Annotated in this window: 68 protein-coding genes, 1 pseudogene and 2 other annotated features (1 of these 71 only partly in view); of the genes and pseudogenes, 67 read left to right on the top strand and 2 right to left on the bottom strand. The window is 39.5% G+C overall.

What is annotated here, in order from left to right; translation table 11 throughout:
• From clpC to rplQ, 61 genes and pseudogenes are all read left to right on the top strand, one after another.
• On the top strand, nucleotides 1-2,247 hold the 3' portion of the coding sequence (gene clpC, locus ASE01S_RS11860) for an ATP-dependent protease ATP-binding subunit ClpC (RefSeq protein WP_067842560.1). Its footprint begins 183 nt before the window's first position; the window shows 2,247 of its 2,430 coding nt (coding positions 184-2,430); its start codon lies beyond the left edge, outside the window; the stop codon is at nucleotides 2,245-2,247.
• 174 nt (nucleotides 2,248-2,421) lie between these two features.
• Nucleotides 2,422-3,786, top strand: a complete 1,365-nt coding sequence (radA, locus tag ASE01S_RS11855; protein ID WP_067842558.1) for a DNA repair protein RadA — start codon at nucleotides 2,422-2,424, stop codon at nucleotides 3,784-3,786.
• Nucleotides 3,787-3,859: 73 nt separating this feature from the next.
• On the top strand, nucleotides 3,860-4,969 hold the full coding sequence (locus ASE01S_RS11850) for a PIN/TRAM domain-containing protein (protein ID WP_067842556.1): 1,110 nt from the start codon (nucleotides 3,860-3,862) through the stop codon (nucleotides 4,967-4,969).
• A 154-nt stretch (nucleotides 4,970-5,123) separates the two neighbouring features.
• Nucleotides 5,124-5,822 carry a 2-C-methyl-D-erythritol 4-phosphate cytidylyltransferase gene (gene ispD / locus ASE01S_RS11845; RefSeq protein ID WP_067842553.1) on the top strand — a complete coding sequence of 233 codons (699 nt, stop codon included), beginning with the start codon at nucleotides 5,124-5,126 and terminating at the stop codon, nucleotides 5,820-5,822.
• A gap of 1 nt (nucleotide 5,823) precedes the next feature.
• Nucleotides 5,824-6,300 carry a 2-C-methyl-D-erythritol 2,4-cyclodiphosphate synthase gene (gene ispF / locus ASE01S_RS11840; protein ID WP_067842550.1) on the top strand — a complete coding sequence of 159 codons (477 nt, stop codon included), beginning with the start codon at nucleotides 5,824-5,826 and terminating at the stop codon, nucleotides 6,298-6,300.
• Between the two features lie 72 nt (nucleotides 6,301-6,372).
• Complete coding sequence (gltX, locus tag ASE01S_RS11835) at nucleotides 6,373-7,836, top strand: glutamate--tRNA ligase (protein WP_067842547.1); 1,464 nt, start codon at nucleotides 6,373-6,375, stop codon at nucleotides 7,834-7,836.
• A gap of 38 nt (nucleotides 7,837-7,874) precedes the next feature.
• Nucleotides 7,875-8,094, top strand: a binding site (T-box leader).
• A gap of 325 nt (nucleotides 8,095-8,419) precedes the next feature.
• A complete protein-coding gene (cysE, locus tag ASE01S_RS11830) occupies nucleotides 8,420-9,073 on the top strand; it encodes a serine O-acetyltransferase (RefSeq protein WP_067842580.1) in 654 nt (217 codons plus the stop codon).
• Nucleotides 9,063-10,466 (top strand): cysteine--tRNA ligase, encoded by a 1,404-nt coding sequence (cysS, locus tag ASE01S_RS11825; RefSeq protein ID WP_067842544.1) that lies wholly within the window; start codon nucleotides 9,063-9,065, stop codon nucleotides 10,464-10,466. The genes cysE and cysS overlap by 11 nt, the downstream gene beginning before the upstream one ends.
• Nucleotides 10,467-10,469: 3 nt before the next feature.
• Nucleotides 10,470-10,871, top strand: a complete 402-nt coding sequence (locus tag ASE01S_RS11820) for a Mini-ribonuclease 3 (protein ID WP_067842541.1) — start codon at nucleotides 10,470-10,472, stop codon at nucleotides 10,869-10,871.
• Nucleotides 10,872-11,615 carry a 23S rRNA (guanosine(2251)-2'-O)-methyltransferase RlmB gene (gene rlmB / locus ASE01S_RS11815; RefSeq protein ID WP_067842538.1) on the top strand — a complete coding sequence of 248 codons (744 nt, stop codon included), beginning with the start codon at nucleotides 10,872-10,874 and terminating at the stop codon, nucleotides 11,613-11,615.
• Nucleotides 11,616-11,619: 4 nt separating this feature from the next.
• On the top strand, nucleotides 11,620-12,129 hold the full coding sequence (locus ASE01S_RS11810; protein ID WP_067842535.1) for an NYN domain-containing protein: 510 nt from the start codon (nucleotides 11,620-11,622) through the stop codon (nucleotides 12,127-12,129).
• A 71-nt stretch (nucleotides 12,130-12,200) separates the two neighbouring features.
• The gene (gene sigH, locus ASE01S_RS11805; protein ID WP_245630369.1) at nucleotides 12,201-12,860 is read left to right on the top strand and encodes an RNA polymerase sporulation sigma factor SigH; all 660 of its coding nucleotides are present in this window, start codon (nucleotides 12,201-12,203) and stop codon (nucleotides 12,858-12,860) included.
• Between the two features lie 228 nt (nucleotides 12,861-13,088).
• The gene (gene rpmG / locus ASE01S_RS15575) at nucleotides 13,089-13,241 is read left to right on the top strand and encodes a 50S ribosomal protein L33 (RefSeq protein ID WP_444541739.1); all 153 of its coding nucleotides are present in this window, start codon (nucleotides 13,089-13,091) and stop codon (nucleotides 13,239-13,241) included.
• Between the two features lie 223 nt (nucleotides 13,242-13,464).
• Entirely contained in the window at nucleotides 13,465-13,644 is a 180-nt protein-coding gene (gene secE / locus ASE01S_RS11800; protein ID WP_083512125.1) for a preprotein translocase subunit SecE, read from the top strand.
• Nucleotides 13,645-15,019: 1,375 nt separating this feature from the next.
• Complete coding sequence (gene nusG / locus ASE01S_RS11795; protein WP_067842529.1) at nucleotides 15,020-15,556, top strand: transcription termination/antitermination protein NusG; 537 nt, start codon at nucleotides 15,020-15,022, stop codon at nucleotides 15,554-15,556.
• 166 nt (nucleotides 15,557-15,722) lie between these two features.
• Nucleotides 15,723-16,148: a 50S ribosomal protein L11 gene (rplK, locus tag ASE01S_RS11790; RefSeq protein WP_067842526.1), complete on the top strand. Its 426-nt coding sequence runs from the start codon at nucleotides 15,723-15,725 to the stop codon at nucleotides 16,146-16,148.
• A 187-nt stretch (nucleotides 16,149-16,335) separates the two neighbouring features.
• The gene (gene rplA / locus ASE01S_RS11785) at nucleotides 16,336-17,028 is read left to right on the top strand and encodes a 50S ribosomal protein L1 (protein WP_067842523.1); all 693 of its coding nucleotides are present in this window, start codon (nucleotides 16,336-16,338) and stop codon (nucleotides 17,026-17,028) included.
• Nucleotides 17,029-17,076: 48 nt separating this feature from the next.
• Nucleotides 17,077-17,227, top strand: a sequence feature (ribosomal protein L10 leader region).
• A gap of 52 nt (nucleotides 17,228-17,279) precedes the next feature.
• Nucleotides 17,280-17,780, top strand: coding sequence for a 50S ribosomal protein L10 (rplJ, locus tag ASE01S_RS11780; RefSeq protein ID WP_067842520.1), 501 nt, complete (start codon nucleotides 17,280-17,282; stop codon nucleotides 17,778-17,780).
• A gap of 70 nt (nucleotides 17,781-17,850) precedes the next feature.
• Nucleotides 17,851-18,213: a 50S ribosomal protein L7/L12 gene (gene rplL / locus ASE01S_RS11775; protein ID WP_067842517.1), complete on the top strand. Its 363-nt coding sequence runs from the start codon at nucleotides 17,851-17,853 to the stop codon at nucleotides 18,211-18,213.
• Between the two features lie 202 nt (nucleotides 18,214-18,415).
• Nucleotides 18,416-19,015, top strand: coding sequence for a class I SAM-dependent methyltransferase (locus ASE01S_RS11770; RefSeq protein WP_067842514.1), 600 nt, complete (start codon nucleotides 18,416-18,418; stop codon nucleotides 19,013-19,015).
• 531 nt (nucleotides 19,016-19,546) lie between these two features.
• Nucleotides 19,547-23,083 carry a DNA-directed RNA polymerase subunit beta gene (gene rpoB / locus ASE01S_RS11765; protein WP_067842511.1) on the top strand — a complete coding sequence of 1,179 codons (3,537 nt, stop codon included), beginning with the start codon at nucleotides 19,547-19,549 and terminating at the stop codon, nucleotides 23,081-23,083.
• Nucleotides 23,084-23,191: 108 nt separating this feature from the next.
• Nucleotides 23,192-26,806, top strand: a complete 3,615-nt coding sequence (gene rpoC / locus ASE01S_RS11760; RefSeq protein WP_067842508.1) for a DNA-directed RNA polymerase subunit beta' — start codon at nucleotides 23,192-23,194, stop codon at nucleotides 26,804-26,806.
• A gap of 145 nt (nucleotides 26,807-26,951) precedes the next feature.
• Nucleotides 26,952-27,203, top strand: a complete 252-nt coding sequence (locus ASE01S_RS11755; RefSeq protein ID WP_067842505.1) for a 50S ribosomal protein L7ae-like protein — start codon at nucleotides 26,952-26,954, stop codon at nucleotides 27,201-27,203.
• A gap of 116 nt (nucleotides 27,204-27,319) precedes the next feature.
• On the top strand, nucleotides 27,320-27,733 hold the full coding sequence (gene rpsL, locus ASE01S_RS11750) for a 30S ribosomal protein S12 (protein ID WP_067842502.1): 414 nt from the start codon (nucleotides 27,320-27,322) through the stop codon (nucleotides 27,731-27,733).
• 199 nt (nucleotides 27,734-27,932) lie between these two features.
• Nucleotides 27,933-28,403: a 30S ribosomal protein S7 gene (gene rpsG / locus ASE01S_RS11745; RefSeq protein ID WP_067842499.1), complete on the top strand. Its 471-nt coding sequence runs from the start codon at nucleotides 27,933-27,935 to the stop codon at nucleotides 28,401-28,403.
• Between the two features lie 85 nt (nucleotides 28,404-28,488).
• Nucleotides 28,489-30,567: an elongation factor G gene (gene fusA, locus ASE01S_RS11740; RefSeq protein ID WP_067842496.1), complete on the top strand. Its 2,079-nt coding sequence runs from the start codon at nucleotides 28,489-28,491 to the stop codon at nucleotides 30,565-30,567.
• A 127-nt stretch (nucleotides 30,568-30,694) separates the two neighbouring features.
• Nucleotides 30,695-31,885: an elongation factor Tu gene (tuf, locus tag ASE01S_RS11735; RefSeq protein WP_067842493.1), complete on the top strand. Its 1,191-nt coding sequence runs from the start codon at nucleotides 30,695-30,697 to the stop codon at nucleotides 31,883-31,885.
• Between the two features lie 273 nt (nucleotides 31,886-32,158).
• A pseudogene (locus ASE01S_RS16530) lies at nucleotides 32,159-32,332 on the top strand (transposase); the annotation flags it as partial.
• Nucleotides 32,333-32,508: 176 nt separating this feature from the next.
• On the top strand, nucleotides 32,509-33,234 hold the full coding sequence (locus ASE01S_RS11730) for a hypothetical protein (protein WP_067842490.1): 726 nt from the start codon (nucleotides 32,509-32,511) through the stop codon (nucleotides 33,232-33,234).
• A 13-nt stretch (nucleotides 33,235-33,247) separates the two neighbouring features.
• On the top strand, nucleotides 33,248-33,772 hold the full coding sequence (locus ASE01S_RS11725; protein WP_067842487.1) for a hypothetical protein: 525 nt from the start codon (nucleotides 33,248-33,250) through the stop codon (nucleotides 33,770-33,772).
• 407 nt (nucleotides 33,773-34,179) lie between these two features.
• Nucleotides 34,180-34,617, top strand: coding sequence for an FtsX-like permease family protein (locus ASE01S_RS11720; RefSeq protein WP_067842484.1), 438 nt, complete (start codon nucleotides 34,180-34,182; stop codon nucleotides 34,615-34,617).
• A gap of 445 nt (nucleotides 34,618-35,062) precedes the next feature.
• Nucleotides 35,063-35,371, top strand: a complete 309-nt coding sequence (gene rpsJ, locus ASE01S_RS11715; protein WP_067842482.1) for a 30S ribosomal protein S10 — start codon at nucleotides 35,063-35,065, stop codon at nucleotides 35,369-35,371.
• 26 nt (nucleotides 35,372-35,397) lie between these two features.
• Nucleotides 35,398-36,027 carry a 50S ribosomal protein L3 gene (gene rplC, locus ASE01S_RS11710; RefSeq protein ID WP_067842479.1) on the top strand — a complete coding sequence of 210 codons (630 nt, stop codon included), beginning with the start codon at nucleotides 35,398-35,400 and terminating at the stop codon, nucleotides 36,025-36,027.
• 26 nt (nucleotides 36,028-36,053) lie between these two features.
• Nucleotides 36,054-36,677 (top strand): 50S ribosomal protein L4, encoded by a 624-nt coding sequence (rplD, locus tag ASE01S_RS11705; RefSeq protein WP_067842475.1) that lies wholly within the window; start codon nucleotides 36,054-36,056, stop codon nucleotides 36,675-36,677.
• A complete protein-coding gene (gene rplW, locus ASE01S_RS11700) occupies nucleotides 36,677-36,970 on the top strand; it encodes a 50S ribosomal protein L23 (RefSeq protein ID WP_067842472.1) in 294 nt (97 codons plus the stop codon). The genes rplD and rplW overlap by 1 nt, the downstream gene beginning before the upstream one ends.
• A 30-nt stretch (nucleotides 36,971-37,000) precedes the next feature.
• On the top strand, nucleotides 37,001-37,831 hold the full coding sequence (rplB, locus tag ASE01S_RS11695) for a 50S ribosomal protein L2 (protein ID WP_067842469.1): 831 nt from the start codon (nucleotides 37,001-37,003) through the stop codon (nucleotides 37,829-37,831).
• A gap of 57 nt (nucleotides 37,832-37,888) precedes the next feature.
• Nucleotides 37,889-38,167, top strand: a complete 279-nt coding sequence (gene rpsS / locus ASE01S_RS11690) for a 30S ribosomal protein S19 (protein ID WP_067842467.1) — start codon at nucleotides 37,889-37,891, stop codon at nucleotides 38,165-38,167.
• 20 nt (nucleotides 38,168-38,187) lie between these two features.
• Nucleotides 38,188-38,529 carry a 50S ribosomal protein L22 gene (rplV, locus tag ASE01S_RS11685; protein ID WP_067842464.1) on the top strand — a complete coding sequence of 114 codons (342 nt, stop codon included), beginning with the start codon at nucleotides 38,188-38,190 and terminating at the stop codon, nucleotides 38,527-38,529.
• 3 nt (nucleotides 38,530-38,532) lie between these two features.
• Complete coding sequence (gene rpsC / locus ASE01S_RS11680; RefSeq protein WP_067842461.1) at nucleotides 38,533-39,174, top strand: 30S ribosomal protein S3; 642 nt, start codon at nucleotides 38,533-38,535, stop codon at nucleotides 39,172-39,174.
• 17 nt (nucleotides 39,175-39,191) lie between these two features.
• The gene (rplP, locus tag ASE01S_RS11675) at nucleotides 39,192-39,626 is read left to right on the top strand and encodes a 50S ribosomal protein L16 (RefSeq protein WP_067842458.1); all 435 of its coding nucleotides are present in this window, start codon (nucleotides 39,192-39,194) and stop codon (nucleotides 39,624-39,626) included.
• On the top strand, nucleotides 39,616-39,816 hold the full coding sequence (gene rpmC, locus ASE01S_RS11670; RefSeq protein ID WP_018934219.1) for a 50S ribosomal protein L29: 201 nt from the start codon (nucleotides 39,616-39,618) through the stop codon (nucleotides 39,814-39,816). The genes rplP and rpmC overlap by 11 nt, the downstream gene beginning before the upstream one ends.
• 26 nt (nucleotides 39,817-39,842) lie before the next feature.
• Nucleotides 39,843-40,106, top strand: coding sequence for a 30S ribosomal protein S17 (gene rpsQ / locus ASE01S_RS11665; protein ID WP_067842455.1), 264 nt, complete (start codon nucleotides 39,843-39,845; stop codon nucleotides 40,104-40,106).
• 50 nt (nucleotides 40,107-40,156) lie between these two features.
• Nucleotides 40,157-40,525: a 50S ribosomal protein L14 gene (gene rplN / locus ASE01S_RS11660; protein ID WP_067842452.1), complete on the top strand. Its 369-nt coding sequence runs from the start codon at nucleotides 40,157-40,159 to the stop codon at nucleotides 40,523-40,525.
• Between the two features lie 68 nt (nucleotides 40,526-40,593).
• Nucleotides 40,594-40,905 carry a 50S ribosomal protein L24 gene (gene rplX, locus ASE01S_RS11655; RefSeq protein ID WP_067842449.1) on the top strand — a complete coding sequence of 104 codons (312 nt, stop codon included), beginning with the start codon at nucleotides 40,594-40,596 and terminating at the stop codon, nucleotides 40,903-40,905.
• Nucleotides 40,906-40,931: 26 nt separating this feature from the next.
• Nucleotides 40,932-41,471, top strand: a complete 540-nt coding sequence (gene rplE / locus ASE01S_RS11650; protein ID WP_067842446.1) for a 50S ribosomal protein L5 — start codon at nucleotides 40,932-40,934, stop codon at nucleotides 41,469-41,471.
• Between the two features lie 30 nt (nucleotides 41,472-41,501).
• A complete protein-coding gene (locus ASE01S_RS11645) occupies nucleotides 41,502-41,687 on the top strand; it encodes a type Z 30S ribosomal protein S14 (protein WP_067842443.1) in 186 nt (61 codons plus the stop codon).
• Between the two features lie 29 nt (nucleotides 41,688-41,716).
• Complete coding sequence (rpsH, locus tag ASE01S_RS11640) at nucleotides 41,717-42,115, top strand: 30S ribosomal protein S8 (RefSeq protein ID WP_067842440.1); 399 nt, start codon at nucleotides 41,717-41,719, stop codon at nucleotides 42,113-42,115.
• A gap of 34 nt (nucleotides 42,116-42,149) precedes the next feature.
• On the top strand, nucleotides 42,150-42,686 hold the full coding sequence (gene rplF, locus ASE01S_RS11635) for a 50S ribosomal protein L6 (RefSeq protein WP_067842437.1): 537 nt from the start codon (nucleotides 42,150-42,152) through the stop codon (nucleotides 42,684-42,686).
• 61 nt (nucleotides 42,687-42,747) lie between these two features.
• Nucleotides 42,748-43,110, top strand: coding sequence for a 50S ribosomal protein L18 (gene rplR / locus ASE01S_RS11630; protein WP_067842434.1), 363 nt, complete (start codon nucleotides 42,748-42,750; stop codon nucleotides 43,108-43,110).
• Between the two features lie 21 nt (nucleotides 43,111-43,131).
• Entirely contained in the window at nucleotides 43,132-43,635 is a 504-nt protein-coding gene (gene rpsE, locus ASE01S_RS11625; RefSeq protein ID WP_067842431.1) for a 30S ribosomal protein S5, read from the top strand.
• Nucleotides 43,636-43,648: 13 nt separating this feature from the next.
• Entirely contained in the window at nucleotides 43,649-43,831 is a 183-nt protein-coding gene (gene rpmD, locus ASE01S_RS11620) for a 50S ribosomal protein L30 (protein WP_067842428.1), read from the top strand.
• Between the two features lie 30 nt (nucleotides 43,832-43,861).
• The gene (gene rplO, locus ASE01S_RS11615) at nucleotides 43,862-44,299 is read left to right on the top strand and encodes a 50S ribosomal protein L15 (protein ID WP_067842424.1); all 438 of its coding nucleotides are present in this window, start codon (nucleotides 43,862-43,864) and stop codon (nucleotides 44,297-44,299) included.
• Nucleotides 44,299-45,594 (top strand): preprotein translocase subunit SecY, encoded by a 1,296-nt coding sequence (gene secY / locus ASE01S_RS11610; protein WP_067842421.1) that lies wholly within the window; start codon nucleotides 44,299-44,301, stop codon nucleotides 45,592-45,594. Before rplO ends, secY begins: the two co-directional genes overlap by 1 nt.
• A gap of 51 nt (nucleotides 45,595-45,645) precedes the next feature.
• Nucleotides 45,646-46,296: an adenylate kinase gene (locus ASE01S_RS11605; RefSeq protein ID WP_067842419.1), complete on the top strand. Its 651-nt coding sequence runs from the start codon at nucleotides 45,646-45,648 to the stop codon at nucleotides 46,294-46,296.
• Between the two features lie 386 nt (nucleotides 46,297-46,682).
• A complete protein-coding gene (locus tag ASE01S_RS11600; RefSeq protein WP_067842416.1) occupies nucleotides 46,683-47,018 on the top strand; it encodes a KOW domain-containing RNA-binding protein in 336 nt (111 codons plus the stop codon).
• Nucleotides 46,996-47,214, top strand: coding sequence for a translation initiation factor IF-1 (gene infA, locus ASE01S_RS11595; RefSeq protein WP_003464670.1), 219 nt, complete (start codon nucleotides 46,996-46,998; stop codon nucleotides 47,212-47,214). Before ASE01S_RS11600 ends, infA begins: the two co-directional genes overlap by 23 nt.
• 33 nt (nucleotides 47,215-47,247) lie before the next feature.
• Nucleotides 47,248-47,361 carry a 50S ribosomal protein L36 gene (gene rpmJ, locus ASE01S_RS11590; protein ID WP_017473641.1) on the top strand — a complete coding sequence of 38 codons (114 nt, stop codon included), beginning with the start codon at nucleotides 47,248-47,250 and terminating at the stop codon, nucleotides 47,359-47,361.
• A gap of 23 nt (nucleotides 47,362-47,384) precedes the next feature.
• Nucleotides 47,385-47,750, top strand: a complete 366-nt coding sequence (gene rpsM, locus ASE01S_RS11585; protein WP_067842413.1) for a 30S ribosomal protein S13 — start codon at nucleotides 47,385-47,387, stop codon at nucleotides 47,748-47,750.
• A 25-nt stretch (nucleotides 47,751-47,775) separates the two neighbouring features.
• Complete coding sequence (gene rpsK, locus ASE01S_RS11580) at nucleotides 47,776-48,165, top strand: 30S ribosomal protein S11 (protein WP_067842410.1); 390 nt, start codon at nucleotides 47,776-47,778, stop codon at nucleotides 48,163-48,165.
• 230 nt (nucleotides 48,166-48,395) lie between these two features.
• Entirely contained in the window at nucleotides 48,396-49,340 is a 945-nt protein-coding gene (locus tag ASE01S_RS11575) for a DNA-directed RNA polymerase subunit alpha (RefSeq protein ID WP_067842407.1), read from the top strand.
• Nucleotides 49,341-49,383: 43 nt separating this feature from the next.
• Nucleotides 49,384-49,737, top strand: coding sequence for a 50S ribosomal protein L17 (gene rplQ, locus ASE01S_RS11570; RefSeq protein WP_067842404.1), 354 nt, complete (start codon nucleotides 49,384-49,386; stop codon nucleotides 49,735-49,737).
• A 179-nt stretch (nucleotides 49,738-49,916) separates the two neighbouring features.
• On the opposite strand, the gene ASE01S_RS11565 is transcribed toward rplQ, so the two are convergent.
• Entirely contained in the window at nucleotides 49,917-50,438 is a 522-nt protein-coding gene (locus tag ASE01S_RS11565; protein ID WP_067842401.1) for a spore coat protein, read from the bottom strand.
• A 409-nt stretch (nucleotides 50,439-50,847) separates the two neighbouring features.
• Here ASE01S_RS11565 and ASE01S_RS11560 point away from each other — a divergent pair, with 409 nt between their 5' ends.
• The 6 genes from ASE01S_RS11560 (at nucleotide 50,848) to rpsI (ending at nucleotide 55,557) form a co-directional block, all read left to right on the top strand.
• A complete protein-coding gene (locus tag ASE01S_RS11560; protein ID WP_067842398.1) occupies nucleotides 50,848-51,687 on the top strand; it encodes an energy-coupling factor ABC transporter ATP-binding protein in 840 nt (279 codons plus the stop codon).
• Entirely contained in the window at nucleotides 51,663-52,535 is an 873-nt protein-coding gene (locus ASE01S_RS11555) for an energy-coupling factor ABC transporter ATP-binding protein (protein WP_067842395.1), read from the top strand. Before ASE01S_RS11560 ends, ASE01S_RS11555 begins: the two co-directional genes overlap by 25 nt.
• On the top strand, nucleotides 52,528-53,325 hold the full coding sequence (locus ASE01S_RS11550; protein ID WP_067842392.1) for an energy-coupling factor transporter transmembrane component T family protein: 798 nt from the start codon (nucleotides 52,528-52,530) through the stop codon (nucleotides 53,323-53,325). Before ASE01S_RS11555 ends, ASE01S_RS11550 begins: the two co-directional genes overlap by 8 nt.
• A 12-nt stretch (nucleotides 53,326-53,337) precedes the next feature.
• Nucleotides 53,338-54,105 carry a tRNA pseudouridine(38-40) synthase TruA gene (gene truA / locus ASE01S_RS11545; protein WP_067842389.1) on the top strand — a complete coding sequence of 256 codons (768 nt, stop codon included), beginning with the start codon at nucleotides 53,338-53,340 and terminating at the stop codon, nucleotides 54,103-54,105.
• A 601-nt stretch (nucleotides 54,106-54,706) separates the two neighbouring features.
• On the top strand, nucleotides 54,707-55,144 hold the full coding sequence (gene rplM / locus ASE01S_RS11540) for a 50S ribosomal protein L13 (RefSeq protein WP_067842386.1): 438 nt from the start codon (nucleotides 54,707-54,709) through the stop codon (nucleotides 55,142-55,144).
• A gap of 20 nt (nucleotides 55,145-55,164) precedes the next feature.
• A complete protein-coding gene (gene rpsI / locus ASE01S_RS11535) occupies nucleotides 55,165-55,557 on the top strand; it encodes a 30S ribosomal protein S9 (RefSeq protein ID WP_067842383.1) in 393 nt (130 codons plus the stop codon).
• A gap of 68 nt (nucleotides 55,558-55,625) precedes the next feature.
• On the opposite strand, the gene ASE01S_RS11530 is transcribed toward rpsI, so the two are convergent.
• Nucleotides 55,626-56,622 (bottom strand): tyrosine-type recombinase/integrase (locus tag ASE01S_RS11530; RefSeq protein WP_067842380.1); only part of this gene is annotated, 997 nt, incomplete at its 5' end.

The following is a 56,622-nucleotide window of genomic DNA, read 5'->3' as shown; positions in this document are numbered from 1 at the left end:
GAGGAAGTAGAGGCACTTATTGGCAGAGGAAAACAAGGGGCGCAAACCATTCATTATACGCCACGTGCAAAGAAAGTTATTGAATTATCAATGGATGAGGCGCGAAAACTTGGCCATACTTATGTTGGAACAGAGCATATTTTATTAGGTTTAATTCGTGAAGGTGAGGGTGTTGCTGCACGTGTGTTGAATAACCTTGATGTTAGTTTAAACCGTGCTCGTCAACAGGTTCTACAGCTACTAGGGAGTAATGAAACGGTTCGTAAAGGGCAAGGACGAAATGCACAAAGTAACCCTGCTAGTACACCTACTTTAGACTCACTTGCTCGAGATCTAACGGTAACAGCTAAAGAAGGAAACATTGATCCTGTAATCGGAAGAGAAAAAGAAATTGAACGCGTTATACAAGTATTGAGCCGTCGAACTAAAAACAACCCTGTTTTGATCGGTGAACCAGGAGTAGGAAAAACAGCTGTTGCAGAAGGGCTAGCACAGCAAATTGTAGATAATGAAGTCCCCGAGACGTTGCGTGATAAGCGAGTGATGACCCTTGATATGGGTACAGTTGTTGCTGGCACGAAATATCGGGGTGAATTTGAGGATCGTTTGAAGAAGGTCATGGAGGAAATTCGCCAAGCGGGGAATGTCATTTTATTCATTGATGAGCTGCATACCTTAATAGGAGCAGGTGGTGCAGAAGGCGCTATTGATGCATCTAATATTTTGAAACCTTCATTGGCTCGAGGTGAGCTACAATGTATTGGTGCAACAACTTTGGATGAATATCGGAAATATATTGAAAAAGACGCAGCCCTTGAGCGTCGTTTCCAACCTATTCAAGTAGATGAGCCTAGCACCGAGCAGTCTATTCAGATTTTAAAAGGATTGCGCGATCGTTATGAGGCACACCACCGTGTAACCATTACAGATGAAGCCATTGAAGCGGCTGTAACGCTATCTAGTCGTTATATCACAGATCGATTTCTTCCGGATAAGGCTATTGATTTAATCGATGAGGCAGCTTCCAAAGTGCGATTACGCTCGTACACCGCACCACCTAACCTTAAAGAATTAGAGCAAAGCTTAGCTGAAGTAAAGAAAGAAAAAGATGCCGCTGTACAAAGTCAAGAGTTTGAAAAAGCTGCAGCGCTTCGGGATCGTGAGCAAAAGCTTCGTAAAGAACTTGAGGAAACAAAGGGAAAATGGAAGGAAAAACAGGGTCAAGAGAATTCGGAGGTTGTTGTCGAGGATATCGCTACGGTTGTCTCAACTTGGACGGGTGTACCGGTTTCTTCATTAACAAAGGACGAAAGTACGCGTCTTCTAAATTTAGAACATGTATTGCATAACCGAGTTATTGGTCAAGAAGAAGCTGTTGATGCAGTTGCGAAGGCTATACGCAGGGCACGTGCAGGACTTAAGGATCCAAAGCGTCCAATAGGCTCCTTTATTTTCTTAGGTCCAACTGGGGTCGGAAAGACAGAATTAGCACGAGCACTTGCGGAAGCTATGTTTGGTGATGAAGATGCAATGATCCGTGTTGATATGTCCGAATACATGGAAAAGCATACGACCTCTCGATTAGTCGGTTCACCACCGGGCTATGTTGGTCATGAGGAAGGTGGCCAATTAACGGAAAAGGTACGGCGTAAACCTTATTCAGTTGTTTTACTTGATGAGATTGAAAAAGCTCACCCAGAGGTATTTAACATTTTACTACAGGTATTAGAAGATGGACGATTAACCGATTCAAAGGGGCGCTTGGTTGACTTCAGAAATACAGTCTTAATCATGACCTCTAATGTTGGAGCTAGCGAATTAAAGCAAAATAAATATGTTGGCTTTAGCTTAGAGGATGAGCATGCTGATTATAAAGGGATGAAGGCAAAAGTGACCGAGGAATTAAAAAAGGCTTTTCGGCCAGAATTCCTTAACCGTATTGATGAAACCATTGTTTTCCATTCTTTAGAAAAGAAGCATATGAGGGATATTGTTACATTAATGCTGAAACAATTAAGTGATCGTCTAACAGCTCAAGGAATTGAATTTTCGTTATCTGATAAAGCCGTTGACAAAATTGCTGAGGAAGGGTTTGACCCTGAGTATGGTGCTCGCCCATTACGTCGCTCCATCCAAAAAAATATAGAAGACCTATTATCTGAGGCACTGTTGAGAGAGGAAATCAATAAAGGTGAAAAAGTTAGAATTGGTCTAAATAGTAAAGGGAAATTTATTATTCTCGATTGATTAGTAGTGATATAATCAGGCAAAAAGAAAGTGGGAAGGTAATTCGTACCGCCTCACTTTCTTTTTTTCAGTTAAAGCTGTTAGAATAAAATTACATTGTTTTTACACAAAGAATTAATTGATATGTAATCTTATCGATAGCTAAATATTGTATAATGAAAAGGAGGTACTAGATTGGCAAAACCAAAGAAGAGTTTCATTTGTCAAGCTTGTGGATATGAAACCCCTAAGTGGATGGGGAAATGCCCAAGCTGTAATCAATGGAATACATTAGTTGAAGAACTGGTAGTAAAATCGAACCCTAGACATTCAGGAATTGGACAGAAAAGCAGTCAACCTCCAGAAAAAATTACATCAATTCAGACCAAGCACGAAGCAAGAATGAAAACAGATATGCCTGAATTTAATCGTGTCCTAGGAGGAGGGGTTGTGCCGGGGTCCCTTGTGCTAATTGGTGGAGACCCGGGAATTGGAAAATCGACATTGCTATTACAAATATCCAATCAACTTGCTTATCAAAATGTTTCTGTACTTTATATCTCTGGTGAAGAATCTACTAGGCAAACAAAGTTACGAGCTGATCGTCTAGGTGTTGATTCAGAACAATTATATGTCCTCTCGGAAACAAATTTACAGCTTATTTCTGCTCAGATTGATCAACTTAAGCCTGAATTTATTGTCATTGATTCCATCCAAACTATTTTCAAAGATGAGGTAACAAGTGCGCCTGGAAGTGTAACACAAGTCCGAGAATGTACAGCCGAGCTAATGCGAATTGCCAAAACAAAGCATGTGCCAATCTTTATTGTTGGGCATGTAACAAAGGAAGGCGCAATTGCAGGGCCACGAATATTAGAACATATGGTAGATGCCGTCCTTTATTTTGAAGGTGAGCGACATCACACATTTAGAATATTACGTAGTGTAAAAAATCGATTTGGTAGTACGCATGAGATGGGTATATTTGAAATGAAAGAAGAGGGGCTACGTGAAGTGCTTAACCCTTCTGAAATCTTTTTAGAAGAACGGTCACAAGGTGTAGCTGGCTCTACTGTTGTAGCCTCGATGGAAGGAACTCGACCCGTCCTCGTCGAAATACAATCATTAATATCCCCAACTAGTTTTGGTCAAGCACGAAGAATGGCAACCGGGATTGACCATAATCGTGTCCCGCTATTAATGGCAGTATTAGAAAAGCGTGTCGGATTAATGATGCAAAATCAAGATGCATACGTTAAGGTTGCTGGTGGTGTTAAATTAGACGAACCGGCCATTGACTTAGCTGTAGCGGTAAGTATTGCATCTAGTTTTAAAGACCGAGCATGTCGACCTCATGATGTTTTGATTGGCGAGGTTGGCTTAACTGGTGAAATAAGACGTGTCTCAAGAATAGAACAACGCGTCCAAGAAGCAGCCAAGTTAGGATTCAAAAGGGCAATCATACCTGCACGAAATATAGATGGTTGGCAAGCGCCAAGTCAAATTGAAGTTGTAGGCGTTCATTCAATCCAAGAGGCCTTAAAAGAAGTATTTGATTAATAGAAATAGAATGAAATAAAAAGATTAAAATAACATATTTTTGGGGAGACTATAGGTAGGAGGTGATTGTGGTATGCTAAAAAGAGTTGTTCAATTGTTTATAATTATTGCTGGGGGTACTACCGGATTTTTATATTTTCCGATGCTAATAAGACTTGTGGCATTTACACGAGGGACTTGGATTGATAATCCTTATGTCGCGCCTTATCTTGGTTTAGTACTAGGTGCAATTATTTTATATTTATTATCTTTTTGGTTAGTTGACCACATTGTAAGATTTATTAAATTTTTAGAAAGTAAATTGCTAGGAGCGCCGTTGGCCGATTTGCTTTTTGGTAGTTTAGGTTTAACTCTTGGTTTGCTTGTCGCATATATTATCAATCAACCTATCCAAGATATCCAAATTATCTTTATTTCTCAAGTTGTCCCGATTTTTATAACAGGGTTACTTGGCTATTTAGGATTTCAAGTGGGTTTTAAACGAAGAGATGAATTTTTAAATATTTTAACGTTAGCTAAAAGGGATAAAACGGATAAATCACTACAAGAAGATCCAAGTAATGGAGCAAGTGCTCCAAAGCCTAAGCTACTTGATACCAGTGTAATTATTGATGGTCGTATAGCGGATATTTGTCAAACCCAATTTATTGAGGGTACAATTATTATTCCTCAATTTGTTTTAGCTGAATTACAGCATATTGCTGACTCTTCAGATGCTTTAAAGCGGAACAGAGGTCGCAGGGGGTTGGATGTGCTAAATCGCCTCCAAAAGGACATACCAGTTGATATTGAAATGTATGACGGTGACTTTGATGATATTCAAGAGGTAGATAGCAAACTTGTTAAGCTGGCAAAGGTGATGAATGGTATTGTTGTAACCAATGATTTTAATTTAAATAAGGTTTGTGAATTTCAAAATGTCCCGGTATTAAATATTAATGACTTAGCTAATGCTGTTAAACCAGTTGTTCTACCAGGTGAGCAACTTATGGTTCAAGTGATTAAGGACGGTAAAGAGCACAATCAAGGTGTAGCCTATCTTGATGATGGTACAATGATTGTGGTTGAAGAAGGTCGTGACTATATTGGAGAGACTATTGAAGTGATTATCACAAGTGTTTTACAAACCTCGGCTGGGCGAATGATTTTTGCTAAGCCCAAAGCACTTGAAAAAGCACAGTAAAAAGGGTATAACAGATAAGGAAGATAAAAGTGATAACTTATGTTATCACTTTTTATTGGTTGATTGGACTTGTCAGTCTTGACAATATTTGAAGGGTGGCAATAGACCTTTAAGTTACTGTGTGATGTTGACTCTTTATAAAAGTGGTGGAAAGATGAATCGATATAATGTTATCGTGTTAGCTGCAGGACAAGGTAAGCGGATGCAGACTGACCAGAATAAGCAATTTCTTTTAATTGATGATAAGCCTATCATCATACATACATTGAATATCTATGAACGTGATCCCAATTGCACGTCTATTATTTTAGTAATTCGGGCTGAGGAGAAAGTAAAGATAAAGAATCTACTTCAGCAATATAGCTGGTCAACCCCAATAGAACTTATTTGTGGAGGCCCGGAACGTCAAGACTCCGTTTATTGTGGTCTGCAAGCTATTAACAATCAGCAACAGCTTGTTTTTATTCATGATGGAGCACGACCTTTTGTCAAACAAGCCAAATTGAATGAGCTCGGTGAGGCGGCTATGCGTGTAGGGGCAGCTATTTTAGCAGTTCCTGTTAAAGACACGATCAAGCAATCCATTAATGACGAGCTTAAAACATTAGATCGAACACAATTATATGCGGCACAGACCCCACAAGCATTTCACTATACACTGATTAGTAAAGCACATGAAATAGCCAAAAGAGATCACTACTATGGAACAGATGATGCTTCCTTAATTGAGCGTCTAGGGCAGCGAGTAGAACTAATTAATGGGCATGATCTTAATATCAAAATTACCACACCTGAAGATCTTGAATTCGCGCAATTTATTATGGGTCAGTGGAAAAAAACGAAGGAGGGGTAGGATGTTTCGGATTGGGCAGGGTTTTGACGTACATGCATTTGCTGATGACCGACCTTGTATTATTGGTGGAATTGAAATACCTTATCAACGAGGTTTACTAGGACATTCGGATGCTGACGTGTTACTACATACAATTGCTGATGCTTGTTTGGGTGCTATTGGAGCCGGAGATATCGGCAAGCATTTTCCTGACACGGATCCAGTTTTTGAGGGGGCGGATTCTGCTGATTTACTAGCTCAAACATGGACGATGGTTCAGAATGAGGGTTATCAGCTTGTTAACTTAGATTGTACGGTAATTGCACAGCAGCCTAAGCTTAACCCATTTATCGATGCGATAAAAGAAAATATTGCACGTATATTAAAGGCGGAGACGAATCAAATTAATGTTAAGGCGACTACAACGGAACAACTAGGCTTTACTGGTCGAGAGGAAGGAATAGCAGCTCAAGCTGTCATACTTATTACGAAAACCTAATAACATGACGTATTATTAATATGGTAAAATTAACATTAAGGTAAAGGGTACGATTGAAAGGAGAACACATCTATGACAAATGAAGTAAGAGTGCGCTATGCACCAAGCCCGACAGGTCACCTGCATATAGGAAATGCAAGAACGGCCTTATTTAATTATTTGTATGCTAAGCATTTAGCGGGTAAGTTTATTATCCGTATAGAAGATACTGATGAAAAACGAAATGTAGCAGGTGGAGAAGAGAGCCAATTAAAATATTTGAAATGGCTTGGTTTGGATTGGGATGAAGGCGCTGATATTGGTGGTGAATATGGTCCTTATCGTCAAACCGAACGACTAGAAATCTATCAAAAATATGTCGATGATCTGCTTGAACGAGGTTTAGCCTATAAGTGCTATATGACAGAAGAAGAGCTTGAGGCGGAGCGAGAAGCACAACGTGCCAATGGACAAGTTCCTAAGTATTCAGGTGCTCATCGAGACTTAACAGAGCAACAAATTGCTCAGTTTGAAGCAGAAGGACGACAAGCAAGTATTCGTTTTCGTGTTCCTGAGGGTGTCACTTACAGCTTTAATGACATTGTACGTGGTGAAATAACCTTTGAGTCAAGTGATTTTGGTGACTGGGTCATGGTAAAGAAAAATGGTGTACCTACGTATAATTTCGCTGTCGCTGTTGATGATCATCTTATGAAAATTTCACATGTCCTAAGAGGTGAGGAGCATATTTCTAATACGCCAAAGCAAATGATGATCTTCGATGCCTTTGGTTGGAAAGCACCTCAATATGGTCACATGACATTAATTTTGAATGAAGAGCGTAAGAAGCTGAGCAAACGGGATCAGCATATTTTACAGTTCATCGAGCAGTATCAAAAGCTTGGTTTTCTACCTGAGGCTATGTTTAATTTTATATCCCTTTTAGGCTGGTCTCCGGTTGGTGAGGAAGAAATTTTTACAAAAGAACAGTTTATTCAAATGTTCGACCCAGATCGACTATCGACCTCTGCTGCAATCTTTGATCAGCAAAAGCTAAAATGGATGAACAACCAATACATTAAAGCATTAGAACTGGATCAGGTGATTGAACTTGCATTGCCACATCTCATTGAGGCTGGCAGGTTAACAGAAGGAATGAAACCTGAATCGCGTCAATGGGCAGAGCAGATTATAGCGCTATATAAGGATCAACTCAGCTTTGGTGCAGAAATTGTAGAATTAACAGAGTTGTTTTTCCAAACAGAAATTCGTTATAATGAAGAGGCGACAGAAGTTCTTAGTGGTGAACAAGTAGCGGGTGTATTAGCTGCCTTTAAAACACTTTTAACATCACTTGAAGACTGGACACCAGAACAAATTAAAGCTAAGATAAAAGAAACGCAAAAAGAAACGAAGCAGAAAGGTAAGCAGCTTTTTATGCCTATTCGAGTTGCAACGACTGGCCAAGTTCATGGCCCTGAATTACCTAATGCCATTTATTTATTAGGTAAAGAAGTTGTTTTAACCCGTTTAGATCAAGCTTTAGCAAATCAATAAGAACCAAAGTTAGCACACGAGCATAGGATGAACCAATAGATTGAACGTTGAAGAGGAAAGGGATTAACATCAAAGCTTATCCAGAGAGAATCACCATTGGCTGAGAGTGATTTTAAGCTTGGTTGATCCAATGCCCCTCGGAGTCTTTTACCGAACGTGTAAGTAAGTAAAAGCGGTCTCTCCCGTTACGAGAACAAGGTGAGGTATATGTTGTTTAATACCTAAACAGAGTGGGACCGCGGAAAAGACGTCTCTGTGTTTTGACACAGGGGTGTCTTTTTTAGTGTGTCAAAGCTTTATCGCAGTGTAACTGGCTGGGGCTGCGATTACTCGCCCCATCGAAGGGCTTTTGTAAGACTCCCACTACAAGAAATAAGGGAACACGTCATTTCTAAGTGCGTGATTAATTCCTCTTTAGGCAAAGTACAAATACTTCAAAAGGCTAGTGTATTGGCTAGATTACAATAATCGATATTGTCAGAGAACGGGACATAAGCGGTAATTGGGTTGCGATCAATGATGTTACTTGCTAAATCATTACACGTGCTCTATATATTAGAATTGAGGTGTTGAATACATGGGAATGTGGAAAAGACTAAAAGAAGATGTCGAAGTGGTTTTTGACCAAGATCCCGCGGCACGCTCTTATATAGAAGTTATCATGACATATCCAGGCCTACATGCCATTTGGGCGCATCGAATGGCACATTTATTCTATCGAAAGAAATTCTATTTTATTGCACGCCTTATATCACAGATTAGCCGTTTTTTCACAGGTATTGAAATCCACCCTGGTGCACAAATTGGTCATCGTTTCTTTATTGATCACGGAATGGGTGTGGTGATTGGCGAGACATGTGAAATTGGTAATGATGTAACTATTTTCCAAGGCGTGACATTAGGTGGTACGGGCAAGGAAAAAGGAAAAAGACACCCAACGATTAAAGATCATGCCCTTATTGCAACAGGGGCAAAGGTTCTAGGCTCAATTACAGTTGGAATGAATTCCAAGATTGGTGCGGGTTCAGTTGTATTGGAGGATGTACCTGATTTTTCAACCGTAGTTGGTATCCCTGGTCATGTTGTCGTGCAAAATGGAAAAAGGGTACGAAGAGATCTTGATCATAATAAACTGCCAGATCCGGTAGATGACTGCATCGTTCAATTACAGGAAGACTTGGCAATGTTGAAGAAAGAGTTAGCGCTGTTAAAAGGAGAGAAGCAAGATGACAATTAAATTGTACAATACGATGACTCGGCAAAAAGAAACCTTTATTCCGATTGAACAAGGAAAAGTAAGGATGTATGTATGTGGTCCAACAGTTTATAACTACATTCATATTGGCAATGCGCGTCCGGCTATCGTATTTGATACAGTACGCCGTTACTTAGAATATCAAGGCTATCAAGTTACCTATATCTTAAACTTCACAGATGTGGATGATAAATTGATTAAAGCTGCTAATGAATTAGGCGAAGATGTTCGTACTATTGCAGAACGCTTTATTAAAGCCTACCAGGAGGATGTTGCAGCATTAGGTGTAAAAGAGGCTACTCTACATCCTCGGGTGACAGAGTCAATGGATGACATTATTTCATTTATTAAGGCTTTAGTGGAGAAAGGCTTTGCTTATGAAGCTGATGGAGATGTTTATTTTAAAACAAGAGCTTTTCAAGGATATGGTAAGCTTTCTCACCAATCAATAGATGATCTTCGTTCAGGTGCTAGAATTCAAATAGGAGAGAAAAAAGAAGATCCTTTAGACTTTGCATTATGGAAACAAGCAAAAGCAGGTGAAATTTCGTGGACTTCGCCATGGGGAGAAGGACGTCCGGGTTGGCATATTGAATGCTCAGCTATGGCACGAAAATATTTAGGTGAAACGATTGATATACATGCTGGTGGACAAGACCTATCTTTCCCACACCATGAAAACGAAATTGCTCAATCTGAAGCCTGCACAGGAAAAACATTTGCTAATTACTGGCTTCATAATGGATATATAACGATTGATCATGAAAAAATGTCAAAATCAGTAGGGAATGTCGTATTGGCACATGATCTAATTAAAGCATATCCACCAGAATTACTGCGATTTTTTATCTTAAGTGTTCATTACCGAAATCCAATTAACTTTAGTGAGTCCCTACTGGAGCAAGCAAAGAATGGCTTAGATCGAATTAGAAATGTTTACCAAAATTTAATTCATCGCCAGTCAACGAGCTTGAACATTGTAGAAGACATTTCTGATTATCAACCACGATTAGCATCAATTAAAGCTAGATTTATTGATGAGATGAATGATGATTTTAATACAGCTAATGCGATAGCTGTGATTTTTGATTTAGTTAAGGAGGCCAATCTCTATTTAGCTAAGCCGCAAACGACCACTACTACTTTAAATGCTTATCGTCAGTTATTTGATGAGTTATTAGAGGTGTTAGCTTTAAATATAAGTGGTTCCTCAGCAGAATTGTTAGATGATGAAATTGAACAATTACTTAGTGAACGTGAGCAAGCAAGAAAAAACCGAGACTTTGCTCGAGCCGACCAAATTCGTGATGAGCTTAAAGCGCAGAATATTATTTTAGAGGATACAGCACAAGGAACAAGATGGAAAAGAGGCTAGACAATGAAGCAAAGCGAAGTTAAGCAGTTAAAGAGTCTAACCTTAGCTTATATCGGGGATGCTATTTATGAATTATATGTACGTGAACACTTAATAGAATCGGGTAAAGTAAAGGTTAATGCATTGCACCGATCTGCCGTGCAATTTGTTTCTGCTAAGGCACAAGCAAAGGTGTTAAACTATTGGCTCGAACATCAATATTTAGACCCAGAAGAAGAGGCGGTTGTTCGAAGAGGACGAAATGCTAAATCAGGCACGATTCCAAAGAATACCGACGTACTGACGTATCGCCATAGTACAGCATTTGAGTGTCTCATTGGCTTTCATTATCTCAACCATAATCAGGAACGTCTAGACAAATTAATCCATGAAGCAATCATGTTTATTGAGAAGGAGGTGGACTAAATGTCAGAAGAATGGATTGTAGGGAAAAATCCTGTTATTGAAGCATTACGTTCTGGACGATCAATTAATAAGATTTTCTTATCTGATCAGTTAAATTTTAAATCAGTGCAACAGCTTCAACAGCTAGCCAAGGAAAACGGGGTAGTGATCAAGAAAGTCCCTAAAAAAAGACTTGATCAGCTTGTAAATCAACAACATCAAGGAATTGCTGCTGCCGTAGCGGCATATAAGTATGACACAATTGATGATTTATTTGCTCGGGCCGAGCAGGCCAATGAGCAGCCATTTTTTATCTTGCTTGATGAGATTGAAGATCCTCATAATTTAGGCTCCATCTTACGATCAGCAGATGCAGTCGGTGCGCATGGCGTTATTATACCCAAACACCGAGCTGTAGGTCTTACAGCAACTGTAGCGAAGACCTCTGCCGGAGCTATAGAATATGTTCCTGTTGCGCGAGTGACCAACATGGCCCAAACTATTGATCAATTAAAGAAACGTCACGTTTGGATTATCGGGACAGAGGCGGAAGGAAACCAAGATTATCGAGAAATCGAGGGAACGTTACCACTCGCCTTAGTGATTGGAAATGAAGGCAAAGGTATGAGTCGGCTAGTCCGGGAAAAATGTGATTGGACGGTTCGATTAGCAATGAAGGGCAATGTTTCGTCATTAAATGCCTCTGTCGCGGCTAGTCTGCTCATGTATGAAGTGTTTCGTAAACGTGCTCCTTTAGGAGAATGAAACAGTGGATGTTTTATTAGTTGATGGTTATAACATTATTGGTGATTGGGACGAGCTCAAGCAACTTCGTGATATTGACTTGGCTCAAGCCCGGCAGCAGCTAATCGAAAAAATGGCAGAGTATCAGGCCTATCGCGGCTATCGTATCATTGTTGTTTTTGATGCTTATGAAGTTAAGGGCCTAGCAACAAAGGAACAACATTATAATATAGAAGTTATCTATACTAAAGAAAAAGAAACGGCAGATCAGTGTATTGAGAGATTGGTTAAAAAGCTCAAAAATGTTCGAACAAAGGTCTATGTTGCAACATCTGATTATAATGAACAACGCACGGTTTTCCAGCAAGGGGCCTATCGAAAATCGGCCAGAGAGCTGGCCATAGAGGTCAATCAGATTCAAGAGGAAATAACAAAAGATTTACAGTCTTTTCAAAACAAAAAAATAGCAAGGAAAATTCCGATAAAAGATGATATATTAGATATTTTTGAGAAAATGAGACGTGATCAGGATTAAAGTCGACTGTTGACGTTTGTAAAACGCTTACTGTATAATATTTCTATTAAATGGTTCGGGAGGAGTTTAGCTTGCATATCGAACATCAGGGTTTAAATGAAGAACTAATCGATTTTGGGAAGCTTGATGATTGTGAGCTTACTTCGCTAGTTCATCAAGGAGATAGTCAAGCTTTGGATTTTTTGATTCAAAAGTATCGAGGATTTGTAAGAGCAAAAGCAAGCACATACTTTCTTGTTGGAGCGGATCATGAAGATATTGTCCAAGAAGGGATGATTGGCTTATATAAAGCCATCCGTGACTTTAGAGACGATCGGTGTTCTTCATTCCGAGCTTTTGCTGAACTATGTGTAACTCGCCAAATTATTACAGCGATTAAGACAGCTACACGTCAGAAGCATATACCACTAAACTCCTATGTTTCATTAGATAAACCTATTTTTGATGAAGATTCTGAACGTACATTACTTGACGTACTAGCTGATTCAGATGTGATCGATGATCCCCAAGAGCTTGTTATTAATCAAGAAAGCCATGGTCAGGTTGAAGGCAAATTGGCAGAAGTATTAAGTAGACTCGAACGTGAGGTTTTGTCACTATATTTAGATGGTCGTACGTATCAAGAGATTTCGGTTGAGCTAAATCGACATATTAAATCAATCGATAATGCACTACAGCGTGTTAAGCGGAAGCTTGAGCGTTATTTGAATATTAGTGGAATCAAGTTATAAAAGGAAGTTCAAAAAGTCACCCAATGATAAGCGTCGCGTCTTACCGTTGACCTGTTTTTGCGTGACTCATGTATTTAAAGGCATACACTCCGTTGCGCCGCTTCGAGCTGTAAACTTCTAATTCTTGGCTTTTTCCACTCTATTAAATGGCTTTAATTATAGTACAGGCGTTGACAGCACCTATCAAGCATGCTACATTTAGTTTTATGAACAGGTTTCGATAGGAAGATGCTGATGAAAAGGAAAGTCGTGCTAGCATGCACCGTTTGTTTAAGTCGAAATTATCAGTCTGATAAAAATATAGAGCGTGCTAATCGATTAGAACTGAATAAGTTCTGTAAAAGATGTCAGAAGCACACGCTACATCGCGAAACAAAATAGAAATAGTCATAATATCGTTTTATCGCAGTATAACTGGCTGGGGCTGCGATTACTCGCCCCATCGAAGGGCTTTTGTAAGACTCTCGCTACAAGAAATAAGGGAACACGTCATTTCTCAGTGGGAGGCCCGACTGGTTCAACTAACGTTCAGTGCAGGATGGAACCCCCCACTGACTGAAGTTTCACTTTATTGTTATTCTACCTAAGTTTGGAGGAACTACTGGTGAAGGTTGTTACTTTTTTTAAAAATGTCGCACGTGAAATGAAGAAAGTTTCATGGCCAAGTAGCCAAGAGCTCGTTCGTTATACCATTACTGTGGTTGCTACGGTTGCTTTTGTTGCTATCTTTTTTACCGTTGTAGATATAGGCATTAGTCAAATTCTTAATCTTTTTTTTGAATAGAATACTAGTTATTAATCATATCGCTTAAACTATCGTTGGAAAAGCTGATATGATAATGGATTGAAGGGGCTATTGAAAAATAGGCCCCTATTCAGCTCCAATTACCTAATGGATCTTTTTAAGCGGTCCCGAGAATGCTCTAACGGTTTTACTATATACTTTTTAAGTGAATGGGCATAGAACCTAAAGTATTCACTAGGCAATCTGCAATGTCGGTTGGCAGAAATAGTTCAAGCTAAAATCATGGCGATTTACCTCAATCCGTGGAAGTAATTCGATTGATAAATATATTGCTTTTATCTAATAGATGACCTGCTACTGTATTCGAATCATACCCCCTCACCCAACATTGTGTTTATATATTCTCGTTCATAGTCGTTGCTCGTTTAAACGACTAAAAATACGCTTCCCCATCAAACATTTAAAAAGAAAAAGCTGGCATTCAGCCAGCTAATATTCAGGGAAACTAGGAAATTTGTTTTCGTTGAAATCAGGGAATTTTAAACCGTTGTCGACAATAAAATTAAAGATTTATCCTTTTTTGTTTATCATTGGTACTATTGATAATTATAGTATAATTAAAAATCGGCAAAAGGGAAGAGAATAGGAAAAAAATAATTTAATAAAAAGAATTGATTTTGACATGGTAAAAACTATTATTGCCTGTCTTTTTCCTATTTTCTATTTGTTTTTGACTATATATAGCACTAGGGTTGTACAAGGCTCAGTCTTATTAACATGGACATTATTAGGATTGGTGCACTTTGGGATAAAGACGTTTAACAATAAAAGAAAATTAAGGGGTAAAGTTATTATTGAATTAATAGTATATTTTGTTGTTATCCTGTATGCTTTATATTTATTAATTTATGCATAAAGCTAATGAGGTGAATGCTATTTTCTTACCAATTCAACTTCAAAATTAATAGAGTTTGTCCTACGCTCATACAATTTAAAAATAGCGTCTACTCCATTATTTTTTCAGCTCAAAAATTAGCTTCAAATACTTTCGTTTATTTGCTGTATAATAATTTTTAGGTAAAGTGATAGTTGTTGTTGGATGTTGGTCTACCAGGGTTTAAGCTACATTTGTAATATAATTTGCATTATCCGTTTAAAATGCTGGCTTCTATGCTATAATGATGAAAGAAGTATTGACTAGAAGTTTAAAAACCCGTTTGTACGGGTTTTTTAAATTGGAGAAAAAGGTTTTCTGCTTAGCTCGGGGTAGGGCAGCCAGCATATAAGCATACCGCCATCTCCACAAATAGTTTAAATAAGCTTAGAAGGAATTCCTAACACCATAACATGATTAAGTCGACTGCTCTTAACACATTTTTAAGATTATAAGCGGTATTAAAGGAGGATGAAGTGAATGGAGAAACAGTGGTTTGTCGTCCATACCTATTCAGGCTATGAAAACAAAGTTAAAACAAATTTAGAAAAAAGGTTAGCCTCAATGGGTATGGAGGATAAAATTTTTCGCATCTTAGTACCTGAAGATGAAGAAACTGAAATTAAGAATGGTAAGAAAAAAGTAGCTAAGAAAAAAGTATTCCCTGGCTACGTATTAGCGGAAATGATTATGACGGATGACTCTTGGTATGTGGTTCGTAATACACCAGGTGTAACAGGCTTTGTTGGATCGACAGGATCAGGCTCAAAGCCAACACCACTTCTACCAGAAGAAGCAGAAGCCATTCTGAAGCGGATGGGTATGCAAGAACAAGTGGTTGAAATTGATTTTGAAGTGGGAGAAAATGTTACGGTAACCGATGGACCATTTGCTAACTTTGCAGGGGCAATAGAGCAGATTGATCTAGATCGCCATAAAGTCAAGGTCCATGTCAACATGTTTGGTCGTGAAACACCAGTGGAGCTTGATTTCTCACAAATCACAAAATTATCATAAGTTTATCAATAATTCTTCGGAGAGATCCTTGCAATATTAGACGTAACGTGCTAAAATTTTAATGTTCTTTATGCCTCGAGTATAAGGTTTTTAAATTTGCATATGAAATGAGTGGGAGGGTGAACAAGCCCTATTACCACATCACGGACTTAAGGAGGTGTGTCTCGTGGCTAAAAAAGTAATTAAAGTAGTAAAACTTCAAATCCCAGCAGGGAAAGCTAATCCAGCACCACCAGTTGGACCAGCATTAGGTCAAGCAGGTGTTAATATTATGGGTTTCTGTAAAGAATTTAATGCTCGTACACAAGAGCAAGCTGGTTTGATTATTCCGGTAGAAATTTCGGTTTTTGAGGACCGTTCATTTACATTTATTACAAAAACTCCACCGGCTGCTGTATTGCTTAAAAAGGCAGCGGGTATCGAAACGGCATCAGGTGAACCGAATCGCAATAAAGTTGCGACGTTGAAGCGTGACAAAGTAAAAGAAATCGCTGAAACCAAAATGCCTGATTTGAATGCTGCTGACGTTGAAGCAGCAATGCGTATGGTCGAAGGTACTGCGCGCAGTATGGGGATTGTTATTGAAGACTAATCTCTTAAAGCGTTATTGATGGAGGAGAAGGTTGCGGGGGTGGAGATACTACCATTTCGCAACCTTTTTGTAGGCAGAACGAGGGGCATAGGCAACTAGCTTACTATAAGCTCTTGCTTGATAGTAAGGTCCGCTTTTGCAAGTGGGAGGTTTAACCGTTAAAACCACATTTAAGGAGGAAATAATAATGGCAAAGAAAACAAAAAAGCAGCAAGAAGCGTTAAAGCTGATTGACCGCACAAAGCAATATAGTACTGAAGAAGCTTTGAAATTAGTAAAAGAAAATGCAACAGCAAAGTTTGATGAAACTGTTGAAGCAGCTTTTCGTTTAGGTGTTGATCCTAAAAAAGCAGATCAGCAAATTCGTGGAGCAATGGTATTGCCACACGGAACGGGTAAGACCCAAACGGTTTTAGTATTCGCTAAAGGTGATAAAGCGAAAGAAGCTGAAGCCGCGGGTGCAGATTATGTTGGAGAGCAAGACCTAATTAATAAGATTAACCAAGGCTGGTTTGACTTTGATGTTATCGTTGCAACACCTGATATGATGGCTGAAGTAGGTAAGCTTGGACGTGTTTTAGGACCTAAAGGCTTGATGCCAAACCCTAAAACAGGTACAGTAACATTTGATGTTGAAAAAGCGGTTAAAGAGATTAAAGCTGGTAAAGTTGAATATCGCGTTGATCGCCAAGCTAATGTTCATGTCCCAATTGGGAAGGCTTCATTTGAGCTTGATCAACTCGTTGAAAATTTTGAAGCGTTGGCAAGCACATTGATTAAAGCTAAGCCTCAATCTTCAAAAGGGGTTTATTTACGAAATGTAGCTGTTACGTCAACAATGGGCCCTGGTGTTAAAATCGACCCTACTACATTAGCATAAGAAAAAATAACTTGACTTGATTATGGCGCTTCGCTATAATGATGAAGGTTAATTAAATACGTTATACCGTAGACAGCAGGGGCTGATTGCAGCTTAATAGCCTGCCGAGGTGTTGAATAAAGGTAAATGTTTATTTTGACATGCCTATAACACAATCTCCCTCACGTCTACTTTAGATGTGAGGTTTTTTATTGGCAACAATAAAGACCCGATCTTTCGGTATGATGGTCAGTTTGGTAGGAGGTGGAACAATGTCAAAAGTTATGGAAACAAAAAAACAAGTTGTATCAGAAATTTCAACAAAACTTCGCGACAGCCAATCAACACTTTTAGTTGATTATCGTGGTCTTGATGTAGCAGAGGTTACTGAGCTACGTAAGCAATTACGTGAAGCAGGGGTTGAATTTAAGGTGTATAAAAATACTTTAGCTCGCCTTGCTGCTAACGAAGCCGACCTCAGTGAATTAAACGATATCTTAGTTGGCCCTACCGCTATTGCGTTTAGTAATGAAGATGTGGTAGCACCAGCAAAGGTGTTAAATAACTTTGCGAAAGAACATGAAGCATTAGAAATTAAAGGTGGCGTAATTGAAGGTAAAGTTGCAACTCTTGAACAAATTAAAGAGCTTGCAGATCTTCCAAATTACGAAGGCCTACTATCTATGCTACTCAGCGTACTTCAAGCGCCTGTGCGTAACTTTGCTTATGCTACTAAAGCCATTGCAGAGCAAAAAGAAGAGCAAGGTGCATAGACACATCAATCTAATCTTTGATCAATCCTGTTCGGAGAATAATACTATATTTAATTAGGAGGAACTAAAAATGTCTAAAGAGCAAATTATTGAAGCAATTAAAGAAATGTCTGTTCTTGAGTTAAATGATCTTGTTAAAGCAATTGAAGAAGAATTTGGAGTAACAGCAGCAGCGCCTGTAGCAGTAGCTGGTGGCGCTGGTGGAGAAGCTGCAGCAGAAAAAACAGAATTTGATGTTGTTTTAGCTGATGCTGGTGCTTCAAAAATTAAAGTTGTAAAAGCGGTTCGTGAGATTACAGGTCTTGGACTTAAAGATGCTAAAGATCTTGTAGATAACGCACCAGGCGCAATTAAAGAAGGCGTTGCTAAAGAAGAAGCTGAAGAAATGAAAGCGAAGCTTGAAGAAGTTGGCGCTAGCGTTGAATTGAAGTAGTTTATGTTGTTTGAAAGCTCGTCTAACTTTAGGCGGGCTTTCGCTTTGAGGTTATAACGCGTTAGTACTAGTTGTATTAGTTTTGACGCTAGAGTGAGATAAAAGCTTTGATCGTTCGTCGAGTCATGATTAGGTTAGTATCCCTCACTCTACCTCAACCAGATTGACAAAACTAGCCTAGAAGAAGTAGGTGCTAAGAAAGATGTCTGAGCATTATTTTTCGAATAAACCCCAATCTAAAAGCAACCCCAAAACGTGGTCATTTGAACTACGAGGTCACATCTTCCATTTTACTAGTGACAGTGGTGTCTTTTCCAAAAATGAAGTTGATTATGGCTCTAGAACATTAATTGAGGCATTTGTGCCACCTGAGATTACAGGCGATCTCTTAGACCTTGGATGTGGATACGGACCGATCGGATTAGCCATAGCTAAAGCCTTTTCTGACCGCCATGTAATGATGAGTGACATCAATGAGAGAGCACTTGTATTAGCAAAGGAAAATGCTGAGCGGAACAAAATTAGTAACGTGTCTTTCTATCACAGTGATCGCTTCACTAATATCGCACAGGATCACTTTGCGGCTATTTTGGTTAATCCACCTATTCGAGCAGGTAAACAAACGGTTCACCAAATGTTTAGTGATAGCTACAAGCGCTTAACAGTAGGCGGAGAGCTGTGGGTTGTGATTCAAAAAAAACAAGGCGCTCCATCAGCGCTGAAGAAGCTCAATGAATACTTCGGTGAAGTTGAAGTTACGACACGACAAAAGGGCTATTACATTATTAGGGCTAAAAAATAATTTAGCTCGGTTAGGTTTGAAATAAATCATACCAAATAATTGACGAGATTGCCCGGCTGTGGTAATATAGAAAAATGCCAATAGAACCTTTTTGGTGTCAAGTGTTTTTTTATATAAAAAAATATGTATATTTTAGTAGGTAAATGGACAAGATGGTTAGAACGCAGAAGAGGATTAAATAGCTTTGATAAGAAAAATCAAGTAAGGATCCTTTATTTCATTATGCTTTCTGATTTTTTGCTTATGGAGAAGTATCGAATCAAGCGGATCGACTCTTGTTCAGGGTGCTCAATAGGTATCATTTGCTTTGGTTTAATAAGCAAATGTAGCTATATATTTGACTTGCGTTCAGCTAGCAAGTTTGTGTTCGCTTTATACCGAACACGCTATTCTGAATTAAATTATACCTGTTCCATTCGATAAGTCAATAGTAGCTGATCAAAATCGGATAGAATAAGGTATGTAAGCTTAACAAAGATAAGATTGCTTAAGCTTTTTTGTTTTTTATTCTTGATTTGAGGGGTGAAGCAGTTGACAGGTCAACTAGTTCAGTATGGACGACACCGCCAGCGCAGAAGCTATGCACGTATTAGTGAGGTACTAGAGTTACCAAATCTAATTGAGATTCAAACAGCCTCTTACCAATGGTTTTTGGAAGAGGGATTGCGAGAAATGTTTAAAGATATTTCTCCAATCGAGGATTTTCAAGGCAATTTATCACTTGAATTTGTTGACTATAGTTTAGGTGAGCCTAAATATCCTGTTGACGAATCAAAAGAACGTGATGTAACGTACAATGCGCCTTTACGGGTGAAAGTTCGTTTGTTAAATAATGAAACTGGCGAAGTAAAAGAGCAAGAAGTTTTTATGGGGGATTTCCCATTAATGACAGATACAGGTACGTTTATCATTAATGGTGCTGAACGTGTTATTGTATCTCAGCTAGTCCGTTCACCTAGTGTTTACTATAGCGAGAAGATTGATAAAAACGGGAAACGTGGCTACACCGCAACAGTCATCCCTAACCGCGGGGCATGGTTGGAGTTTGAAACAGATGCTAAAGACGTTGTCCATGTCCGTATCGATCGAACTCGAAAACTACCAATCACTGTTCTGTTACGTGCCTTAGGCTTCGGCACAGATCAAGAAATTATTGATTTGATTGGTGATAACGAGTATTTAAGAAATACTCTCGAAAAAGATAATACAGAAACAAGCGAGAAAGCTTTGCTTGAGATATATGAAAGATTACGACCAGGTGAGCCACCAACCGTAGAAAACGCCAAGAGCTTACTCGTTTCGCGTTTCTTTGATCCAAAGCGTTATGACTTGGCTCATGTTGGTCGCTATAAAATTAATAAAAAGCTGCATATTAAAAACCGTCTATTTAATCAGACATTAGCTGAGACTCTAGTGGATCCTGAAACCGGTGAAGTACTTGCTGAAAAAGGTGCTACACTAGATCGTCGCTTGCTAGATAAAATTCTGCCATATTTGGAACGTGAAGAAGATCGGATCGGTGAGTACTATCTTGATCCAAATGATGGTGTTGTAGAAGAACAAATAAGATTACAAGCTATTAAAATTGTTGATCCTACTGATCCTGAAGGTGAGAGAACCCTTAATGTAATTGGTAATGCTATCGTCGACTCCTCAGTGAAAAACATAGCACCAGCTGATATATTGGCTTCGATTAGCTATTTCTTTAACATCTTACACCAAGTTGGTGATACGGATGACATTGATCATTTAGGTAACCGTCGTTTGCGTTCAGTTGGAGAATTGCTTCAAAATCAATTCCGGATTGGATTATCTAGAATGGAACGTGTTGTTCGTGAACGTATGTCTATCCAAGATACGTCGGCGATTACACCACAACAGTTGATTAATATTCGACCGGTAATTGCTTCGATCAAAGAGTTTTTTGGTAGCTCTCAGTTATCTCAATTTATGGATCAAACCAATCCATTGGCCGAGTTGACGCATAAACGTCGTTTATCTGCATTAGGGCCAGGTGGTTTGACCCGTGAGCGTGCTGGCTTTGAAGTGCGAGACGTTCACTACTCTCACTATGGACGGATGTGTCCAATTGAGACACCAGAGGGTCCAAACATCGGTTTGATTAACTCGTTGTCTTCTTATGCCAAAGTCAATAAATTTGGCTTTATCGAGACACCATATCGCCGTGTTGATCCTGAAACAGGAAAAGTGACCGATCAATACGATTACCTTACAGCAGATGAGCAAGACAACTATGTTGTAGCTCAAGCCAATGCGCGCCTTGCTGAAGACGGTTCTTTTATTGATGAAGAGGTTGTTGCCCGTTTCCGTGATGAGAACGTTGTGATATCTCGTGACCGCGTTGACTATATGGATGTATCACCAAAGCAGGTTGTGTCAGCAGCGACTGCATGTATCCCGTTCCTAGAGAACGATGACTCTAACCGGGCGTTGATGGGGGCTAACATGCAACGTCAAGCTGTACCATTAATGCAGCCACGTGCTCCAATTGTGGGTACTGGTATGGAATATGTATCCGGAAAGGATTCTGGTGCTGCGGTCATTTGTCGTCATGACGGGATTGTTGAACATGTTGAGGCTAAAGAGGTCCATGTCCGTCGAGTTGTTGAAGTGGACGGCAAAGAAACACAAGGCGATCTTGATCGTTACAAGCTACAAAAGTTTATTCGTTCTAACCAAGGTACTTGCTATAACCAACGCCCAATACTTAAAGTAGGCGACCGCGTAAGTAAAGGCGAAATTATCGCAGATGGTCCGTCTATGGAAGATGGCGAATTGGCTCTTGGTCAGAATGTGCTAGTTGCTTTCATGACTTGGGATGGTTATAACTATGAGGATGCCATTATCATGAGTGAGCGATTAGTTAAAGATGATGTTTATACCTCTATTCATATTGAGGAATATGAGTCAGAAGCACGTGATACGAAATTAGGACCAGAAGAAATTACACGTGATATTCCAAATGTCGGGGAGGATGCCCTCCGTGACTTGGATGAAAGAGGGATTATTCGTATCGGTGCCGAAGTTGAAGACGGCGATTTATTGGTTGGTAAGGTAACACCAAAAGGTGTCACAGAATTATCAGCAGAGGAGCGTCTCTTACACGCTATTTTCGGTGAAAAAGCCCGGGAAGTCCGTGATACATCCCTTCGTGTGCCACACGGCGCTGGTGGAATTGTCTTAGATGTTAAAATCTTCAATCGTGAAGATGGCGATGAGCTTCCTCCAGGTGTAAATCAACTCGTCCGTGTTTATATCGTTCAGAAGCGTAAAATTCACGAAGGTGATAAAATGGCGGGCCGACATGGTAATAAAGGGGTTATCTCTAAGATTTTACCAGAAGAGGATATGCCATTCTTACCAGATGGTACACCAGTTGATATTATGTTAAACCCATTAGGGGTACCATCACGGATGAACATCGGTCAGGTGCTTGAATTACACTTGGGAATGGCTGCCAAACAGCTTGGTATTCATGTTGCATCACCGGTATTTGATGGTGCGAGTGAAGAAGATGTTTGGGAAACGATTGAAGAAGCAGGTATGGCACGAGATGCTAAGACCATTCTCTATGATGGTCGTACTGGAGAAGCTTTTGATAATCGCGTCTCAGTGGGTGTCATGTATATGATTAAGCTTGCTCACATGGTTGATGATAAACTACATGCTCGTTCGACGGGGCCTTACTCACTTGTTACGCAACAGCCATTAGGTGGTAAAGCGCAATTTGGTGGTCAACGTTTTGGTGAGATGGAGGTATGGGCACTTGAGGCTTATGGTGCTGCCTACACGCTTCAAGAAATCCTAACCGTTAAATCGGATGACGTGGTTGGGCGTGTGAAAACGTATGAAGCAATTGTTAAGGGAGAAAATGTGCCAGAGCCAGGTATTCCAGAATCGTTCAAAGTGTTGATTAAAGAGCTTCAGAGTCTTGGTATGGATGTGAAAATGTTGTCTGCTGATGAAGAAGAGATTGAGCTTCGTGATATCGAAGAGGACGATCAGCCTACCACAGAGCAATTTAATCTCGAGCTTGAAGAAAAGTAAACCAGTTATCGTTTGAGTAATGGATTGAAAGGTACGGATTGGGAGTGAGAGCTAACTAGCTTCTCATCCCCGTTTTGCCTAACACATACTAAAAGGGAGGTAGACCCCTTGCTAGATGTAAATAATTTTGAATATATGAAAATAGGTTTGGCATCACCAGACAAAATACGGTCATGGTCTTATGGGGAAGTTAAAAAGCCTGAAACAATTAATTATCGTACGTTAAAGCCTGAAAAAGATGGGCTGTTTTGCGAGCGTATTTTTGGGCCACAGAAAGACTGGGAATGTCATTGTGGTAAATATAAACGAGTTCGCTATAAAGGTGTTGTTTGTGACCGATGTGGTGTAGAGGTGACAAAAGCAAAGGTTCGTCGTGAACGGATGGGGCATATTGAGCTGGCAGCACCTGTTTCACACATTTGGTATTTCAAAGGTATTCCGAGCCGAATGGGACTTGTATTAGACATGTCTCCTAGAGCTCTTGAGGAAGTTATCTATTTTGCTGCCTATATTGTTACAGATGCTGGTGACACGCCATTAGAAAAAAAGCAGCTTTTATCAGAAAAAGAATACCGTGCCTATCGTGAAAAGTATGGTCAAGGCTTTCAAGCACAAATGGGAGCTGAAGCGATCAAAAAAATTCTTCAAGAAATTGATTTAGAAAAAGAAGTTGAATTTTTAAGAGAAGAGCTTAAATCTGCTCAAGGTCAGCGTCGTACGCGTGCCATCAAACGTTTAGAGGTCATTGAGGCATTTAGACATTCTGGTAATGACCCTTCATGGATGATTATGGATGTTTTACCGATTATCCCACCAGAATTACGTCCAATGGTTCAATTAGATGGTGGACGATTTGCAACATCTGATTTAAATGATCTTTATCGCCGTGTGATCAACCGTAATAATCGCTTGAAACGTCTATTAGATCTTGGTGCACCTAGCATCATTGTCCAAAACGAAAAGCGTATGTTACAAGAAGCTGTTGATTCATTAATTGATAATGGTCGTCGTGGTCGCCCGGTAACAGGTCCGGGTAACCGTCCATTAAAATCTTTATCACACATGCTAAAAGGTAAGCAAGGTCGATTCCGTCAAAATCTTCTTGGTAAACGTGTGGACTATTCTGGTCGTTCAGTTATTGTCGTAGGACCTAACTTAAAAATGTACCAATGCGGTCTACCTAAAGAAATGGCAGTCGAGCTATTCAAACCTTTTATTATGAAAGAGCTTGTTGAACGTGGTTTAGCCCATAATATTAAATCAGCTAAACGCAAAATTGAACGTTTACACGCTGAGGTGTGGGAAGTATTAGAGGATGTAATTAAAGAACATCCAGTCTTGCTTAACCGTGCCCCAACCTTACACCGATTAGGTATTCAAGCGTTTGAGCCTACGTTAGTAGAGGGCCGCGCTATTCGTCTACACCCATTAGTTTGTACGGCATATAATGCTGACTTTGATGGGGACCAGATGGCGGTTCACGTTCCACTTTCCGCTGAAGCCCAGGCGGAAGCTAGAATTTTAATGCTTGCCGCTCAGAACATTCTAAATCCTAAGGATGGTAAGCCTGTTGTTACACCTTCACAGGATATGGTATTAGGTAACTATTACCTTACGATGGAGCGAGAAGGTGCATTAGGCGAAGGAATGGTCTTTAAAGATTTGAATGAAGCGTTAATTGCTTATCAAAACGGATATGCCCATCTACACACACGGGTTGCTGTCCAAGTTTCTTCATTAGGTAAAGATAACTTTACTGAGGACCAGCAAAGTCAATTGCTTTTAACAACGATAGGTAAATTAATCTTTAATGATATTCTTCCAAAGTCATTCCCATACTTGAATGAACCAACTCAGCATAACTTGGAAGTCGAAACGCCAGCTAAGTATTTTATACCTAATGGAACTAATGTGAAGGAAGAGTTAGCAAAGCGCGAACTAATCCCACCATTTAAAAAAGGTATTCTTGGCGATATCATTGCCGAAGTCTTTAAGAAGTTTAAAATTAGTGAAACATCTAAAATGCTTGACCGTATGAAAGATCTAGGATTTAAATATTCAACAAAAGCAGGTATTACCGTTGGTGTTGCCGATATTGTTGTATTAGCGGAAAAAGAGCAAATCCTAGAAGAAGCGCAAACGAAAGTTGATAAAGTGTTAAAACAATTCCGACGTGGTTTAATTACGGAAGACGAACGCTATGAGCGCGTTATCTCGATTTGGTCACAAGCTAAAGACGTTATTCAAGATAAATTAATGAAATCACTGAGCCATCGCAACCCAATCTTTATGATGAGTGATTCAGGAGCGCGTGGTAATGCTTCTAACTTTACCCAGCTAGCGGGTATGCGTGGTCTGATGGCCAACCCAGCTGGGCGGATCATTGAGTTGCCAATTAAATCAAGCTTCCGAGAAGGCTTAACTGTGTTGGAATACTTTATCTCGACGCACGGTGCGCGTAAAGGTCTTGCCGATACAGCACTGAAAACAGCTGACTCTGGTTATTTAACTCGTCGATTGGTGGATGTAGCACAAGATGTTATTATTCGTGAGGACGATTGTCATACTGATAAAGGGTTAACTGTTCAAGCGATTACTGAAGGGTCAGAGGTTATTGAACCACTTACTGACCGTCTAATTGGTCGAACTGCCTTCCAAACAGTACGGCATCCAGAGACTGACGAAGTGTTAGTTGAGAAAAACGACTTCATTAATGAAGATGTTGCTAAGCAGATTGTTGATGCTGGCATTGAAGAAGTAACAATACGGACTGTCTTTACATGTAATACGAAGCATGGTGCTTGTAAGAAATGCTATGGCCGCAACCTTGCTACTGGTGAAGAGGTAGAGGTTGGCGAAGCTGTAGGTATTATTGCTGCTCAATCCATTGGTGAGCCAGGGACACAGTTAACAATGCGTACCTTCCACACCGGTGGGGTTGCAGGTAGCGATATTACTCAAGGTTTACCGCGTATTCAAGAGATTTTTGAAGCACGTAATCCGAAAGGTCAGGCGGTTATTAGCGAGATTAATGGTACCGTCCAAGACATTAGTGAAGTAAAAGAAAAGCAAGAGATCATTGTACAGGGTGAGATTGAAACCCGAACTTACACTGTCCCTTATGGTTCTCGAGTTAAAGTGGCTGTTGGTGACCAGGTATCTGCGGGTGAGCCGTTAACAGAAGGTTCAATTGATCCAAAAGAGCTATTGAAGTTCCAGGGAGTAGATGGTGTTCAATCCTACTTGCTTAAAGAAGTCCAAAAGGTTTACCGTATGCAAGGGGTTGAGATTGGCGATAAGCACGTTGAAGTAATGGTTAGACAGATGTTACGCAAGGTCCGCATTGCTGACTCAGGCGATACAGATGTCCTACCAGGCTCGTTGCTAGAAATTCACCAGTTCCGTGAAGCTAATAAACAAGCTTTACTTGAAGGAAAGCAACCTGCTGTGGGTCGTCCAGTTTTACTAGGAATCACGAAGGCATCACTCGAAACCGATTCATTCTTATCTGCAGCATCATTCCAAGAGACAACACGTGTGCTTACGGATGCTGCCATCAAAGGTAAGCGTGATGAACTACTTGGCCTTAAAGAAAATGTTATTATTGGTAAGCTTGTTCCTGCAGGTACAGGTATGCAACGCTACCGTAAAATTGAAGCACAAACAGAACAACCTGTCGATAATTTCATTGAAGAAATACAAGAAGATGAGCAAGCTCTATAAAAAGAGTTGCTGTTAGCACAGATTGATTTAGTACTACCCAAGGAAAAAATTATTGTCTTTGTTGAATTTAAGTTGACATGAGCTGACTTGGGTGGTACTATATTCAAGGTGCTTCTGTTACCTTATTGCTTTGGAGGATATGCTAATGTCTTATGATAAAGTAACTAAAGTAAAGGATCGTTTGATTATCGGCACTAAACAAACGATAAAAGCCATGAAGAGTGGCGAAGTGAAGGAAGTCGTTATCGCTGAAGATGTCGATTTAGACATGATAGCGAAGGTGTCGCAGCTAGCTGAAAAAATGGATATTCCTTATACAATGGTGGATTCTAAGAAAAAATTAGGGAAAGCCTGTGGAATTGAAGTGGGGACAGCAGCCGTAGCAATAAAGCAATAGAGTTTTGATGAAAAGAGGCTAATTGGCCGTATTTCATGAAAGCTTTGTTTTTTGCTTATAAATGAACCACCTGGATGTGTGGAATTACAAGTAAGTGATGAGAGGAGGAAAAAGTAATGCCAACTATTAATCAACTTGTCCGTAAAGGTCGTGTGAGCAAGACGAAAAAGTCTGATTCACCAGCTTTAAATAAAGGATACAATAGCTTTAAAAAATCGTTGACTGATCAATCTTCACCACAAAAACGTGGGGTATGTACACGTGTTGGTACGTTAACACCTAAAAAACCGAACTCTGCATTACGTAAATATGCACGTGTTCGTTTAACTAATGGTATTGAAGTTACAGCTTATATCCCAGGTATTGGTCACAACCTTCAAGAGCACAGTGTTGTGTTAATCCGTGGAGGTCGTGTAAAAGACTTACCTGGTGTGCGCTACCATATTGTTCGTGGTGCGTTAGATACTGCTGGTGTGGATGGTCGTATGCAAGGCCGTTCTAAGTATGGAACAAAGCGTCCTAAAAAATAAAATATTAAAGTGTGTGTTCAAAAAAGCCGAATAAGAAGCAAGCGGATTGAGATGTTGATTAGTTGAGCAACAAAAGCGTATCCTTTGATACATGAGTAGCGCAAAACTGAGCCAACAATGAGATGCGACGCTTATCAATTGGTTTTTTGAACAACCTATCGAAGAAATTTTGATTGATTATCATGAAAGGAGGTAGACTATGCCACGTAAAGGTCCTGTAGCTAAACGTGATGTCTTACCAGATCCGTTATATAACTCGAAGCTTGTCACTCGTTTGATTAACCAAATTATGGTTGATGGAAAAAGAGGTAAGGCTCAAAAAATTCTATATCGTGCTTTTGAACTTGTCCAAGAACGTAGTGGCCAGCCGGCTATTGAAGTTTTTGAACAAGCAATGAAAAATGTTATGCCTGTATTAGAGGTTCGTGCTCGTCGTGTTGGTGGTTCAAACTACCAAGTTCCGGTTGAGGTACGTCCAGAACGTCGTCAGGCATTAGGTCTTCGTTATATCGTAAATTACTCCCGTCTACGCGGTGAGAAAACGATGGAAGAACGTCTTGCTAACGAAATTTTAGATGCATCTAATAATACAGGTGCTTCAGTTAAGAAGCGCGAAGATATGCACAAAATGGCAGAAGCAAACAAAGCATTTGCTCACTACCGTTGGTAGGATGAAGCAATCTAACATATTAGCTTGCTAATATGTTAGTCTGCTGATCAATTTTGATATAACATAAGAGGAAGGAGAAAGAAATATGCCTAGAGAGTTCTCCTTGGAGAAAACACGTAATATTGGGATCATGGCTCACATTGATGCGGGTAAAACAACTGCTACTGAGCGTATCCTTTTCTATACTGGTAAAATCCACAAAATTGGTGAGACGCATGAAGGTGCTTCACAAATGGACTGGATGGAGCAAGAGCAAGAGCGTGGTATTACCATTACATCTGCTGCTACAACAGCTCAGTGGAAAGGGCACCGCATTAATATCATCGATACTCCAGGTCACGTAGACTTTACTGTTGAAGTAGAGCGTTCACTGCGTGTACTTGACGGTGCTGTAACAGTACTCGACGCACAATCTGGTGTTGAGCCACAAACAGAAACCGTATGGCGTCAAGCAACAACTTATGGTGTTCCGCGTATTGTATTCGTCAATAAGATGGACAAAACCGGTGCAGACTTTATGTACTCAGTTGGTACATTAGCGGACCGTTTAGGTGCTAATGCTCACCCTGTTCAGTATCCTATCGGAGCTGAAGATGCGTTTGAGGGGATCATTGACTTAATTACAATGGAAGCCTATTTTTATGAGGATGACCTTGGTACGCGTGCTGAAGCAAAAGAAATTCCGGCTGATTTGAAAGATAAGGCGGAAGAGTTGAGAACACGTTTAATCGAAGCAGTTGCTGAATTAGATGAAGACTTGATGATGCGCTACTTAGAAGGTGAAGAAATCTCAAATGATGAATTAAAGCAAGCGGTTCGTAATGCAACGTTGAGTGTAGAATTCTATCCGGTATTCTGTGGTTCAGCGTTTAAGAACAAGGGTGTTCAATTGCTTATTGATGGTGTGGTTGATTACTTACCGTCACCAATTGATATTCCACCAATTGAAGGGCACATTCCTGAGACAGGTGAGGAAGTTGTTCGTAAAGCTGATGATAATGAGCCGTTCTCAGCATTAGCATTTAAAGTTGCAACTGACCCATTTGTTGGTAAGTTAACCTACTTCCGAGTCTATTCTGGTGTATTGAAATCTGGTTCTTATGTACAGAATTCAACTAAAGGTAAGCGTGAACGGATCGGACGTATCCTGCAAATGCACGCTAATTCTCGTGAAGAAATTGATGAAGTTTACGCGGGTGACATTGCTGGAGCTGTAGGCTTAAAAGATACAGGTACAGGGGATACACTATGTGATGATAAGAACCTTGTTATCCTAGAATCCATGGAATTCCCAGAGCCAGTAATCTCGGTAGCTATTGAACCAAAATCTAAAGCTGACCAAGATAAAATGTCTGTAGCCTTAGGTAAACTTGCTGAAGAAGATCCAACCTTTAAAACAGAGACCAATCCTGAAACTGGTCAAACGATTATTTCTGGTATGGGTGAACTTCACCTTGATATTATCGTAGACCGTATGAAGCGTGAATTTAAAGTAGAGGCTAACGTAGGTGCGCCACAAGTATCCTACCGTGAAACCTTCCGTAGTTCAGCTGAAGTTGAAGGAAAGTTTGTCCGTCAATCTGGTGGTCGTGGACAATACGGTCATGTTTGGATTAAATTTGAGCCGAATGAAGAAGGCGCTGGCTTCGAATTTGTCAATAACATTGTCGGTGGGGTTGTACCACGTGAGTACATTCCATCAGTTGAAGCTGGGATTAAAGAGTCAATGGAAAACGGTGTTCTTGCCGGCTATCCATTAATCGATGTCAAAGCAACTCTTTATGATGGTAGCTATCATGATGTTGACTCTAACGAAACAGCCTTTAGAGTAGCGGCTTCAATGGCATTAAAAAATGCGAAGAGCAAATGTAACCCTGTTATTTTGGAGCCGATTGAAAGAGTTGAAATCATTGTTCCAGAAGAATATATGGGTGACATTATGGGGGATGTAACCTCTCGTCGTGGTCGAGTAGAAGGTATGGAGGCTCGTGGTAATGCACAAGTGGTTAAAGCATTTGTGCCATTAGCTGAAATGTTTGGTTATGCGACAGCATTACGTTCAAACACTCAGGGCCGTGGTACTTATACAATGGTATTCGACCACTACGAAGAAGTCCCTAAAGCGATTGCTGAAGAAATAATTAAGAAAAATGCTGGGGAATAATTGATTTTTTCCAGAAACTAAAGTATAACTTGTATTGTAAGCTTAGAAATAATTTAGTTTGTTTCTAAGTAAGCATACATGATATATATAAAATTAACTTTTATTTATTTAAAGGAGGAACTATATAATGGCTAAAGAAAAATTCGACCGTTCCAAAGACCACGTTAATATTGGTACAATTGGACACGTTGACCACGGTAAAACAACTTTAACTGCTGCAATTTCTACCGTGCTTCACCAAAAATCTGGTAAAGGTACTGCAATGGCATACGATCAAATTGATGGTGCGCCTGAAGAGCGTGAGCGTGGAATCACAATCTCAACTGCACACGTTGAGTATGAAACTGATAACCGTCACTATGCACACGTTGATTGCCCAGGACACGCTGACTACGTTAAAAACATGATCACTGGTGCTGCTCAAATGGACGGCGCGATCTTAGTAGTATCTGCTGCTGATGGTCCAATGCCACAAACTCGTGAGCACATCCTTCTTTCTCGTAACGTAGGTGTACCAGCTATCGTTGTATTCTTAAACAAATGTGACATGGTAGACGACGAAGAGCTTCTTGAATTAGTTGAGATGGAAGTTCGTGATTTACTATCTGAGTATGACTTCCCTGGTGATGATGTACCAGTAATTAAAGGTTCAGCTCTTAAAGCACTTGAAGGAGATGCAACTTACGTTGACGCGATCATGGAATTAATGAATGCTGTTGATGAGTATATTCCTCGTCCAGATCGTGATACTGAAAAACCATTCATGATGCCAGTTGAGGACGTATTCTCTATCACTGGTCGTGGTACTGTTGCAACAGGACGTGTTGAGCGTGGTGTTGTTAAAGTTGGTGACGAAGTTGAGATCATCGGTCTTGCTGAGGAGCCAAGCAAAACAACTGTAACTGGTGTTGAAATGTTCCGTAAGCTTCTTGATTTTGCTGAAGCTGGTGACAACATTGGTGCGCTTTTACGTGGTGTATCTCGTGAAGAGATCAACCGTGGACAAGTGCTTGCTAAACCAGGTACAATTACACCTCATACTCAGTTCAAAGCAGAAGTTTATGTTTTATCAAAAGAAGAAGGAGGACGTCACACTCCATTCTTCGATAACTACCGTCCTCAGTTCTACTTCCGTACAACTGACGTAACTGGCGTTGTTAATTTACCAGAAGGCGTAGAAATGGTAATGCCTGGCGATAACACTGAAATGACTGTAGAATTGATTTCACCAATCGCGATTGAAGATGGAACTCGCTTCTCTATCCGTGAAGGTGGACGTACAGTAGGTTCAGGCGTTGTAAATAAAATTGAAAAATAATTAATAGCATAAAATGCTTATAAAAAATCCGATTACCTATTTAGGTAGTCGGATTTTTTGCTTTCTTTATTGGCTCTATAATATTTGTTGGGGTTCAGATAAAATTCTGAAAAAAATGCACGATATCGTCCATTCTTTAGACTTGGTTGATGAGAAGCTAGAAACGAATGGAGATAACGTGCATAATGAATTCTACATATTATTACCAGGATCAGAAGAAGTAATCGTTAAGAAAGTTGAAATCGGAGTGGATAATTTCATAACTGGTAAGTTGAGGTATTAAACAGCTTTTCCTATAACTACACCAATGGTTTTCTAGAAGGGATAAATAATCTCACTAAAGTAATGAAACGAAACGCCTTTGGCTTTCAGAGCTTTTGACGGTTTCGATCAAAGATATGGTTAAAAACACATAAGTATAAAAGTGAGAGTGTTCATGTTAGGTAAGGGTGAAGCAACATTCACAAAAAACCCAACATTTAACACACAACCCATAAAATAATAGAATATAAAAAGTTTTACAAGTAAATTATTGACATTATTACTTATAGTGCTACTATTAAATCATCCGTTTCCAGATTTTAATTATGAGCGTAATAAACCATTAGAGAGGTAGATTTGAAATGAGAGAAATTAAAAGGTGTTTAGTAATTGCTCTAATCTTTACAATTATCAGCATGAATTTCACTCCGATTTTATCTGCACGAAGTTACAATGGGGGTCCAACTATTCCGGCTCCACATTTACCCTCTGAAACGACTATAATTAATACAGAGATATTCTACCCTGAAGGACATGAAGGGGATGTTAGGCTTTTTGTTAATGATCCTGGGAATGGTGCTACTAAAATTAATGATGCGCTTTCAAAACTAAACGGCCTAAGAGATAGAAGACCAAGAGATTTCAAATCGATGGAGACGTTTAAAAGTGCCTCAATTACACTAGCTACCTATCTACCTGGCATAGGGAAATGGATTGAGAAAGGTAGTTCTATTTGGAATTCGCTAACAAAGGTAGCAAAAGATGTAGGCAGTGGTAAAGGGAAAAATGTTAAGAGCACAACACAGTATTCAGATCGGTATTTTTACCATTGGTTATATGTTTATGATAGAGGGGCGTGGAGAGACTATGGCTATAGTTTAAGTCGCTATTGGTATAAGCATGTGGTCGTATCATATATCGATAGTAAAAAGGATGAGGTTGCAACAGCTAGTTACGACTATTCACGCAAAAAAAATAGTCCAAACAAGATTTCTAAAGCACCTAATTATATGAATAAAAAAAGGTTATCTCAAATCATACAAGGGCGCTGGAGAAATGGCACAGGCGGTTATACAGAGTCTTACTGATAGGAGTTTAAGAATGTTGAGAATTTTGTATCTATTATCATTAGCATTACTTCTTACAAGTTGTAATTCATCAAATTCAAGTGAATTTGATGAATTAACCTATACCAAGGTTAATGAAGAAATTGAGAATCTTGAAGAGGAAGAAAACCCTGTATTTGACATGCTGACCATTGAACAGACATATTATCAAATTGAAGATGAGGGCGACGACTTTGAAAGAAGACTGGAAATTGAATTTATCATAAAAAACATTACTGATAAAGAAGTGACGATGAAATATATTGGTTTTTTCCCTGATGAATTGGAGCAGTATTATCTAAGTCGTAATAGTCTAATAGGGGATGAGTACCCGTTAAAATCAAATCAAGAATGGCGCCATTCAGCTTCTATGTTAGTGCAATACCCAGAAAATTTGCCGGATGATGCAAAAGAATATTTAGAATCTGAAGGTGAGAAGATTTATTTTGCTTTTGAAATTGACGAAGAGCTCTATTATTTAGAATTTGATCTTGATGATGAAATGAAAGCGAGTGATTAAACGGTTTTGACAACTAGTTATCACCTCACTTTTGTTTTAGCTGGGAAATGACTACTAAGCTAATTAGGTTAGTAGTCATTTTTTAAATTCTTGAATCCTCCGTTACATTTGATAAGCAAGGCGATTTAAATTTATGGCTCTATAGTAAGGCGGACAAAGAGTTGATGAGGATGTCATTATCGCAGAGGAGTAGCAGGAACAAAATTATTAGCCAGCTTTTAATTTGGCTTGATAACCTGATGAATACATAATTAGTCAAACACACAATCGTAGTTTTTGACCCAATGTTAAGAAATTTTAACAAAAGAATTTGCAAAAAATAAAAGCTTGTTTTTTCTGATAAACCTTGCATTCAGCACTTGTTTTCTATACAATATGAACCTTTTCCGTCAGGAACTCGATATTTGATGTCTATATTTGTAGTCGCTGTTATTTGGCGCACTTATCAGCAGAGTAGTATCACAAAGTTAGGTGAGCTCATTAATGACAATTTACTTATCTTATTGTTAGTCCTATTACTTATTAGCTTCGGCTTAATGTTATTAACAATAACAGAGACGATCACAAACTTTATATCTGTAAGGCGTTATGAGCTTGAAACGTTAATAGCGATAGGCTGGAACCGCCGAGAGATTTGGCTGTTAAATGCTAAGGAAATTTTAATCTGGAGTATCCCTGCAATGTTTATTGGTCTTGTAGTGGGTACAGTTATAGCGCTCTTCTATTTCTCTTTTTCATGGCGGCTATTATGGTTAGGAGTTGGCACGTTTACTATCTTTGTCTTCATTACAATCTTATATACGGCTTGGATGATATCTCAAGAATTAAAACGATTATATAAGTAGAAAAAATATAACTGTGATTATTTAATATAAGTGGGCTATCCTTAGAATAACTATTATATAGGAAGCTCTTTTTTTATAACTTTAAAAGAATATAATATTTCAACAAAAAAAGAAGAAGCCTTTCCTTAGTATAATGAAAGTAAGTAGACAGTGAGATGGTTTCGGTAAAAACAAGTAAACGCTAGATTTATCAAGGTTTTGGCCGATAGGATAGTCTATAACTAGCATAAGTATCAAAAGAATTGATTTTAAGCAAAAAAATCCTAACTTTTTCTTGATAAACCTTGCATTGGGTAGCTGTTTTATATATAATAAGAAATGTTGGTCATTAAAGGCGATGATGCGGAAGGTTGTTGGCACACCCGGCCCCTTTGCCATGGGTGGGGTGCTAAGGAATTTTCGCGGAGAATGTCTATTATAAAATGGGCGAGAAGGAGGGAAAATAATGGCAAAAGAAAAAATCAGAATTCGTTTAAAAGCTTATGATCACCGTATTTTAGATCAATCAGCTGATAAAATCGTGAGCACTGCAAAGCGCTCAGGAGCAGGGGTATCGGGCCCAATTCCGTTACCAACTGAAAAGTCTGTTTACACAATATTACGTGCTGTGCACAAATACAAAGACTCTCGTGAGCAATTTGAGATGCGCACACATAAGCGTCTTATTGATATTGTTAGTCCTACACCACAAACAGTTGATGCATTAATGCGTTTAGACTTACCATCTGGTGTAGATATTGAAATTAAATTATAATTGAATTTTTTTAGGAGGTGTAACGGATGACGAAAGGAATCTTAGGTCGCAAAGTCGGCATGACTCAGATTTTTACTGAAGAAGGCGAATTGTTGCCAGTAACAGTAGTTCAAGCTGAACCAAATGTTGTGTTACAAAAAAGAACATTAGAAAATGACGGCTATGAAGCGATTCAAGTAGGTTTTGCTGATCAAAAAGAAGCAAATGCTAACAAGCCAGCTAAAGGACATGCTGCAAAGGCGAGCACTAACCCTAAGCGCTTCATTCGTGAATTCCGTAACGTAAATCTTGATGAATATGAAGTTGGTCAAGAATTAAGCGTAGAGGTATTCCAAGCTGGAGATATTGTTGATGTAACAGGAACATCTAAGGGTAAAGGATTTCAAGGTGCGATCAAACGTCATAATCAAGCACGTGGGCCAATGAGCCACGGGTCACACTACCATAGAGGACCAGGTTCATTAGGGGCTATCGAGCCTATGCGTGTTATGAAAGGGCAAAAATTACCTGGGCATATGGGTAGCGTTACAAAGACTATTCAAAACCTTGAAATTGTAAAGGTTGATCCAGAGCGTAACTTACTTTTAATTAAAGGTAACGTACCAGGCGCTAAAAAATCATTCGTAAAAATCACGGGTGCAATAAAGGCTAACTAATTTATAAGTTGAAGGGAGGATATGTCATGCCTAAAGTAGCACTATATAACCAAAGCGGTTCGCAAGTAGGGGATGTAGAATTAAACGATGCGGTGTTTGGGATTGAACCAAACGAGCATGTGTTACATGATGCGGTCGTTATGCAACAAGCATCACGTCGTCAGGGTACGCATGCTGTGAAAAATCGCTCAGCAGTTCGCGGTGGAGGCCGTAAGCCATGGCGCCAAAAAGGAACTGGACGCGCACGTCAAGGTTCTATCCGCTCACCACAGTGGGTTGGTGGTGGTGTTGTATTTGGACCAACTCCACGTAGCTATAGCTATAAATTACCGAAAAAAGTTCGTCGCTTAGCGCTTCTATCAGCACTTTCTTCTAAAGTGAAAGAAGATAGTTTAGTTGTATTAGAAGGTTTAGCGTTTGACAAACCAAAAACAAAAGAGGTTGTTAAACTTCTAGCTGCATTAAACGTAAATGACAAAGCATTGATCGTTACAGCTGAAAAAGACGAAGTTGTAACTAAAAGTGCGAATAATTTACCTAACGCTAAAGTATTACCAGTAAGTCAGATCAATGTATTAGATTTGCTTACACATGACAAGCTGATCTTAACAAAAGATGCAGCGGATAAAGCAGGGGAGGTGCTTGCATAATGAAAGATCCACGTGATATTATTAAGCGCCCGATTATAACGGAACACTCTGCCGACCAAATGGTTGATAAGAAATACACTTTTGAAGTAAGTACAAAAGCAAATAAAACTGAGATCAAAGCAGCGATTGAAGAAATCTTTGATGTAAAAGTGGTTAAAGTGAACACAGCAAATATCAAAGGTAAATTCAAGCGTATGGGTCGCCATGGTGGTTACCGTCCAAATCGTAAAAAAGCTATTGTTCAGCTTTCTGAGGATAGTAAAGAGTTAGATTTTTTTGAAGCCGTAGAATAAATTTGTATATAAGTAAAGGAGGGAAACAAGATGGCGATTAAGAAGTATAAACCGACTTCTAATGGTAGACGTAATATGTCAGGTTCTGATTTCTCTGAGATTACAACAAGCAAACCTGAAAAGTCACTTCTACAGCCACTAACAAAACGTGGTGGTCGTAATAACCAAGGTAAATTAACGGTTCGTCATCAAGGTGGTGGTCACAAGCGCCAATACCGTGTGATTGATTTTAAACGCAACAAAGATGGTATACCAGGTCGCGTTGCTACAATAGAGTATGATCCTAACCGTACAGCTAATATCGCATTGATTAACTATGCTGATGGAGAAAAACGCTACATTTTAGCACCTAAGGGAATTCAAGTAGGCCAAGAAATCTTCTCTGGAGAGGATGCCGATATTAAAGTAGGTAATGCTTTACCACTTATGAATATCCCAGTAGGTACAACTATTCACAATATTGAATTAAAGCCGGGTCGTGGTGGACAGCTTGCTCGATCTGCAGGATCTCAAGCACAAATTCTTGGTCGTGAAGAAAAGTATGTATTAGTACGTCTTGCATCAGGAGAAGTGCGTTTGATTCTAGGGACTTGCCGTGCAACAATCGGTCAAGTAGGTAACCTAGAGAATGAATTAATTCGTATCGGTAAAGCAGGTCGTTCACGCTGGAAAGGTATCCGCCCTACAGTACGTGGATCTGTTATGAACCCGAACGATCACCCACACGGTGGTGGTGAAGGCCGTGCACCAATCGGACGTAAATCACCAATGTCACCTTGGGGTAAACCAACGCTTGGTAAGAAAACACGTAAACGCAACAAACCAAGTGATAAATTTATTGTACGTAAGCGCAAAAAATAACGGGGTTGAACGGCGGGGACATAAACCCGTCTGCCAATCACGAAGGGAGGTTTATGTATGGGTCGTAGCTTAAAAAAGGGACCTTTCGTAGATGACCATTTAATGAAAAAAATTGAGAAATTGAACGAAGATGATAAAAAACAAGTTGTGAAATCTTGGTCACGTCGTTCTACTATTTTCCCTAACTTTGTGGGACACACAATTGCTGTATATGACGGACGTAAACACGTACCGGTTTATGTTACAGAAGATATGGTTGGACATAAATTAGGTGAATTTGCACCGACACGCACGTTCAAAGGACATGCGGGCGATGATAAGAAAACAAAACGTTAAGATGAGAGGAGGCGCTCTTAATGCAAGCTAAAGCTGTTGCAAAAACTGTTCGAATTGCTCCTCGTAAAGTTCGTTTGGTCATTGATTTGATTCGAGGCAAAGATGTTGGAGAAGCAATCGCAATTTTAAAAAACACACAACGCGGAGCTAGTCCAGTTGTTGAAAAAGTACTCAATTCTGCGATCGCAAATGCAGAGCATAATTATGAAATGGACGTAGACAACCTTTATGTATCAGAAGCATACGTAAACGAAGGGGTAACACTTAAACGGTTCCGCCCTCGTGCACAAGGTCGTGCTAGCCAAATTAACAAAAGAACAAGCCACATTACCGTGGTTGTATCAGAAAAGAAGGAGGGATAATCTGTGGGTCAAAAAGTTAATCCGGTAGGACTTCGTGTTGGCGTTATCCGTGACTGGGATTCTAAATGGTACGCTGGCAAAGATTATGCAGACTTATTACATGAAGACATTAAAATTCGTGATTACATCGAAAAACGCTTGAAAGATGCTGCTGTTTCTAAAGTTGAAATTGAGCGTGCCGCTAATCGCGTTAATATTTCAATTTCAACTGCTAAGCCTGGTATGGTCATTGGTAAAGGTGGTTCAGAGGTTGAAGCACTACGTAAGTCATTAAATGATTTAACAGGTAAAAAAGTACACATTAACATCGTTGAAATTAAAAAGCCTGATATTGATGCTAAATTAGTAGCAGAAAATATTGCACGTCAATTAGAAAGTCGTATTTCATTCCGTCGTGCGCAAAAGCAAGTGATTCAACGTGCTATGCGTGCAGGAGCAAAAGGTATTCGTACACAAGTGTCTGGCCGTCTAGGTGGCGCTGATATGGCACGTGCGGAAAGTTATAGTGAAGGAACTGTACCACTCCATACACTTCGCGCTGATATCGATTATAGTACTGCTGAAGCAGATACTACTTACGGTAAACTTGGCGTTAAAGTATGGATCTACCGTGGAGAAGTCCTTCCAACGAAAAATAAAAAGTAAGGAAGGGGGCACGTATTATGTTAATGCCTAAACGTGTAAAACATCGTAAACAACACCGTGGTAATATGAGAGGTAAAGCAAAAGGTGGAACTGAAGTTACTTTCGGTGAATTCGGTTTGCAAGCCACTGAAGCTTCTTGGATAACAAACCGTCAAATCGAGTCTGCTCGTATTGCAATGACTCGTTACATGAAACGTGGTGGGAAGGTTTGGATTAAGATCTTTCCAGACAAACCATATACAAAGAAACCTTTAGAAGTTCGTATGGGTTCTGGTAAAGGTGCTCCTGAAGGTTGGGTAGCCGTTGTAAAACCAGGCAAAGTAATGTTTGAAATCGCTGGAGTTTCTGAAGAAGTGGCAAGAGAGGCCCTTCGTCTTGCATCACACAAGCTTCCAGTGAAAACAAAGTTTGTAAAACGTGAAGAAATTGGTGGTGAAATCAATGAAGGCTAATGAGATCAGAGAACTAACCACTGCCGAAATTGAACAAAAAATAAAGTCATTAAAAGAAGAGCTCTTCAACCTACGCTTTCAGTTAGCAACAGGTCAATTGGAAAACACTGCACGTCTACGTGAAGTGCGTAAATCTATTGCTAGAATGAAAACGGTCGTTCGTGAAAGAGAGCTTAGCGTTAATAACTAGTAAACTCGAGAGGAGGTTAGCCTCAAATGACAGAGCGTAATAATCGTAAACTTTACACTGGTCGTGTTGTATCTGACAAAATGGACAAAACGATTACAGTATTAGTCGAAACTTATAAATTCCACCCACTTTATGGTAAGCGTGTTAAATATTCCAAGAAATTTAAAGCGCATGATGAAAACAACCAAGCCAAAACGGGTGATATCGTATCTATTATGGAGACTCGTCCATTATCAGCAACAAAGCGTTTCCGCCTTGTTGAAGTAGTGGAAGAAGCAGTAATTATTTAACTCAAATTGTAAAGTTCGCTCGGATTGATTCCGAAGGGAGGTAACAAAGTATGATTCAGCAAGAGAGTCGTTTGAAAGTAGCAGATAATTCAGGTGCACGTGAAGTCTTAACGATTAAAGTTTTAGGCGGAAGTGGACGTAAAACTGCTAATATCGGTGATGTCATTGTATGTACGGTGAAACAAGCAACACCTGGAGGCGTTGTCAAAAAAGGTGAGGTTGTAAAAGCTGTTATCGTACGTACTAAAACGGGTGTTCGCCGCAAAGATGGTTCATATATTCGCTTTGATGAAAATGCAGCCGTTATTATCCGTGATGATAAAAGCCCAAGAGGAACACGTATCTTTGGTCCAGTAGCACGTGAATTACGTGATGCTAAGTTTATGAAAATTGTTTCATTAGCACCAGAGGTGTTATAAGAGCTGAAAGCTATCGTTTTAGTAAAATAAAGTATCAATGAAAAGCCTTGTAAGGAGGTGCGTCTGGCATGCATGTAAAAAAAGGTGATAAAGTACAGGTTTTATCTGGAAAGGATAAAGGTAAACAAGGTGTGATCCTTGCTGCTTATCCTAAAAAAGAACGTGTACTCGTTGAAGGTGTGAATATGGTTAAGAAACACCAAAAACCTTCACAAGATAACCCAAATGGCGGTATTCTTAATCAAGAAGCACCGATCCATGTTTCAAATGTATTACCAATTGATCCGAAAACCGGTGAGCCAACTCGAGTAGGATATGAAGAACGTGATGGAAAGAAAGTTCGTATCGCTAAAAAATCCGGTGAGGCGTTAGATAAATAATTAGCGATGAAAGGAGGGCTACTCAGATGAACGAACTAAAGAAAAAGTATACAAATGAAGTTGTGTCATCATTAGTAGAAAAATTCAATTATGATTCAGTAATGCAAGTACCTAAAGTAGAAAAAATCGTAATTAATATGGGTGTTGGCGATGCTGTGCAAAACTCAAAAGCACTAGATAGTGCGGTAGAGGAATTAGCACTTATCTCTGGACAACAGCCGATGGTAACAAAAGCAAAGAAATCAATTGCAGGCTTCCGTTTACGTGAGGGTATGCCAATTGGGGCAAAAGTAACCCTTCGTGGTGAGCGTATGTATGAATTTCTTCAAAAACTCATTGATGTTTCTCTTCCACGTGTGCGTGACTTCCGTGGTATCTCAAACAAAGCATTTGATGGTCGAGGAAACTATACATTAGGTGTTAAAGAACAATTGATTTTCCCAGAAGTAGATTACGATAAAGTAAGTAAAGTGCGCGGAATGGATATTGTCATTGTTACAACAGCTAACACTGATGAGGAAGCACGTGAATTACTCACTCAGCTTGGCATGCCTTTCCAAAAATAAGCGTGATTGCTAATACAAGGAGGGAAAATAGTGGCTAAAAAATCAATGGTCGTAAAACAAAAACGGACGCCAAAATATAAAGTACAAGAATATACACGCTGTGAGCGTTGTGGTCGTCCGCATTCTGTAATGCGTAAATTTAAACTTTGCCGTATTTGTTTCCGTGAACTTGCCTACAAAGGTCAAATTCCTGGTGTCAAAAAAGCAAGCTGGTAAACCCCGATATAGGGAAGGAGGTAATTTGAATGGTCATGACAGATCCAATTGCAGATATGTTAACACGTATTCGTAACGCTAACATGGTTCGCCATGAGAAGTTAGAGCTTCCTGCATCAACTTTGAAAAAGCAGATTGCAGATATTTTAAAACGTGAGGGCTTTGTTCGCGATTATGAATATATTGAAGATAATAAACAAGGTGTACTACGTATTTTCTTGAAATACGGTGCAAATGATGAGCGTGTTATTACAGGATTGAAGCGTATCAGTAAACCTGGCTTGCGTGTTTACGCAAAAGCTGATGAGCTACCACGTGTACTTAACGGTTTAGGTATCGCGATCGTTTCAACATCAAAAGGTGTTTTATCGGATAAAGAAGCCCGTGAACAAGCTATTGGTGGCGAGATTCTCGCTTACGTTTGGTAATGAGTTTTAATTAAGATAGGAGGTGCCATATTAGATGTCACGTATAGGTCTGAAGGTAATTGAAATTCCTCAAGGCGTAGAGGTTAAGAACGAAAATAATCGAGTGACGGTTAAAGGTCCAAAAGGTGAATTAACACGTCAATTACATGAGGATATGACCATTAACATTGATGGTAATGAATTAACGGTTGTTAGACCGTCTGATAATAAAATGCATAAGGCTTTACACGGTACGACACGTAGCTTAATCGCTAATATGATTGAGGGTGTGCATCAAGGCTTCCAAAAAGCTTTGGAAATTCAAGGTGTTGGTTACCGTGCACAAAAACAAGGTAAAAAGCTTGTAGTCAATGCAGGTTACTCACACCCAGTAGAGATTGAAGAACCTGCTGGCATTGAAATCGAAGTGCCTGCTAACACAAAAGTAGTTGTAAAAGGTATCGATAAAGAATTAGTAGGTGCTGTTGCAGCTAACATTCGTGCGATCCGTAAACCAGAGCCTTACAAAGGTAAAGGTATTCGTTATGAAGGCGAATATGTTCGTCGTAAAGAAGGTAAAACAGCTAAGTAAAGTCGGCTGACCTTCTAACTTTTAAACAAGGTTAGTGAGGAACGGAAAGGAGTGACCCTAGATGATCACAAAGCCAGATAAAAATGTGGTGCGTAAAAAAAGACACCTACGTGTACGTAAGAACCTTTTCGGTACTGCTGAGCGTCCGCGTCTCAACGTATACCGTTCAAATAAACACATTTATGCTCAACTGATTGATGACGTAAATGCTGTAACTTTAGCTAGCGCCTCTACTGTTGATAAAGAATTCAATAATGAGAGTACAGGTAATGCTGAAGCAGCTAAAGCTGTCGGAGAATTAATTGCAAAACGTGCATTAGATAAAGGCCACAAAAATGTGGTATTTGACCGTGGAGGCTATCTTTACCACGGACGTATAAAAGCTTTAGCAGATGCTGCCCGTGAGGCAGGTCTTGAATTTTAATTGTAAAAGGAGGGACATAGATTGCGTAATCATATCGACCCGAATAAATTAGACTTAGAAGAACGCGTAGTTACAATTAATCGTGTAGCTAAAGTAGTAAAAGGTGGACGTCGCTTCCGCTTTGCTGCCTTAGTTGTAGTAGGAGATAAGAACGGTCACGTTGGTTTTGGTACTGGAAAAGCTCAAGAAGTACCAGATGCTATAAAAAAAGCGATCGATGATGCTAAGAAGAACTTAATCGAGGTACCGCTTGTAGGAACAACGATTCCTCACGAGGTAACTGGCCGCTTTGGTGCTGGTAGTATTTTAATTAAACCTGCTGTTGAAGGTACTGGGGTTATCGCTGGTGGTCCAGTTCGTGCCGTACTTGAGCTTGCAGGAATTGGTGATATTTTATCTAAGTCTTTAGGATCAAATACGCCAATTAACATGGTTCGTGCAACAATTAGTGGACTTAAAGAATTAAAGCCTGCTGAAGAAGTAGCGAAATTACGTGGTAAATCTGTAGAAGAACTGTTAGGATAAGGAGGGAAATCAAATGGCTAATCAGTTAGAAATTACCCTCACGCGCAGTGTTATTGGCAGAAGTGAAACACAAAAGAAAACTGTCGAAGCATTAGGCTTAAACAAAGTAAATCAATCCGTTGTTCGTGAAGATACACCTGCGGTTAGAGGTATTATCAACAAAGTATCACACTTAGTAACGGTTAAAGAATTATAATTACATTAGCGCAAAAGAGGAGGTGCTCGCATGAAACTTCATGAATTGAAGCCATCACAAGCTCGTAAAAAGCGGAATCGTGTCGGACGTGGAATGTCCTCTGGAAATGGAAAAACTTCTGGCCGAGGTCATAAAGGGCAGAACGCACGTTCAGGCGGAGGCGTACGTCCAGGATTTGAAGGTGGACAAATGCCTTTATTCCAACGCTTACCAAAACGCGGTTTCACAAACATTAATCGCAAAGAGTATGCTGTCATCAACTTATCAGCATTAAACAAATTTGAAGAAGGTACAGAAGTAACACCTGAGCTTTTACTTGAAACAGGTCTTGTAAGCAAGTTAAAAGCTGGCATTAAAGTTCTTGGCAATGGTACGATTGAAAAGAAACTTACTGTAAAAGCTCACAAGTTCTCTGCTTCAGCTAAAGAAGCAATTGAGACGGCGGGCGGTAAAACTGAGGTGATCTAATGTTCCAGACAATCGCCAATTTTTTTCGTGTCAAAGATATACGAAACAAAATTGTCTTTACATTACTCATGTTAATTGTCTTTCGATTAGGTACATTTATTCCAGTTCCGTTTACGAATCGAGATGCAATTAGCTTTATGAACGATCAGCAAAATGTATTTGGCTTTCTAAATACGTTTGGAGGCGGGGCATTACAAAATTTCTCCATTCTTGCAATGGGGATCATGCCCTACATTACTGCCTCAATCATCATGCAACTCTTGCAAATGGATATTGTTCCGAAATTTTCTGAGTGGAAGAAGCAAGGTGAAGTTGGGCGACGTAAAAGCGCACAAGTCACACGATATGCCACGATTGTTTTAGCTTTTCTTCAGGCGAATATGATGGCCATTGGTTTTAATGCTATGACAGGTGGCGGGTTAATCATGAACCCGAGCATTGGTAAGTTCTTAGTTATTGCTATCGTTTTAACGGCTGGAACAGTTTTTTTAATGTGGCTAGGTGAGCAGATTACAGCTCATGGTGTTGGTAATGGTATTTCAATTATTATCTTTGCTGGTATTGTTGCAGCCATCCCTAATACGATTAACCAAGTATATGAGCAATATTTTGGTGGTAATGTTGGAGATGAATTGTTTATTAACGTAGTCATCGTAGCATTAATTGGGCTGGTTGTACTAGGGGTTACAGTTGGTGTTATCTTCATCCAACAAGCGACACGAAAAATTCCCATTCAATATGCAAAACGTCTAGTCAATCGTTCTACAGTTGGTGGACAATCGACGCACTTACCGCTAAAGGTGAACACAGCAGGTGTTATTCCTGTTATCTTTTCGGTTGCCTTTATTGCGGCACCACGAACGCTTGCAGGGTTCTTTGATGGTCCATTCGCCCAAACGGTTGAGTCAATCTTTGATTCCACTCAACCTATTGGTATGGTGATTTATGTTGTTCTTATTATTGCTTTTTCATATTTCTATACATTTGTTCAATCAAATCCAGAGCAAATGGCTGAAAACTTAAAAAAGCAAGGGGGCTACATCCCAGGCATTCGACCAGGAAAGAAAACGGAAACGTATTTAACCCGTGTGTTGTACCGCTTAACCTTTGTAGGGGCGATTTTCTTAGCTGCCGTAGCTGTACTCCCTATTATTTTAGGAAGTATTGGTGACTTGCCGCAATCTGTGCAAATTGGCGGAACAAGTATTTTGATTGTTGTTGGGGTAGCCCTGCAAACAATGAAACAGCTTGAAAGTCAATTGGTTAAACGTCACTATAAAGGATTTATTAAGTAAGTCGGATAAGAGCGTAAGTTTGCAACTGAAATGAGAGCGAGGGGAATTGCAGTGAATTTGATTTTAATGGGACTTCCTGGAGCCGGAAAAGGTACACAGGCAGAAAAGATTGTAGAAAAATATCAGATCCCTCATATTTCAACTGGAGATATGTTCCGTTCAGCAATGAAGGAAGGAACAGACCTTGGTAAAAAAGCTCAGTCATTTATGGATCAAGGTGAGCTCGTACCTGATGAAGTTACGATAGGGATTGTAAGGGAACGATTAAGTAAACCAGATTGTCAAGCGGGCTTCCTACTCGACGGGTTCCCAAGAACAATTGCACAAGCAGAGGCTTTAGAGCAATTGCTTGCGGAATTAGCTACACCTTTACAATATGTGTTACACGTTGACGTACCTAAAGATAAGCTTATCGAACGTTTAACTGGTCGCCGAATCTGTCCAGAATGCGGAGCAACCTATCATGTTATCTTCAACCCACCAAAGGTTGAGGGTATCTGTGATCATGACGGTACAGCATTAATTCAACGTGATGATGATCGTCCGGAAACAGTCTCTAAACGTCTTGAAGTCAATGCTGAGCAAACTCAGCCATTACTTGATTTTTATCAGGATAAGGGCTATCTTGTAACGGTAGATGGTGATCAAGACATTAATGTTGTGTTTGAAGAAATTGATAAACAGCTTCAAACTTTAGTATAATATAATATCGTGCGAAGTTTGGCCACGAGAATGGCTAGTAGCATTTATTGGTATAATGTGAATGTGTCATGCTTTTCGTGGTAGCACTTGCACCGTGGATATTACAATTATCGTTTATGATTGTAATAGAAATTAGCTCAGGCTAATCTCAATTAAGCAACCTTTCCAAGATCGCATAGCTATATTCAGTTTTAATACTGAACGTATCAAGATCAACAGTGAGACTGACTTCATTTTGGCAATAAATCAGGTCATAACTTTTGTGCGGATGATTGGACGGTTGTCACTTAATATGGTAAAATATAAGCTTGTAAAAAAACATGTTTTACAATGAATAAGTGAGTTATGTATCTGTATAACAAAAACTTAAGTGAAGGTGATCATGTTTGAATGATACGGAGTCGCGTCCCGAATTAGGTCAAGTTGTTCAAATCTTGCAAGGACGAGAAGCAGGTCAATATGCCATTGTCATTAATATTATCGACGATCGTTTTGTTCTGCTTGCAGACGGAGAAAAGCGGAAGTATGATCGACCTAAGCGTAAAAACCTTAATCATATTATTCCGATGCGTTACATTTCTCCGGAAGTTCAAAATAGCCTTCTAGAAACAGGTCGCGTTACAAATGGTAAGCTGCGTTTTGCTATATCAAAATTTGTCAATGAAGTAGTGACTGATTTGAAGAAGGGAGATCAACTCGATGGCGAAAGACGATGCAATTGAAGTAGAAGGTACTGTGACTGACACGTTACCGAATGCAATGTTCAAAGTTGAATTAGAGAATGGTCATACTGTTTTAGCTCATGTTTCAGGTAAAATCCGTATGCACTTTATTCGGATTTTACCAGGAGATAAAGTAACAGTTGAACTTTCTCCTTATGATTTAACAAGAGGACGTATTACGTACCGTTATAAATAATGATAAGCTCCGATAATAGAGGAGGTATGGATGATGAAGGTAAGACCATCTGTAAAACCAATTTGCGAAAAATGTAAGGTTATTCGTCGCAACGGAAAAGTTATGGTAATTTGTGAAAATCCGAAGCATAAACAAAAACAAGGTTAACATTAAGGAGGTGCAACGCAAACATGGCACGTATTGCAGGTATTGATGTTCCACGCGAAAAGCGCGTAGTTATTTCATTAACATATATTTATGGTATTGGTAAACCAACTGCTCAAGAAATTCTTAAAGAAGCAGGTGTCTCTGAAGATACACGTGTTCGTGATTTAACTGAAGATGAATTATCACGCATTCGTACAGCAGTAGGACAATACACAATTGAAGGTGACCTTCGTCGTGAGGTTTCACTAAACATCAAGCGTCTGATTGAAATTGGTTCTTATCGTGGTATTCGTCACCGTCGTGGATTACCAGTTCGAGGTCAAAAGACAAAGAACAATGCACGTACACGTAAAGGCCCAAGTAGAACAATCGCAAACAAGAAGAAATAATCTTTAAAGGAGGTTAATGATTCGAATGGCTCGTAAAACGAATACACGTAAAAAACGTGTGAAAAAGAATATTGATACGGGTGTTGCACATATCCGTTCAACATTTAACAATACAATCGTTACAATCACTGATGTTCAAGGTAACGCAGTGAGCTGGAGCAGTGCTGGTGCACTTGGATTTAAAGGTTCAAAAAAATCCACACCATTTGCTGCACAAATGGCTGCAGAAGCAGCGGCTAAAGGCGCTCAGGAGCATGGTATGAAGACTTTGGAAGTAACTGTAAAAGGTCCGGGAGCTGGTCGTGAAGCTGCGATTCGTTCACTTCAAGCAGCCGGTTTAGAAGTTACTGCCATTGTTGACGTAACACCTGTTCCTCACAATGGTTGTCGCCCACCAAAACGTCGCCGTGTATAATTTTATCCGTATAGAATTTGTCAGCCTGTCTATAATGGATTATGATCGCTTAAAGTAGAACGTCTGAAATATAGCTTATGTTATGTTGACCCATTCTCAATCAGCATCGAATTTGACAGACAACATATATACGAATAAAGATAGTGCAGAAACGGGAACTGCCTACCTGAGGAATTTCGGTTAGACAACCGTCTAACCGGGGTTTCGACGTTCAAAGGAGGGTTTTATAAATGATCGAGATTGAAAAGCCAAAGATTGAAACTGTAGAAATCAGCGATGATGCCACTTTTGGAAAGTTCGTCGTAGAACCACTAGAACGTGGATATGGGACTACACTAGGAAACTCCTTACGTCGCATTCTATTATCCTCACTTCCTGGTGCTGCTGTAACATCTGTGCAAATTGACGGTGTCCTTCATGAGTTTTCAACAATTGAAGGTGTTGTCGAAGATGTAACCACTATAGTCCTTAACCTTAAGAAACTAGCGTTAAAGATATACTCAGATGAGGAGAAAACGCTAGAAATTGATGTGCAAGGAGAAGGTGTCGTTACGGCAGCAGATATTACTTATGACAGTGATGTGGAAATTCTTAATCCGGATCTTCATATCGCTACATTAGGAAGCAATGCAACACTACGTATGAAAATGACTGCCGAAAGAGGTCGTGGATACCGCCCGGCTGATGCTAATAATCATGATGAACAACCTATTGGTGTCATTCCGGTTGATTCGATCTTCACTCCAGTTTCACGTGCGACTTTCCAAGTGGAAAATACACGTGTTGGTCAGATTACGAATTTCGATAAACTTACATTAGATGTGTGGACAGATGGAAGTATTCGCCCTGAGGAAGCTGTTTCATTAGGTGCGAAGATTTTTACTGAACACTTAAATATTTTTGTAGGATTAACGGATGAAGCGCAAAATGCTGAAATCATGATCGAAAAAGAAGAAGACCAGAAAGAAAAAGTGTTAGAAATGACAATTGAAGAGCTTGATTTATCAGTCCGCTCTTACAATTGCTTGAAACGTGCGGGTATCAACACGGTTCAAGAATTAGCGAATAAATCCGAAGATGATATGATGAAAGTACGTAATTTAGGCCGAAAATCACTTGAAGAAGTTAAGCACAAGCTAGATGATCTAGGCTTAGGTTTGCGTAAAGAAGAATAGCCATATCAGCCTTGAGATATTTGTAAAAAAGGAGGGAACATCGATGGCTAGAAAACTAGGGAGAACAACTGATGCTCGTAATGCATTATTAAGAAATCTTGCAACTGACTTGATTATTCACGAGCGTATCGAGACAACTGAAGCAAAAGCTAAGGATTTACGCTCTGTGGTTGAAAAAATGATTACATTGGGTAAACGTGGTGACCTTCATGCTCGTCGCCAAGCAGCGGCATTCCTCTACAAGAAGGAAGCAAATGAAACAGAGGACGCTGTACAAAAGCTTTTTAATGATATTGCTTCACGCTATGAAGATCGCCAAGGTGGTTATACTCGTGTGTTAAAGCTTGGACCACGTCAAGGTGATGGCGCTAAGATGGCAATTATCGAGCTTGTCTAAATAAATAGCATTAAGGTAAGGGCAGGATCTCGTCTCATTTTTCAGACAATCCAAGCCCTTTTTTTGTAAAGTTTAAAATCACACAAGCTGTTTGAGAATTTGATAACGTCTACCCATATCATTTATTCTATCTTTTGCTGTAGTAGAAGGGGTATAAGGCCAAGCGTTTAATGAGACCATCAATAGCTTTGATCTAGTGCTCGATTAGCAAGTCGAACATCATTTTCTAGTATTTTTTCTAAATCGTACGAAGGATAATAGCTATTTTCATACATATAGTTAAAAATCTTTGCATGCATATCTATGGCACGATTTAATTGCTTCTTAAGCGTATCCCTTAAAGGTGCACTAGCTGTTTCAGTGATCGCAATCGCATAGTTACGAACCCCCGTTTTAAATAATGCTAGTAAGTCACCAGCGTAAAAAGGAAGCTGACTATCATGTTTATTTTGTACACCTTCAACATGCCGAGGAGCCATTGAATAAAAAGGTAATAACTCCTTGATGTTTTTACTTAACCCTAGTATTCCCTCTTTATATAACATTTTTAATTTGGGATCTGTAACCTTAGCATAAGCCTGTTTAATCTTCATAAGTCCAATAGCTTGAAAGGCAACGAGTTCATGCATTTCTAGTGTTTCATGCCAAGCTAAGTGATTAGGTTGTTGTTTAGACACATTATTTCCTCCTTCATCATTCATCCTTTCTGCATCATATTCAATGCAAAAAAATAGGTGTATGTACCATAATTTAATTATTATTCCGAAAGAACCATTCACTATGGAAATTTGTCTAACAAAGAATTGGTTAGCATATCCTATGCGTCGAAGCCCCGACTGAACGAAGTTTCACTTTATCATTATTCGAGTCTGCTAGAAACGAAATGGATGATTATGATGAATATACCTCTTAAAAGAGGGTAACGACTGAAATTATAGAACAGTGAAAAATGCTGTCTTACTTAGTTGCTGAGGTAGACATACATCGTTATTTTTCGCACGTTTATTATGGAAATATGATAAAATAATCACTTAGAGAATAGTTAATAATCGAGAGCCACACACAGATTATTTCCAGGGAAATAATCTGTCGGATTATGGGGGAATAAAAATGAGCACAAGCCAAATAGAATTTCACCGTGTTTCTTTTCGTTATAGCGATGATCAACCGTGGGTTCTAGACGATGTCAGCTTTACAATTAACAAAGACGAATGGGTAGCCATCATAGGACATAACGGTTCAGGTAAATCGACGATGGCTAAATTAATGAACGGACTACTAATGCCTGATAAGGGCGATATTATTGTTGATGGGATAAAAGTAACTCAGAAATCGATTTGGGAAGTTCGGCAAAAGGTAGGGATGGTTTTTCAAAATCCTGATAATCAATTTGTTGGGACGACAGTACGTGATGATGTTGCATTTGGCTTAGAAAATCGAGGCATTAAACGCGAACAAATGCTTAGGCGAATTGAAGAGAGCTTAAAAGCTGTAAGGATGTCAGACTATTTGCTTCATGAACCTCATCGGTTGTCTGGTGGACAAAAGCAACGTGTGGCCATTGCGGGAGTGCTTGCTATTGCTCCGGATGTGATGATCTTAGATGAAGCAACTTCGATGCTTGATCCTAAAGGGCGTAAGGAAATACTACATACCATTAATGAGGTCAAACAATTGAATAAGCTTAACCTTATTACCATTACCCATGATCTAAACGAAATTATTGCCACCGATCGCGTCATTGTTATGAATAGAGGGCAAGTATGGTTAGAAACAACACCTCGTGAGCTTTTTAGCGATGAACAAAAGTTGCTTGAAATTGGACTTGATGTTCCCTTCGTAGCTAAGTTAGCCAATCAATTAAAGGACCTGGCTATTGAAATAAAACCACAGCCACTAAATCAAAAGGAGCTACTTGATGCATTATGGACATTGTATTTCAACAAGTAAGTTATATTTATCAACCGAATAGCCCATTTGAACATCAAGCACTAAAAAATCTGTCCTTTTCGATCGCTAGTGGATCATTTGTTGCGATTGTAGGTCATACGGGTTCAGGTAAATCCACTTTAATCCAGCATTTAAATGGTCTATTAAGGCCGACTGTGGGCGAATTAAGAATTGGTGAGTATCAGTTAAAGGCAAATGAAAAGCTGGCTAATATAAAAGCATTACGTCGTCAGGTAGGTGTCGTTTTTCAATATCCAGAACATCAACTCTTTGAAGAAACCGTTGAAAAAGATATTGCCTTTGGTCCGAAAAATTTCGGAATTGCTTCAGCTGATATCGAGCGTCGTATTCCTCAGGTTATGAAGGCAGTCAATCTACCACTAGATTTGCTTAAGCGTTCGCCGTTTGAACTCAGTGGAGGTCAAATGAGACGGGTAGCCATTGCGGGAGTGTTAGCGCTGGAGCCTACGCTACTCGTGCTAGATGAGCCAACAGCTGGACTTGACCCTAAAGGGCAATTAGAGATAATGGACATGTTTGCTGCACTTCATAAACAAAAAGGATTAACGACTGTACTTGTTACCCACAACATGGAGGATGCCCTTAAATATGCTGATCATGTGATTATTCTAGAGAATGGAACAAAATATTTAGAGGGTAAACCAGAGGATATTTTTATAGAGAAAGAAAAACTAGAATCAGTCCAACTCGATCTACCCGAGGAAATTCAGTTTTTACAAACATTTCAACAGCGATTTGGTCTATCCATTCCTTATCGAGGGCAGTCGATCACAGAGCTGGCTCATGAGATTAAACAACGGCTTGAGGGGATGAATCAAAATGAGTAGTAAAATCATTATTGGGCAGTATGTTCCGAGCAATTCGGTTATTCATCGCCTTGATCCGAGAGTTAAGCTTGTTACCGTATTTTTGTTTGTTATTTTTGTTTTTTTCGCTAATAATACGTTAAGCTATGGATGGCTGAGTGTATTTGCGATCACAAGTGCGTTACTAACAAAAATTAATTTAAAATATATCATAAGAGGTCTTACACCAATTTGGTTCTTAGTCATTTTTACCTTCCTCTTGCACCTGTTTGTGACACATGAAGGGCAAATATTATTTCAGATCTTTGGCTTGCCAATCTATTCTGGCGCACTCATTCAAGGGGGAGCGATATCACTTCGGTTTTTTTTATTAATTCTAATGACATCATTAATGACACTAACAACGACACCAATTGAGATTACTGATGCGATTGAGCTTTTACTCCATCCGTTAAAAAAGATCAAGTTTCCGGTTCATGAACTTGCCCTGATGATGTCAATCTCCCTACGCTTTATCCCGACACTTATGCAGGAAACAGAGAAGATTTCAAAAGCCCAAGCATCAAGAGGAGTAGATTTTAAAACAGGGCCATTAAAGGAACGGATTCAAGCTGTTGTCCCGTTACTTATCCCCTTGTTTGTAGGAGCATTCAAACGAGCAGAGGAGCTTGCGATGGCGATGGAAGCAAGAGGGTATCAAGGTGGAGAGGGGCGTACTAAGCTAAGGGAGCTAAGCATTCGACGCTTGGATTGGTCGGCGATGCTGGTATTTTTAGTTGTCATTATTGGTTTGTTTTTATTTAGACAATAGAGGAGACGGCATATGCGATTATTAGCGACAGTAAGTTACGATGGTACGAGGTATGCAGGCTATCAGGTTCAGCCTGAGCAAATGACCATTCAGTCTACAATTGAAAAAGCGTTGGCGCAAATACATAAGGGTGATGTGATTAAGATTGTAGCTTCTGGTCGGACAGATGCAGGAGTACATGCTATCGGACAAACCTTTCACTTTGACTCTAACTTAACGATTCCTATCCCAAAATGGAAGGCAGCACTTAACGCCTTACTACCGAATGATATATTGATCAAAGATGTTGTTCAGGTTGCTGATGATTTTCACGCTCGATATGATGTTAATCAGAAGCGCTATCGTTATAAGATATGGAACGATCAGGACGCTAATCCGTTTCAACGCTACTATTGTCATCATGTTGATCAACCCTTGGATTTAGAGGCGATTAACCGTGCTTGTCAATTTGTAAAAGGAGAACATGACTTTACTTCCTTTTGTGCAGCTAATAGTAATACTAAGGGAAGCAAGGTACGTAAGGTATTTGATGCAGCCTGCGAGAGGGATGGACATTACGTTATTTTCACCTTTACTGGTAATGGATTTTTATATAATATGGTACGGATACTCGTCGGTACCTTGATAGAGGTTGGTTTAGGTCAAATGCCTCCAGAACAGCTCAAGCGCATATTAGCAAGTCATGATCGGACTAAAGCAGGCAAAACAGCCCCAGCACAAGGACTTTATCTTGATAAGGTGATTTATCGCAGTGTAACTGGCAGTAAGACTCCCACTTGAAGAAATAAGTGAACACGTTATGTCAAAGTGGGAGATCCAACAGCCAGTAACGGCCCGATTGGTTCACAAACGTTCAGTTGGGGAGAGAGGAAGCTGACTAAGTTCACTACGCCGTGTTGCAATATATCTGCAGGGGCACATCCTATGCGTCGCCCCCACTGAACGAAGTTTCACTTTATCGCAGTGTAACTGGCAGTAAGACTCCCACTTGAAGAAATAAGTGAACACGTTATGTCAAAGTGGGAGATCCAACAGCCAGTAACGGCCCGATTGGTTCAACTAACGTTCAGTTGGGGAGAGAGGAAGCTGACCAAGTTCACGACGCCGTGTCGCAACGTCTGCACGATCACATTCTATGCGCCTACCACCCACTGAACGAAGTTTCACTTTCGAATAGTTAACTTTTTTACAAAAAACAACGCAACCAGGTGAACAGCTGTTGACATGAGGCATTATTTGTTATATGATGGTCTATGGCATTTTATTTCTATACCACGATTAGCCCCGGAAAGTTAATTGTGTAGAATATAAGATCTAACCAAAAGTTTAAAAATTTTGAATGAACTAACCTAGCATATATCGATATAGGAGGGTAAACATTATGCGCACAACTTTTATGGCAAACAATACGAATGTTGAACGTAAATGGCTTGTTGTTGATGCTGAAGGTCAAACGCTTGGACGCCTAGCAAGTGAAGTTGCAGCTTTACTGCGTGGTAAGCATAAACCAACTTTTACACCGCATGTAGATACTGGTGACTATGTGATCATCATCAATGCTGATAAAATTGAACTAACAGGTAACAAATTAAATGACAAAATGTACTATCGTCACTCTCAACACCCAGGTGGACTAAAAGGTCGTACCGCTGGTGAAATGCGTCAAAACTTCCCAGAAAGAATGTTGGAATTAACGATTAAAGGTATGCTTCCAAAGGGTAGCCTTGGTCGTAAAATGGCTAAAAAATTACACGTATATCGTGGTTCAGAACACAATCATCAAGCACAAAAACCAGAAGTTTACGAACTTCGCGGTTAATCTAAAAGGAGGTAACGAATATGGCACAAGTACAATACTACGGAACCGGACGCCGTAAAAGTTCAACAGCTCGTGTACGTTTAGTACCTGGAACTGGACGTATTACTGTAAATAAACGTGATGCGGAAGATTACTTCCCATATGAGACTTTACGTACAATCATTAAACAACCTTTAGTAGCAACTGAGACAGAAGGTAGCTATGATGTATTGGTTAACGTTCATGGCGGTGGCTTTACTGGCCAAGCTGGTGCAGTTCGTCATGGTGTAGCACGTGCATTATTAGAAGCAGATCCAGAATACCGCGCAACATTAAAGCGTGCTGGCTTCTTAACTCGTGACGCTCGTATGAAAGAACGTAAGAAATACGGTCTTAAAGGCGCTCGTAGAGCTCCACAATTCTCAAAACGTTAAACGAAACATTGTTATATCAACGTTTACAAGCGTTTTTTGGTTCAAGTTGGTTCAAATCAGCTTGAGATTTATAAAGAACTTAACAGATTTAAGGCATCAGCATCTTGCTGGTGCTTTTTTTCTGGCATTAATTCTAAGTAGTAATTTTGGGTTGTTTGGATGTTGATGTGCCCTAATCGTTTAGATACATAAACTAGGTCAATCTCTTTAGCAAACAAAAAAGATGCATGTGTGTCACGTAAGCCATGAAAAGTGGTTTTAGGAATGTTTAGTTTTTCCAAAAGAACTTGTAACTGCTCAGACTGTTTAAATCCATTCCAATCGAAAACATATCCATTTTCTTTGACAGGAATTTTTTTAATTAGGTCATAAACTTCTTTGTTGATGGTTACATCACGTTTTGCATTCTCTGTTTTTAAAGATGTATCATCGGAAGTGGGACTAATTGATTCCCTAACCTTAATACCATACTCATAACCATCCTCCGTTTCTTTTTTGTAAATATATTCTGGTCTTATACCTAACAATTCACCTCTTCTCATTCCTGTTTCTAGTGCAAGTAATACTAATAAATGAAACTCATCTTCTGGATTATTGATTAAATACTTTCGTAACTTCCTAAATTCGGTAATCGATAAAGCTCTATTTCTTTTGGGTAAGGTTTTTCCACGTGTTTTTACTAAATTGGTAAAGTCATTTGCGATATAGCCCCTTGCATAGGCATCACGTAAAGCTGCTTTAATTTTCAATAATACTTCATGAACGGTTTTTCTTGAACGTGTTTCTGCATATTCATCAATTTTCTTTTGTACAACAATGTCATTAAGATCTTTCAATTGAATATCTTTAAATAAGTCTTTAACAACTGCTGAAGTGCGAACATAGTTTTGAAAAGTAGTTTCTCTGACATCATTCTTTTTTACAAGATATATCCAGTTCTCGAAGAATTCTGCAAAAGTAGTTGTCCTATAAGCTAGTTCTTTCCCTTGCCCTTTTAATAGCTCCATTTCTAACGCCCAAAGCTCAGCTTTTCTTTTTGTAGGAAATGTTTTTGTAAGCTTTTGT

Origin of the sequence: Amphibacillus sediminis NBRC 103570, from assembly GCF_001552275.1 — a bacterium.
GTDB lineage: Bacteria > Bacillota > Bacilli > Bacillales > Amphibacillaceae > Amphibacillus_B > Amphibacillus_B sediminis.
The sequence above is the reverse complement of the archived record's forward strand: the minus strand, read 5'-3'. Positions and strand labels throughout refer to the sequence as shown.

Bases quoted from the DNA above. Each gene is read 5' to 3' on its own strand.
- ASE01S_RS11850 (WP_067842556.1), top strand. From the start codon at position 3,860: ATGCTAAAAAGAGTTGTTCAATTGTTTATAATTATTGCTGGGGGTACT.
- ispD (WP_067842553.1), top strand. From the start codon at position 5,124: ATGAATCGATATAATGTTATCGTGTTAGCTGCAGGACAAGGTAAGCGG.
- ispF (WP_067842550.1), top strand. From the start codon at position 5,824: ATGTTTCGGATTGGGCAGGGTTTTGACGTACATGCATTTGCTGATGAC.
- gltX (WP_067842547.1), top strand. From the start codon at position 6,373: ATGACAAATGAAGTAAGAGTGCGCTATGCACCAAGCCCGACAGGTCAC.
- cysE (WP_067842580.1), top strand. From the start codon at position 8,420: ATGTGGAAAAGACTAAAAGAAGATGTCGAAGTGGTTTTTGACCAAGAT.
- cysS (WP_067842544.1), top strand. From the start codon at position 9,063: ATGACAATTAAATTGTACAATACGATGACTCGGCAAAAAGAAACCTTT.
- ASE01S_RS11820 (WP_067842541.1), top strand. From the start codon at position 10,470: ATGAAGCAAAGCGAAGTTAAGCAGTTAAAGAGTCTAACCTTAGCTTAT.
- rlmB (WP_067842538.1), top strand. From the start codon at position 10,872: ATGTCAGAAGAATGGATTGTAGGGAAAAATCCTGTTATTGAAGCATTA.
- rpmG (WP_444541739.1), top strand. From the start codon at position 13,089: ATGCTGATGAAAAGGAAAGTCGTGCTAGCATGCACCGTTTGTTTAAGT.
- nusG (WP_067842529.1), top strand. From the start codon at position 15,020: ATGGAGAAACAGTGGTTTGTCGTCCATACCTATTCAGGCTATGAAAAC.
- rplA (WP_067842523.1), top strand. From the start codon at position 16,336: ATGGCAAAGAAAACAAAAAAGCAGCAAGAAGCGTTAAAGCTGATTGAC.
- rplJ (WP_067842520.1), top strand. From the start codon at position 17,280: ATGTCAAAAGTTATGGAAACAAAAAAACAAGTTGTATCAGAAATTTCA.
- rplL (WP_067842517.1), top strand. From the start codon at position 17,851: ATGTCTAAAGAGCAAATTATTGAAGCAATTAAAGAAATGTCTGTTCTT.
- ASE01S_RS11770 (WP_067842514.1), top strand. From the start codon at position 18,416: ATGTCTGAGCATTATTTTTCGAATAAACCCCAATCTAAAAGCAACCCC.
- ASE01S_RS11755 (WP_067842505.1), top strand. From the start codon at position 26,952: ATGTCTTATGATAAAGTAACTAAAGTAAAGGATCGTTTGATTATCGGC.
- rpsL (WP_067842502.1), top strand. From the start codon at position 27,320: ATGCCAACTATTAATCAACTTGTCCGTAAAGGTCGTGTGAGCAAGACG.
- rpsG (WP_067842499.1), top strand. From the start codon at position 27,933: ATGCCACGTAAAGGTCCTGTAGCTAAACGTGATGTCTTACCAGATCCG.
- fusA (WP_067842496.1), top strand. From the start codon at position 28,489: ATGCCTAGAGAGTTCTCCTTGGAGAAAACACGTAATATTGGGATCATG.
- tuf (WP_067842493.1), top strand. From the start codon at position 30,695: ATGGCTAAAGAAAAATTCGACCGTTCCAAAGACCACGTTAATATTGGT.
- ASE01S_RS11730 (WP_067842490.1), top strand. From the start codon at position 32,509: ATGAGAGAAATTAAAAGGTGTTTAGTAATTGCTCTAATCTTTACAATT.
- ASE01S_RS11725 (WP_067842487.1), top strand. From the start codon at position 33,248: ATGTTGAGAATTTTGTATCTATTATCATTAGCATTACTTCTTACAAGT.
- ASE01S_RS11720 (WP_067842484.1), top strand. From the start codon at position 34,180: ATGTCTATATTTGTAGTCGCTGTTATTTGGCGCACTTATCAGCAGAGT.
- rpsJ (WP_067842482.1), top strand. From the start codon at position 35,063: ATGGCAAAAGAAAAAATCAGAATTCGTTTAAAAGCTTATGATCACCGT.
- rplC (WP_067842479.1), top strand. From the start codon at position 35,398: ATGACGAAAGGAATCTTAGGTCGCAAAGTCGGCATGACTCAGATTTTT.
- rplD (WP_067842475.1), top strand. From the start codon at position 36,054: ATGCCTAAAGTAGCACTATATAACCAAAGCGGTTCGCAAGTAGGGGAT.
- rplW (WP_067842472.1), top strand. From the start codon at position 36,677: ATGAAAGATCCACGTGATATTATTAAGCGCCCGATTATAACGGAACAC.
- rplB (WP_067842469.1), top strand. From the start codon at position 37,001: ATGGCGATTAAGAAGTATAAACCGACTTCTAATGGTAGACGTAATATG.
- rpsS (WP_067842467.1), top strand. From the start codon at position 37,889: ATGGGTCGTAGCTTAAAAAAGGGACCTTTCGTAGATGACCATTTAATG.
- rplV (WP_067842464.1), top strand. From the start codon at position 38,188: ATGCAAGCTAAAGCTGTTGCAAAAACTGTTCGAATTGCTCCTCGTAAA.
- rplP (WP_067842458.1), top strand. From the start codon at position 39,192: ATGTTAATGCCTAAACGTGTAAAACATCGTAAACAACACCGTGGTAAT.
- rpmC (WP_018934219.1), top strand. From the start codon at position 39,616: ATGAAGGCTAATGAGATCAGAGAACTAACCACTGCCGAAATTGAACAA.
- rpsQ (WP_067842455.1), top strand. From the start codon at position 39,843: ATGACAGAGCGTAATAATCGTAAACTTTACACTGGTCGTGTTGTATCT.
- rplN (WP_067842452.1), top strand. From the start codon at position 40,157: ATGATTCAGCAAGAGAGTCGTTTGAAAGTAGCAGATAATTCAGGTGCA.
- rplX (WP_067842449.1), top strand. From the start codon at position 40,594: ATGCATGTAAAAAAAGGTGATAAAGTACAGGTTTTATCTGGAAAGGAT.
- rplE (WP_067842446.1), top strand. From the start codon at position 40,932: ATGAACGAACTAAAGAAAAAGTATACAAATGAAGTTGTGTCATCATTA.
- rpsH (WP_067842440.1), top strand. From the start codon at position 41,717: ATGGTCATGACAGATCCAATTGCAGATATGTTAACACGTATTCGTAAC.
- rplF (WP_067842437.1), top strand. From the start codon at position 42,150: ATGTCACGTATAGGTCTGAAGGTAATTGAAATTCCTCAAGGCGTAGAG.
- rplR (WP_067842434.1), top strand. From the start codon at position 42,748: ATGATCACAAAGCCAGATAAAAATGTGGTGCGTAAAAAAAGACACCTA.
- rpmD (WP_067842428.1), top strand. From the start codon at position 43,649: ATGGCTAATCAGTTAGAAATTACCCTCACGCGCAGTGTTATTGGCAGA.
- rplO (WP_067842424.1), top strand. From the start codon at position 43,862: ATGAAACTTCATGAATTGAAGCCATCACAAGCTCGTAAAAAGCGGAAT.
- secY (WP_067842421.1), top strand. From the start codon at position 44,299: ATGTTCCAGACAATCGCCAATTTTTTTCGTGTCAAAGATATACGAAAC.
- infA (WP_003464670.1), top strand. From the start codon at position 46,996: ATGGCGAAAGACGATGCAATTGAAGTAGAAGGTACTGTGACTGACACG.
- rpmJ (WP_017473641.1), top strand. From the start codon at position 47,248: ATGAAGGTAAGACCATCTGTAAAACCAATTTGCGAAAAATGTAAGGTT.
- rpsM (WP_067842413.1), top strand. From the start codon at position 47,385: ATGGCACGTATTGCAGGTATTGATGTTCCACGCGAAAAGCGCGTAGTT.
- rpsK (WP_067842410.1), top strand. From the start codon at position 47,776: ATGGCTCGTAAAACGAATACACGTAAAAAACGTGTGAAAAAGAATATT.
- ASE01S_RS11575 (WP_067842407.1), top strand. From the start codon at position 48,396: ATGATCGAGATTGAAAAGCCAAAGATTGAAACTGTAGAAATCAGCGAT.
- rplQ (WP_067842404.1), top strand. From the start codon at position 49,384: ATGGCTAGAAAACTAGGGAGAACAACTGATGCTCGTAATGCATTATTA.
- ASE01S_RS11565 (WP_067842401.1), bottom strand. From the start codon at position 50,438: ATGAATGATGAAGGAGGAAATAATGTGTCTAAACAACAACCTAATCAC.
- ASE01S_RS11560 (WP_067842398.1), top strand. From the start codon at position 50,848: ATGAGCACAAGCCAAATAGAATTTCACCGTGTTTCTTTTCGTTATAGC.
- ASE01S_RS11555 (WP_067842395.1), top strand. From the start codon at position 51,663: ATGGACATTGTATTTCAACAAGTAAGTTATATTTATCAACCGAATAGC.
- ASE01S_RS11550 (WP_067842392.1), top strand. From the start codon at position 52,528: ATGAGTAGTAAAATCATTATTGGGCAGTATGTTCCGAGCAATTCGGTT.
- truA (WP_067842389.1), top strand. From the start codon at position 53,338: ATGCGATTATTAGCGACAGTAAGTTACGATGGTACGAGGTATGCAGGC.
- rplM (WP_067842386.1), top strand. From the start codon at position 54,707: ATGCGCACAACTTTTATGGCAAACAATACGAATGTTGAACGTAAATGG.
- rpsI (WP_067842383.1), top strand. From the start codon at position 55,165: ATGGCACAAGTACAATACTACGGAACCGGACGCCGTAAAAGTTCAACA.